49 protein-coding genes and 1 other RNA gene (2 of these 50 cut by a window edge) are annotated in these 57,671 nt (G+C 45.8%); 13 read left to right on the forward strand and 37 right to left on the reverse strand.

Annotated features, from left to right (window positions below):
• The 17 genes from secA to rsmI form a co-directional block, all read right to left on the reverse strand.
• Positions 1-2,529: the 5' portion of a preprotein translocase subunit SecA gene (secA, locus tag OH460_RS09715; protein WP_239940428.1), read on the reverse strand. Its footprint begins 198 nt before the window's first position; only the first 2,529 of its 2,727 coding nucleotides appear in the window; it begins with the start codon at positions 2,527-2,529; its stop codon lies off the left edge, out of view.
• 388 nt (positions 2,530-2,917) lie between these two features.
• Positions 2,918-3,835 carry a UDP-3-O-acyl-N-acetylglucosamine deacetylase gene (gene lpxC / locus OH460_RS09720; RefSeq protein WP_004740735.1) on the reverse strand — a complete coding sequence of 306 codons (918 nt, stop codon included), beginning with the start codon at positions 3,833-3,835 and terminating at the stop codon, positions 2,918-2,920.
• A gap of 96 nt (positions 3,836-3,931) precedes the next feature.
• Positions 3,932-5,161 (reverse strand): cell division protein FtsZ, encoded by a 1,230-nt coding sequence (ftsZ, locus tag OH460_RS09725; RefSeq protein WP_061033376.1) that lies wholly within the window; start codon positions 5,159-5,161, stop codon positions 3,932-3,934.
• A gap of 31 nt (positions 5,162-5,192) precedes the next feature.
• A complete protein-coding gene (gene ftsA / locus OH460_RS09730) occupies positions 5,193-6,461 on the reverse strand; it encodes a cell division protein FtsA (RefSeq protein ID WP_004740737.1) in 1,269 nt (422 codons plus the stop codon).
• Positions 6,454-7,146: a cell division protein FtsQ/DivIB gene (locus OH460_RS09735; RefSeq protein ID WP_008223698.1), complete on the reverse strand. Its 693-nt coding sequence runs from the start codon at positions 7,144-7,146 to the stop codon at positions 6,454-6,456. The genes ftsA and OH460_RS09735 overlap by 8 nt, the downstream gene beginning before the upstream one ends.
• A gap of 278 nt (positions 7,147-7,424) precedes the next feature.
• Complete coding sequence (gene murC, locus OH460_RS09740) at positions 7,425-8,885, reverse strand: UDP-N-acetylmuramate--L-alanine ligase (RefSeq protein WP_008223697.1); 1,461 nt, start codon at positions 8,883-8,885, stop codon at positions 7,425-7,427.
• Positions 8,886-8,898: 13 nt separating this feature from the next.
• On the reverse strand, positions 8,899-9,960 hold the full coding sequence (gene murG / locus OH460_RS09745; RefSeq protein WP_105058995.1) for an undecaprenyldiphospho-muramoylpentapeptide beta-N-acetylglucosaminyltransferase: 1,062 nt from the start codon (positions 9,958-9,960) through the stop codon (positions 8,899-8,901).
• 12 nt (positions 9,961-9,972) lie between these two features.
• Complete coding sequence (ftsW, locus tag OH460_RS09750; RefSeq protein WP_061033378.1) at positions 9,973-11,169, reverse strand: cell division protein FtsW; 1,197 nt, start codon at positions 11,167-11,169, stop codon at positions 9,973-9,975.
• A gap of 22 nt (positions 11,170-11,191) precedes the next feature.
• Positions 11,192-12,508 (reverse strand): UDP-N-acetylmuramoyl-L-alanine--D-glutamate ligase, encoded by a 1,317-nt coding sequence (gene murD / locus OH460_RS09755; protein WP_269996951.1) that lies wholly within the window; start codon positions 12,506-12,508, stop codon positions 11,192-11,194.
• A 58-nt stretch (positions 12,509-12,566) separates the two neighbouring features.
• Positions 12,567-13,649 carry a phospho-N-acetylmuramoyl-pentapeptide-transferase gene (gene mraY, locus OH460_RS09760; RefSeq protein WP_008223690.1) on the reverse strand — a complete coding sequence of 361 codons (1,083 nt, stop codon included), beginning with the start codon at positions 13,647-13,649 and terminating at the stop codon, positions 12,567-12,569.
• Entirely contained in the window at positions 13,646-15,019 is a 1,374-nt protein-coding gene (locus OH460_RS09765) for a UDP-N-acetylmuramoyl-tripeptide--D-alanyl-D-alanine ligase (protein WP_269996952.1), read from the reverse strand. The genes mraY and OH460_RS09765 overlap by 4 nt, the downstream gene beginning before the upstream one ends.
• Positions 15,019-16,503, reverse strand: coding sequence for a UDP-N-acetylmuramoyl-L-alanyl-D-glutamate--2,6-diaminopimelate ligase (gene murE / locus OH460_RS09770; RefSeq protein ID WP_269996953.1), 1,485 nt, complete (start codon positions 16,501-16,503; stop codon positions 15,019-15,021). Before murE ends, OH460_RS09765 begins: the two co-directional genes overlap by 1 nt.
• A gap of 18 nt (positions 16,504-16,521) precedes the next feature.
• Positions 16,522-18,279: a peptidoglycan glycosyltransferase FtsI gene (locus OH460_RS09775; RefSeq protein WP_008223684.1), complete on the reverse strand. Its 1,758-nt coding sequence runs from the start codon at positions 18,277-18,279 to the stop codon at positions 16,522-16,524.
• A complete protein-coding gene (gene ftsL / locus OH460_RS09780) occupies positions 18,276-18,593 on the reverse strand; it encodes a cell division protein FtsL (RefSeq protein WP_269996954.1) in 318 nt (105 codons plus the stop codon). The genes OH460_RS09775 and ftsL overlap by 4 nt, the downstream gene beginning before the upstream one ends.
• Positions 18,594-18,596: 3 nt before the next feature.
• Complete coding sequence (gene rsmH, locus OH460_RS09785; RefSeq protein ID WP_269996955.1) at positions 18,597-19,547, reverse strand: 16S rRNA (cytosine(1402)-N(4))-methyltransferase RsmH; 951 nt, start codon at positions 19,545-19,547, stop codon at positions 18,597-18,599.
• Between the two features lie 228 nt (positions 19,548-19,775).
• Positions 19,776-20,215, reverse strand: an RNA gene (gene rnpB / locus OH460_RS09790) — RNase P RNA component class A.
• A gap of 273 nt (positions 20,216-20,488) precedes the next feature.
• Positions 20,489-21,355, reverse strand: a complete 867-nt coding sequence (gene rsmI / locus OH460_RS09795; protein WP_116870006.1) for a 16S rRNA (cytidine(1402)-2'-O)-methyltransferase — start codon at positions 21,353-21,355, stop codon at positions 20,489-20,491.
• A 61-nt stretch (positions 21,356-21,416) separates the two neighbouring features.
• Here rsmI and OH460_RS09800 point away from each other — a divergent pair, with 61 nt between their 5' ends.
• The 4 genes from OH460_RS09800 to OH460_RS09815 are packed head-to-tail and all read left to right on the forward strand — an operon-like array spanning position 21,417 to position 24,834.
• Positions 21,417-23,234 carry a penicillin-binding protein activator gene (locus OH460_RS09800; RefSeq protein WP_269996956.1) on the forward strand — a complete coding sequence of 606 codons (1,818 nt, stop codon included), beginning with the start codon at positions 21,417-21,419 and terminating at the stop codon, positions 23,232-23,234.
• Positions 23,221-23,619 carry a YraN family protein gene (locus OH460_RS09805; protein WP_061033384.1) on the forward strand — a complete coding sequence of 133 codons (399 nt, stop codon included), beginning with the start codon at positions 23,221-23,223 and terminating at the stop codon, positions 23,617-23,619. Before OH460_RS09800 ends, OH460_RS09805 begins: the two co-directional genes overlap by 14 nt.
• Before the next feature lie 2 nt (positions 23,620-23,621).
• Positions 23,622-24,212 (forward strand): phosphoheptose isomerase, encoded by a 591-nt coding sequence (locus OH460_RS09810; RefSeq protein WP_004729817.1) that lies wholly within the window; start codon positions 23,622-23,624, stop codon positions 24,210-24,212.
• Positions 24,213-24,228: 16 nt separating this feature from the next.
• Positions 24,229-24,834, forward strand: a complete 606-nt coding sequence (locus OH460_RS09815) for a BON domain-containing protein (protein ID WP_171730860.1) — start codon at positions 24,229-24,231, stop codon at positions 24,832-24,834.
• Between the two features lie 98 nt (positions 24,835-24,932).
• Here the strand turns inward: OH460_RS09815 and sspB are convergent, their stop codons facing one another.
• From sspB to zapE, 8 genes are all read right to left on the reverse strand, one after another.
• Positions 24,933-25,427: a ClpXP protease specificity-enhancing factor gene (sspB, locus tag OH460_RS09820; RefSeq protein ID WP_061033386.1), complete on the reverse strand. Its 495-nt coding sequence runs from the start codon at positions 25,425-25,427 to the stop codon at positions 24,933-24,935.
• A 5-nt stretch (positions 25,428-25,432) separates the two neighbouring features.
• Entirely contained in the window at positions 25,433-26,068 is a 636-nt protein-coding gene (sspA, locus tag OH460_RS09825) for a stringent starvation protein SspA (RefSeq protein ID WP_004740754.1), read from the reverse strand.
• A gap of 97 nt (positions 26,069-26,165) precedes the next feature.
• Positions 26,166-26,903 (reverse strand): cytochrome c1, encoded by a 738-nt coding sequence (locus tag OH460_RS09830; protein WP_269996957.1) that lies wholly within the window; start codon positions 26,901-26,903, stop codon positions 26,166-26,168.
• On the reverse strand, positions 26,900-28,165 hold the full coding sequence (locus tag OH460_RS09835; protein ID WP_008223666.1) for a cytochrome b: 1,266 nt from the start codon (positions 28,163-28,165) through the stop codon (positions 26,900-26,902). The genes OH460_RS09830 and OH460_RS09835 overlap by 4 nt, the downstream gene beginning before the upstream one ends.
• Complete coding sequence (gene petA / locus OH460_RS09840; RefSeq protein ID WP_004740757.1) at positions 28,165-28,755, reverse strand: ubiquinol-cytochrome c reductase iron-sulfur subunit; 591 nt, start codon at positions 28,753-28,755, stop codon at positions 28,165-28,167. The genes OH460_RS09835 and petA overlap by 1 nt, the downstream gene beginning before the upstream one ends.
• Before the next feature lie 331 nt (positions 28,756-29,086).
• Entirely contained in the window at positions 29,087-29,479 is a 393-nt protein-coding gene (gene rpsI, locus OH460_RS09845; protein WP_004740758.1) for a 30S ribosomal protein S9, read from the reverse strand.
• A gap of 15 nt (positions 29,480-29,494) precedes the next feature.
• Positions 29,495-29,923, reverse strand: a complete 429-nt coding sequence (gene rplM / locus OH460_RS09850; RefSeq protein ID WP_004740759.1) for a 50S ribosomal protein L13 — start codon at positions 29,921-29,923, stop codon at positions 29,495-29,497.
• Between the two features lie 247 nt (positions 29,924-30,170).
• Complete coding sequence (gene zapE, locus OH460_RS09855; protein WP_269996958.1) at positions 30,171-31,274, reverse strand: cell division protein ZapE; 1,104 nt, start codon at positions 31,272-31,274, stop codon at positions 30,171-30,173.
• A gap of 219 nt (positions 31,275-31,493) precedes the next feature.
• On the opposite strand from zapE, the gene zapG reads away from it, so the two are divergent.
• From zapG to degS, 3 genes are all read left to right on the forward strand, one after another.
• Positions 31,494-31,949 carry a Z-ring associated protein ZapG gene (zapG, locus tag OH460_RS09860; protein ID WP_061033389.1) on the forward strand — a complete coding sequence of 152 codons (456 nt, stop codon included), beginning with the start codon at positions 31,494-31,496 and terminating at the stop codon, positions 31,947-31,949.
• Between the two features lie 127 nt (positions 31,950-32,076).
• On the forward strand, positions 32,077-33,432 hold the full coding sequence (locus OH460_RS09865) for a DegQ family serine endoprotease (RefSeq protein ID WP_269997023.1): 1,356 nt from the start codon (positions 32,077-32,079) through the stop codon (positions 33,430-33,432).
• 160 nt (positions 33,433-33,592) lie between these two features.
• Positions 33,593-34,657, forward strand: coding sequence for an outer membrane-stress sensor serine endopeptidase DegS (degS, locus tag OH460_RS09870; RefSeq protein WP_061033391.1), 1,065 nt, complete (start codon positions 33,593-33,595; stop codon positions 34,655-34,657).
• 104 nt (positions 34,658-34,761) lie between these two features.
• Here the strand turns inward: degS and parC are convergent, their stop codons facing one another.
• The 6 genes from parC to nudF form a co-directional block, all read right to left on the reverse strand.
• Positions 34,762-37,020, reverse strand: a complete 2,259-nt coding sequence (parC, locus tag OH460_RS09875; protein WP_269996959.1) for a DNA topoisomerase IV subunit A — start codon at positions 37,018-37,020, stop codon at positions 34,762-34,764.
• A gap of 3 nt (positions 37,021-37,023) precedes the next feature.
• Positions 37,024-38,904: a DNA topoisomerase IV subunit B gene (gene parE, locus OH460_RS09880; protein WP_008222567.1), complete on the reverse strand. Its 1,881-nt coding sequence runs from the start codon at positions 38,902-38,904 to the stop codon at positions 37,024-37,026.
• Positions 38,905-39,143: 239 nt separating this feature from the next.
• Complete coding sequence (gene yqiA, locus OH460_RS09885) at positions 39,144-39,749, reverse strand: esterase YqiA (RefSeq protein WP_269996960.1); 606 nt, start codon at positions 39,747-39,749, stop codon at positions 39,144-39,146.
• 15 nt (positions 39,750-39,764) lie between these two features.
• Positions 39,765-40,589 (reverse strand): 3',5'-cyclic-AMP phosphodiesterase, encoded by an 825-nt coding sequence (gene cpdA, locus OH460_RS09890; RefSeq protein ID WP_269996961.1) that lies wholly within the window; start codon positions 40,587-40,589, stop codon positions 39,765-39,767.
• A 59-nt stretch (positions 40,590-40,648) separates the two neighbouring features.
• Entirely contained in the window at positions 40,649-41,089 is a 441-nt protein-coding gene (locus OH460_RS09895) for a DUF1249 family protein (RefSeq protein ID WP_008222561.1), read from the reverse strand.
• Positions 41,090-41,093: 4 nt separating this feature from the next.
• The gene (gene nudF, locus OH460_RS09900) at positions 41,094-41,723 is read right to left on the reverse strand and encodes an ADP-ribose diphosphatase (RefSeq protein ID WP_269996962.1); all 630 of its coding nucleotides are present in this window, start codon (positions 41,721-41,723) and stop codon (positions 41,094-41,096) included.
• A gap of 227 nt (positions 41,724-41,950) precedes the next feature.
• Between nudF and tolC the strand changes: the two genes are divergently transcribed.
• The gene (gene tolC / locus OH460_RS09905; protein ID WP_269996963.1) at positions 41,951-43,276 is read left to right on the forward strand and encodes an outer membrane channel protein TolC; all 1,326 of its coding nucleotides are present in this window, start codon (positions 41,951-41,953) and stop codon (positions 43,274-43,276) included.
• An 89-nt stretch (positions 43,277-43,365) separates the two neighbouring features.
• Here tolC and hldE read toward each other — a convergent pair whose 3' ends face one another.
• From hldE to OH460_RS09920, 3 genes are all read right to left on the reverse strand, one after another.
• On the reverse strand, positions 43,366-44,796 hold the full coding sequence (hldE, locus tag OH460_RS09910; RefSeq protein ID WP_269996964.1) for a bifunctional D-glycero-beta-D-manno-heptose-7-phosphate kinase/D-glycero-beta-D-manno-heptose 1-phosphate adenylyltransferase HldE: 1,431 nt from the start codon (positions 44,794-44,796) through the stop codon (positions 43,366-43,368).
• Between the two features lie 120 nt (positions 44,797-44,916).
• Positions 44,917-47,766 carry a bifunctional [glutamate--ammonia ligase]-adenylyl-L-tyrosine phosphorylase/[glutamate--ammonia-ligase] adenylyltransferase gene (glnE, locus tag OH460_RS09915; RefSeq protein ID WP_269996965.1) on the reverse strand — a complete coding sequence of 950 codons (2,850 nt, stop codon included), beginning with the start codon at positions 47,764-47,766 and terminating at the stop codon, positions 44,917-44,919.
• A 209-nt stretch (positions 47,767-47,975) separates the two neighbouring features.
• Positions 47,976-49,232, reverse strand: a complete 1,257-nt coding sequence (locus tag OH460_RS09920) for a methyl-accepting chemotaxis protein (RefSeq protein WP_061033399.1) — start codon at positions 49,230-49,232, stop codon at positions 47,976-47,978.
• 96 nt (positions 49,233-49,328) lie between these two features.
• Here OH460_RS09920 and OH460_RS09925 point away from each other — a divergent pair, with 96 nt between their 5' ends.
• Positions 49,329-50,078 (forward strand): potassium channel family protein, encoded by a 750-nt coding sequence (locus OH460_RS09925; RefSeq protein WP_032498675.1) that lies wholly within the window; start codon positions 49,329-49,331, stop codon positions 50,076-50,078.
• Positions 50,079-50,117: 39 nt separating this feature from the next.
• Here the strand turns inward: OH460_RS09925 and OH460_RS09930 are convergent, their stop codons facing one another.
• On the reverse strand, positions 50,118-51,635 hold the full coding sequence (locus OH460_RS09930) for a CYTH and CHAD domain-containing protein (protein ID WP_061033574.1): 1,518 nt from the start codon (positions 51,633-51,635) through the stop codon (positions 50,118-50,120).
• Between the two features lie 207 nt (positions 51,636-51,842).
• Between OH460_RS09930 and OH460_RS09935 the strand changes: the two genes are divergently transcribed.
• From OH460_RS09935 to OH460_RS09945, 3 genes are all read left to right on the forward strand, one after another.
• Positions 51,843-52,523 (forward strand): TIGR00153 family protein, encoded by a 681-nt coding sequence (locus OH460_RS09935; RefSeq protein ID WP_008222549.1) that lies wholly within the window; start codon positions 51,843-51,845, stop codon positions 52,521-52,523.
• 128 nt (positions 52,524-52,651) lie between these two features.
• The gene (locus tag OH460_RS09940; RefSeq protein ID WP_061033573.1) at positions 52,652-53,914 is read left to right on the forward strand and encodes an inorganic phosphate transporter; all 1,263 of its coding nucleotides are present in this window, start codon (positions 52,652-52,654) and stop codon (positions 53,912-53,914) included.
• Between the two features lie 205 nt (positions 53,915-54,119).
• Positions 54,120-54,731, forward strand: coding sequence for a TIGR04211 family SH3 domain-containing protein (locus OH460_RS09945; protein ID WP_008222545.1), 612 nt, complete (start codon positions 54,120-54,122; stop codon positions 54,729-54,731).
• A gap of 123 nt (positions 54,732-54,854) precedes the next feature.
• Here the strand turns inward: OH460_RS09945 and OH460_RS09950 are convergent, their stop codons facing one another.
• Positions 54,855-55,775, reverse strand: a complete 921-nt coding sequence (locus tag OH460_RS09950; protein WP_269996966.1) for a general secretion pathway protein GspB — start codon at positions 55,773-55,775, stop codon at positions 54,855-54,857.
• Positions 55,775-57,445, reverse strand: coding sequence for an ExeA family protein (locus tag OH460_RS09955; protein WP_269996967.1), 1,671 nt, complete (start codon positions 57,443-57,445; stop codon positions 55,775-55,777). The genes OH460_RS09950 and OH460_RS09955 overlap by 1 nt, the downstream gene beginning before the upstream one ends.
• 36 nt (positions 57,446-57,481) lie before the next feature.
• On the opposite strand from OH460_RS09955, the gene OH460_RS09960 reads away from it, so the two are divergent.
• Positions 57,482-57,671 carry the beginning of a multifunctional CCA addition/repair protein gene (locus tag OH460_RS09960; RefSeq protein WP_269996968.1) on the forward strand. 1,127 nt of this gene lie beyond the right edge of the window, so only the first 190 of its 1,317 coding nucleotides appear in the window; the start codon lies at positions 57,482-57,484; the stop codon falls past the right edge of the window.

Consider the following 57,671-nt stretch of genomic DNA (forward strand, 5'->3'; position numbering starts at 1 on the left):
CTGCGCTTCCATCTTTTCTACTTCTTCTTGTTGCTGAACGCGAACTTTCGAAAGGATAGTAATAACGTCTGACTTCAGTACATCCAGTAAACCTTCAAACAGTTCAAACGACTCGCGCTTGTACTCTTGTTTCGGATTCTTCTGAGCGTAACCACGTAGGTGGATACCTTGACGAAGGTGATCCATCGCAGCCAAGTGCTCTTTCCATAGACCATCTAGCGTTTGCAGCATTACAGACTTCTCGAAGTTGCGTAGCACTTGTGCACCAACCACTTCTTCTTTCTGTTTGTAAGCATCAACAGCCATGCCTAGGATGCGTTCACGTAGTGCTTCTTCGTAAAGCTTGTCGTCTTCGTCCAACCAGCCTTGAATATCAAAGTCTAGGTCGAAGTCGTTCTTCAGACGATCTTGTAGACCAGCGATGTCCCACATATCTTCTAGCGATTGCGGAGCAATGTACTCATCGATAACCGACGTAAACACGTCTTCACGGTTATGCTCAATCATTTCGCTGATGTCGTCAGAGCCCATTAGCTCGTCACGCAGCTCGTAAACCACCTTACGTTGGTCATTGGCTACATCATCGTACTCTAGAAGTTGCTTACGGATATCGAAGTTACGGCCTTCAACTTTACGTTGTGCTTTTTCGATAGAGCGAGATAGCATCTTAGATTCGATCGCTTCACCTTCATCCATACCGCTCTGGATAAGACCAGCCATACGATCAGATGTGAAGATACGTAGTAGTGAGTCTTCCATTGATAGGTAGAAACGTGAAGAACCTGCATCACCTTGACGACCAGAACGACCACGTAGCTGGTTATCGATACGACGAGATTCGTGACGCTCTGTACCAATGATGTGTAGACCACCTGACTCTAGTACTTTGTCGTGAACCACTTTCCAATCCGCTTTGATCTTGTCGATCTGCTCTTGAGTTGGATTTTGTAGTTTCTCAACTTCAGACTGCCAGCTACCACCTAACACGATATCGGTACCACGACCGGCCATGTTAGTTGCAATGGTTACTGCACCAGGTGTACCTGCTTGCGCTACGATTTCCGCTTCTTTTTCGTGGAATTTCGCATTTAGTACGTTGTGCTTAATTTTTGCTTTTTTCAGTGCGTTAGACAGTAGCTCTGATTTCTCGATAGAAACCGTACCAACCAGTGATGGCTGACCTGCAGCAACACGGTCTTTAATGTCTTCAATGATCGCATTGAATTTGTCTTCTTCTGTACGATAAACCACATCTGGCATATCGTTACGAACCATAGGTTTGTTAGTTGGGATAACAACCGTTTCTAGGCCATAGATAGACTGGAATTCGAAAGCTTCAGTATCGGCTGTACCTGTCATACCTGACAGTTTCTCGTACAGACGGAAGAAGTTTTGGAAGGTAATCGAAGCTAGCGTTTGGTTTTCATTCTGAATCTTCACACCTTCTTTTGCTTCAACAGCTTGGTGTAAACCTTCAGACCAACGACGACCTGGCATTGTACGGCCAGTATGTTCATCAACGATAACCACTTCGCCTTCTTCAGTTACGATGTAGTCTACGTTCTTCTCAAACAATACGTGAGCACGCAACGCAGCATTAACATGGTGTAGTAGGCTGATGTTTGTTGGAGAGTAAAGCGTATCGCCCTCTTCCATCAGACCATTTTTCACCATTAGCTCTTCAACAAATTCTTGACCGTTTTCAGTCAGGTGAACCTGCTTAGATTTTTCGTCCATGGTGTAGTGACCTTCACCACGGTACTCTTCAGAATCTTCTTTATCTTGACGCTCAAGATGAGGAATCAATGTGTTAATACGCGTGTAAAGATCTGAGCTATCTTCAGCCGGGCCAGAGATAATAAGAGGTGTACGCGCTTCATCGATTAAGATTGAGTCAACCTCATCGACTACAGCAAAGAAGCGTTCGCGTTGAACACGGTCTTCAGCACGGAAAGCCATGTTGTCACGTAGGTAATCGAAACCAAACTCGTTGTTTGTTCCGTATAGGATATCCGCTTGGTATGCTTCTTTTTTCTCTGGTGGAGCCATGTTTGGCACGTTCACGCCAACAGTCATACCAAGGAATTCAAATAATGGGCGGTTAGTTTCCGCATCACGCTTAGCTAGGTAGTCGTTCACCGTTACTACGTGAACACCTTTACTAGGTAGGGCGTTAAGATAAGCAGGTAGAGTTGCTGTAAGAGTCTTACCCTCACCAGTACGCATCTCTGCAATTTGGCCAGCATTTAGAACCATGCCACCAATCATTTGCACGTCAAAGTGACGCATGCCGTAAACACGCTTAGACGCTTCACGTACCGTAGCAAATGCTTCAGGTAGGAGTTGGTCTAGCGATTCACCTTTGTCTAAGCGCTCACGAAACTCAACAGTTTTCGCTTTTAGCTCTTCGTCAGAAAGCGCTTCAAACGTTGGCTCGTAGTTATTAATTTCTTTTACAATTTTTCTAAGGCGGCGCAGTGTTCTGTCATTGCGACTGCCAATTACCTTTGTCAGCAGCTTAGTAATCATGTGCTTGGAATCTCTTCGTTCTCAGATCGTCCGCGATCTATTTTAAATGCCGTCAGTCTCTACTAGCGATGAACCAGTCTTCAGTTACTAACCAAGGATACTGAGATAAATCTAGTATTTCTGATATTGTACTTGAGAGTAGAGTTTTCAAGGCTTGAGTTAAAATTAATGCCCCTTAGTGTAAGTAATTTTCACACCAACGACCATTTATAACCCCATTTGTTTGATGTGCTTGGAACTTTTCTTTCTAATTGCTGATGGATTAGCCAGACTGGCGACCATTAGTCGATGACTTTCGGATGTTGATGACACTGTATCTGGAAAATAGATACAAAAAAACCAGGCCGATAGCCTGGTTTTCGAAATCTTACATTGTTGAAAACAACAATTACGCTAGAACCATTCCTGGTTCAGCAAAAGCCACTGGCGAGCCAGCTTCTTCTTCGAATGTTGCCCATTCCCAAGCTTCTGCGTCAGCAAGCACTGCACGTAGTAGTTGGTTGTTTAGGCCGTGACCTGATTTGTATGCACGGAATTCACCGATAATAGCGTGTCCACACATATAAAGGTCACCAATCGCATCTAGCACTTTATGAGTTACAAACTCATTGTCAAAACGTAGACCTTCTTCATTAAGAATTCGGTATTCGTCTAGTACGATTGCACAGTCAAAGCTACCACCCAAACACAAGTTTTGTGATTGAAGGTATTCGATATCACGCATGAAGCCGAAAGTACGAGCTCGAGAGATCTCTTTCACAAAGCCTTGAGAAGAGAAATCAAACAATAGATGCTGTTCGTCAGACTCAATTGCAGGGTGGTTGAACTCGATTTCAAAGTCCATACGGAAGCCGTTAAATGGAACAAACTCTGCCCACTTATCGCCATCTTCGAAACGAACTGGCTTTTTGATGCGAATGAAACGTTTTGGTGCATTCAGCGTTTCAACACCCGCTTGCTGTAGCAAGTATACGAATGGGCTTGCGCTGCCATCCATAATTGGGATCTCTGGTGCATCTACTTCAACAATAATGTTGTCGATGCCCATGCCCGCTAAAGCCGCGTTAAGGTGTTCCACTGTAGAAATACGTACGCCTTCGTCATTTACAAGAGCAGTACATAACATAGTGTCACGAACTGATGCTGGATCAGCTGGAAAATCTACAGGTGGATTTACATCAGTACGACGGTAAACAATACCTGTATTTGCAGCTGCCGGGCGAAGAGTAAGTGTGACTTTACGACCAGAGTGGAGACCCACACCAGTTGTTTTCACAATTTCTTTCAGAGTACGTTGTCTGATCATCTGCTTGCCTCGTTATCAGTGCTACAAATCACGGTCAGTATTTACCGACCGCGAATTTTACCATTAATTCGACGATAGTCAAATTTTGGGTAATTGTTAATCAGCCTGACGTCGTAAGAATGCTGGAATATCTAAGTATCCGCTCTCTTTCTCAGCCTTAGGTGCTGCACTTTGGCTAGCGCCTGTACCTGAAGAAACAGGCGACGTTGTTGGCTGCGGCTTAACTTGAGGTTTTACCTCAGTTTTTTCTTGCAATGGTTGTGCCACTTTCTCTTCCACTTTTGGTGCAGCTTGTGCCGCTACTTGTGGTTGAGGAGTTGCTGCAACCTTAGCTTTACCACCAGCAACTAGTGTAATGTCTGGTTTTCTCTCTGTACCGATACCTGTTGCAACAACAGTTACACGGATTTCGTCCGTCATATCAGGGTCTAGAGAAGTACCAATCACAACAGTTGCGTTATCAGAAGCGAATGCCTTAACTGTGTTACCTACTGTTTCGAACTCATCTAGACGCATATCTAGGCCTGCTGTGATGTTCACAAGAACGCCACGCGCACCAGCTAGGTCGATGTCTTCTAGTAGTGGGCTAGAAATTGCCGTTTCAGCAGCTTCTTCAGCACGGTCTTCACCTTTCGCGATACCGCTACCCATCATTGCATGACCCATTTCCGACATTACGGTGCGAACGTCCGCGAAGTCGACGTTGATCATACCAGGGCGAGTAATTAGCTCAGCGATACCTTGTACAGCGTTTTTAAGTACATCATTTGCACTTGCGAAAGCTTCTAGCAGTGTAACGCCACGGCCTAGTACTTTAAGTAGCTTTTCATTTGGAATCGTAATTAATGAATCCACATGTTTAGAAAGCTCTTCGATACCTTGCTCAGCAAACGCTAGACGCTTTTTGCCTTCAAAGCTAAATGGCTTAGTTACAACAGCAACGGTTAGCACACCCAGCTCTTTCGCAACTTCAGCAATAACTGGAGCAGCACCTGTACCAGTACCACCGCCCATACCAGCTGCGATAAATACCATATCGGCGCCAGTTAGAACTTCTTTAATTCTTTCTCGATCTTCGAGAGCTGCATCACGGCCTACTTGTGGATTTGCACCAGCACCAAGACCTTTAGTGATATCACCACCAATTTGGATCACGCTGCTCACGCTTGTTTTACGAAGTGCTTGTGCATCAGTATTAACACTGATGAATTCTACGCCTTCGATTGATTCACGTACCATGTGCTCAACAGCGTTACCGCCACCGCCACCAACTCCAACGACTTTAATTACTGCATCGTCAGACATTTCCATCATCGGTTCAAACATGTGTTATCTCCGTTTTTTCCTGCAACTCAGGTTAAAACTCTTTTTGTATCCAATTACGCAATTTACCAAATAAACCAGACATCGAAGGTGCTGAACGCTTAGGTTCGCTGTAATCACCTTCATCACTGATCTGACAATCTCTTGCGTAATGAAGTAAACCAACCGCCGTAGAATGATACGGCTCTTTAACATAATCAGTTAAGCCACTAACTTCTAATGGCTTACCAACTCGAACTTGATTGCGGAAAACACGTTCCGCACACTCTACCAATCCGTCAATTTGTGCCGCTCCACCAGTGAGGACGACGCCAGCTGCAAGGTGGTGTTTAATACCTTCGTCTCGTAGCTGTAATTGAACCGTATCGATAGTTTGGTTAACGAGGCCCATAAGTTCAGTGTAACGTGGTTCAATCACTTCCGACAAAGTTTGTCGTTGCAAACTTCTTGACGGGCGACCACCAACACTTGGGACGTTAACAGAGTCATCCTTGCTAACGAGTTCACTCAGAGCGCAACCATGGTTTACTTTTATCTCTTCAGCATCGCTCACTGGCGTACCGAAAGCGAAGGCAATATCACTGGTTACTGCATTTCCTGCATAGGAAAAGACTTCTGTGTGTCGTAGCGCGCCGCCAGTCCAAATGGAAATATCCATTGTACCCGCACCGATATCAACCACACACACTCCGAGCTCTCTCTCGTCTTCAGTAATTACCGCATTACTTGAGGCAAGTCCTGAAAACACGATTTGTTCTACTGTGAGACCACATCGTTCAACAGCTTTAATAATGTTTCTCGCCATGTCGCTATGGCAAGAAATTAGATGAACGCTCACTTCCATTCGAACACCAGACAGACCAAGTGGGTTCTTAATCCCTTCTTGATAATCAATGGTAAATTCTTGTGGGATCACGTGCAGAATTCTCTGCTCTTCACCTATTTTAATTGATTTCGCAGTATGGATCGCTCGATCCATATCGTCTTGAGACACCTCTTCATCAGAGATAGTGCCCATGCCTTTTTCAATTCGGCTTGCGATATGTTTGCCTGATAGCGAGATAAACACATTGCTGATTTGGCATTCCGCCATCAACTCTGCTTGATCAATTGCTCGCTGAACTGACTTAACTACCGACTCTAGGTCGTTCACACCACCTTTATCCATACCTCTGGATGGGCTTTGCCCAGAGCCAATGATATTGATTTGACCATCAGGCAGTATTTCACCAACCAGAGCTGATATGGTCGCAGTGCCTATATCAAGACCAACGATTATGTTGTCATCTGCGGTCTTAGTCATCTGTGCTCTCTTCTAACTCTTGCTCTGGAAACCAGCCTACAGCGGCTCCCGTATCATACCTGAGGTCGATGTAGCTCACTTGATTCGCCTTACTACCGAGTTCGTTGTAAAGCGAAATGAAGCGTTCAACACGCTCATCTAAAGAATCTTTACCTAGTTCTAAACGGATACCGTTATCTAGGATTATTTGCCAAGCGCGACGTTCGTTGAGAACAAGTGAGGTAACCGTTAACCCTAGACTGTTAATCAAAGGGGTTATCTTTCTCCACTTTTCGATCACTTCTTGGCTGGTGCCATCTGGGCCGTAAAGCTTAACTCTATCGCCTTTCAGAAGGCCGATATCGCCATTAAACACCTGACCATCATCATTCAACAGCATGTTGCCGTTCCAGATTGCTGCAGCATGATACTCAGTCAAAAATACTTTTATTGTGTCTGGCCACTGCTTACGAATAGAGACAACAGACACCCAAGGCAATGCTTCTAAACTGTCTTGCAACACACCAATGTCTTGTGACATGAATGTACCAATATGCTCGAGTCTTCCAAAAGCATGTTGAACATCACCAGCGGTTACATAAGTTAAGTCACCTTGAATGACTATTTTGGAGAGAGGCAATCGTTGATCGTCCCACATCCAAGTCAGTGTGGTGTAGAAAAGAAACCCAATGAATAGCAATACCATGACAAAAAAGGACCCGCCTAGGGCGTGTTTCTTTAACGATGGTAAACTGAATAGGTGGCGGTTTTCGCTAAAAGTACTTTCTACCAAAGCCCGCTTTCCCTGTCGTTGGTTCGCAATTCTATTCCCTATCTTCGTAATAGAGGTAAAAGCACTTACTTTAACCTATGAATTATACTGAGCAAAATCAAACTATCAAACGTTGATAATAAGATTTTTGGTCAATTTTAGGTCAATCGCAAGAAGTGAGCGATTGACCACAGTATGTAGACAGTATTCTGCTACACGTTCTGCATTTTATTAATGTCTAACTGTAACGATTCTAGTTGCTTAGCAACGCGGCCAACATCGCCTGCACCCTGCGTCAATACAAGGTCGCCGCCTTGAATCACGTTAGCTAAAACCGATGGCAGCGTGTTGATATCAGCAACAAAGATTGGGTCAATCTTACCACGCCCGCGAATAGTTCGACTTAATGAGCGCCCGTCTGCACCTGCAATAGGTTTCTCACCCGCAGAATAAACATCCAATAAGATTAAGACATCAACCTGCTCAAGAACGTTCGCAAAATCATCATATAAATCACGTGTTCGGCTGTAGCGGTGCGGCTGGAAAATCATCACGAGACGCTTATCAGCCCAACCACTTCGAGCTGCCTGAATCGTTACATCAACTTCGGTTGGGTGATGACCATAATCATCAACCAGCATTGCAACACCATTACCCGTCTCGTACTCACCAAGATGGTCGAAACGACGCCCAGTACCTTCGGTACCTGCCATCGCTTTTAGGATCGCTTCATCGCTGATGTCATCTTCCGTTGCCACTGCAATCGCCGCAGAGGCATTCAGTGCATTGTGACGACCTGGAATGTTCAACGTGATATCCAGATTAGCTTTACCTTCACGTACAACCGTGAACTTGCCTTGCTGGCCTTCTTGTACGTAGTTTTCAATACGGATGTCCGCATCTTCTGAGAAACCGTAAGTGATCACTTGGCGGCTAACCTGAGGAATAAGCTCACGAACAACAGGATCATCCACACACATCACAGCCTGACCGTAGAATGGCAGGTTGTGTAAGAAATCGATAAACGTCTGCTTTAGTGTTTCGAAGTCACCGCCATAGGTATCCATGTGATCCGCTTCGATATTGGTTACGATACTCACCATAGGTTGCAAGTGTAAGAATGATGCATCACTCTCATCAGCTTCAGCAATCAAGATACGGCTCGAACCTAAGCGTGCATTAGTACCTGCACTTTTCACTAAACCACCGTTTACAAACGTTGGATCTAAACCTGCTTCAGAGTAAATCTGTGTAACCAAAGCAGTCGTAGTTGTCTTACCGTGCGTACCTGCCACAGCAATACCGTGACGAAAACGCATCAGCTCAGCCAGCATTTCTGCACGACGAACGATAGGCGTACGCGCTTCACGAGCGGCAATAATCTCTGGGTTCTCTTCGTTGATAGCGGTTGATACCACCACGACACTTGCATCAGCAACGTTACTCGCCTGGTGGCCAATGTAAACGGTCGCACCCTTGCTAACTAAACGCTCTGTCACTGGATTTTGAGCGATATCAGAACCAGTGATCTGGTAGCCTTCATTAAGCAAGACTTCAGCAATCCCGCTCATTCCAGCACCACCAATACCAATGAAGTGGATAGATTTAACACGGCGCATCTCTGGCACCATTGCACGGATTTGCGCTAAGTCTTGGGTATGTTCAATCGTCATCAATTCAGTCTCATTATTTTGCTAAAGCTTTAATCGCTTCAGCGACAGTAACGTCGGCATCAAGCTTGGCTGCTTGACGCGCTTTTGTTGCCATCATTTTTAATTCATTTCTATCAAGCTCAGCGATGGTGTTCGCTAGCTTTTCAGCCGTCAGTTGTGGCTGTTCAATCATTAACGCCGCACCACATTCAACTAAATGATCGGCATTCAGTGCTTGCTGTCTGTCTTTGTGCATAAACGGAACAAAAATTGAACCGACACCTGCCGCGGATACTTCCGATACGGTTAACGCACCTGAGCGACACACTAATAGATCCGCCCACTCATAGGCTTGCGCCACATCATCAATAAATTCAGTTACTTGAACATTATCTACAGAATGTGATTTGTATTGTTCAATCACTTGCTGTTGATTGTTCTTACCCGCTTGGTGCATCACTGTGAAGCCTTCTCCAAGCTGTGCCATCGCTACAGGCAAAGTATCATTGAGGATTTTTGCCCCTTGGCTGCCACCCATCACCAAAATACGGATATCGCCATCACGCTCAGCCATGCGCTGTTCTGGCTCCGGCAAAGCAACCACATCCTCACGAACTGGGTTCCCCACTACCTCTGCTGTTGGAAACGCTCCAGGGAAGGCTTGAAAAACCTTTTTCGCAATCTTAGATAGCCACTGGTTAGTTAGACCCGCCACTGCATTTTGTTCATGCAAAACCACAGGAATGCCTGATAACCATGCCGCAATGCCACCAGGACCACTCACATAACCACCCATGCCAAGCACGACATCTGGCTGCCATGCTTTAATGTGCTGCCTTGCTTGAAGTATGGCATTAATAATTTGGAATGGGGCTTTAATTAGCTTGCTAATGCCTTGACCACGCAGGCCTTTCACCTTGATGAAGTCGATTTCAATACCGTGTTTTGGCACTAAATCCGCTTCCATTCTGTCTGCTGTGCCTAACCAGCGAATTTCCCAACCTTGCTGTTGAAGCTTTTTAGCCACCGCTAGCCCTGGGAAAACGTGACCGCCAGTACCACCAGCCATCACTAAAAGTTTTTTGTTTTGTTTCATCGCTTTAGATTCTTATTCTACTAATTCGTTTTGACTATCAGCTTGTTCTTTTTGTTGCATTCGGCATTCGTGGTCAATGCGCAGCAGCATTGATACCGCCACAGACATAACAATTAAACTTGAACCACCGTAACTGATTAGCGGGAGGGTTAGACCTTTGGTCGGAACGATGCCAGATGCGGCACCTACGTTAACAAGCGTCTGAAACGCAAACCAAATACCAATACCAAAAGCCAGATAGCCACTGAACACTTGATCATGTTCAAAGGCTTTTTTGCCGATAAGAATGGCTTTTAACACCAAGCTGAAGATCAACATTAATACTAAGGTCACACCGACAAAGCCAAGTTCTTCAGCCAAGACCGCAAATACAAAATCGGTATGCGCTTCTGGTAAGTATTCGAGTTTTTGAATCGAGTTACCAAGCCCTTGCCCCATCCAATCACCACGGCCGAACGCCATCAATGATTGAGTTAATTGGTAGCCGCTACCAAATGGATCATTCCATGGTTCCCAGAATGAAGTCACACGTCGAACACGGTAAGGTTCTATGACAATCAAACCAACGACGGCAGCAATACCAGCGACCATCAAGGCAATAAACTGTGACAGTTTGGCACCAGCAATGAACAGCATACCAAACAGGGTCACCAACATTACAACTACGGTACCTAAGTCGGGTTGACCAAGTAGCAAGACGGCAAAAGCACCAAACACCATGATGGGTTTTGCAAAACCACCGAAGAAGGTTTTTCTCACTTCGTCTTGCTTACGAACCAAGTAGCCCGCCATAAAGATAAACAAGGAAAGCTTAGCGACCTCGGCAGGCTGTAAGTTGAATAGCCCAAGAGGAATCCAGCGAGAGGCACCGTTAACTGACTTACCGACGGCTAATACTACGACCAGCAAGAAGAAGGATAAGCCCAACAGGTACATGCTGTATTGAAACCAGCGCTTCATCGGGATTTGCAATATCACACTGGATACACCCAGTGCGAGCAACAGGAAAATCGCGTGGCGGAACATAAAGTGAAACGGCTGATCGGTTAAACGAGCACTGATGGGGAACGAAGCAGACGTCACCATCACCAAACCTGTCAGCATTAGCCCAAGAGCAATCCACACCAATTGACGATCGTAAAGCGCCTCGGGAGTAGCACGGTTTAGCCACTGCCAGATGGATTGATTAATCTCTTTGACTCTTTGCACTGAATGTTAGTCCTTCAACACGTTAAGCATACTCATGAGCAAGCTCAGTGAACGCATCACCTCTTGCCATGAAATTATTAAATTGATCGAAGCTTGCGCACGCCGGAGACAGCATCACCATATCTCCAGCCACCAGTTGTGGCGAGATGGATTCGATTATCTGCTGCATAGTGTCGAACTTTTGTGCCGATGGGTGCAGAGGCATGAATTGATCTGCATCTTCACCGAAACAACACAGCTGAACACGCTCGAGTTGCGCCAATACTGGTTCAAGCTCACTAAAGTCAGCACCTTTACCAACGCCGCCAACCAAAAGGTATAACGTACCTTGATACTCCAACCCAGACAGGGCTGCCAATGTGCTGGCTACATTCGTTGCTTTGGAGTCATTAACCCATTTGATTTCGCGCTTGTCAGCCACGACTTGGCAACGATGCGTCAAACCGTTATAGGCCTTCAAAGCCTCAAGGCTCTTGTTGTAGTCGATACCAACTTGCTTCAATAGTGCAAGTGAGACTAACGCATTCGCCACATTGTGACGTCCAACCAATGTTAAACCTTGGGTAGCAAGGACAGGTTTACCGTGATCGACTAGCCACTCAGTACTATCAATCATTGATACACCAAACTCTTGGTTATCTAGGCCAAAAGTCAACAATGGCACTGTCTGGTCAGGATAAGTCTCTTTGTCTTCACGATTAACAATCGCACACTGCGCGTTATTAAAGATTCTTAACTTGGCCTCACGGTAATCAGCCATGCCTTGATAGCGATCCATATGATCTTCAGACAGATTTAAGAATGCCGCAGCGGCAAGTTTTAAATTCGATGTAGTTTCTAGCTGAAAACTTGAAAGTTCAAGGACATATAAATCCGCATCAAGTTCTAGAAGGTCTAGGGCAGGAATGCCAATATTGCCGCCAACGCCAACATTAAGCCCAGCAGCCTTAGCAAGCACACCAGTCAGATCCGTCACGGTACTCTTGCCGTTTGAACCAGTAATCGCCACAACAGGCTTATCTACAGCCCAACCAAACAGCTCGATGTCACCAACGACAGGCGTACCCGCTTGAAGCACATCTTGAATTTCTGGCGTCGCTAGAGCAATGCCTGGGTTAGCAACCACCAGATCAGCCTCAGCTAACCATTGGCCATTCCAGCTTCCAGAATGCAGCTCTACCGACTCAGGCAAAGATTCCTTTCCTGGCGGTAGCTCTCGCGTATCAATGACCTTCACATGCGTATGAGGTTGATATTTTACGAGATGTTTAACGACAGAGAGCCCGGTAATACCGAGCCCCACAACCACTACATTTTGAATATTTTGCCAACGTTCCATTTAAACAAGATGCTCTTAATAGTTTTAAAGAGCCTCTAATACAGAGGCTCGCATAGGATTAACGAACTTTCAGTGTCGCTAGGCCAATCAGTACCAATACCATTGAGATGATCCAAAAGCGCACGATAACACGCGGTTCTGGCCAGCCTTTCAGCTCATAGTGGTGGTGAATCGGTGCCATACGGAAAATACGCTGGCCACGCAATTTGTAAGAGCCCACCTGCAGGATTACTGACAAGGTCTCCATTACAAACACACCACCCATGATCACTAGTACCAACTCTTGACGAACGAGTACCGCAATCACACCTAACGCACCACCCAGTGCTAGAGAGCCAACATCGCCCATGAATACTTGTGCTGGGTAAGTGTTAAACCATAGGAAGCCAAGGCCTGCACCAACGATAGCAGTACATACCACAACCAGTTCAGAGGTGTATGGGATGTATGGAATGTGTAGGTATGCTGCAAAGTTAACGTTACCTGTCGCCCAAGCGATAACAGCAAAACCCGCTGCAACCATAACCGTTGGCATAATCGCCAAGCCATCTAGGCCATCAGTTAGGTTTACCGCGTTACTGGTACCCACAATAACAAAGTAAGTTAGAACAATGTACAGTAAACCAAGTTGTGGCATCACATCTTTAAAGAAAGGCACCACTAATTGTGTTGCTGCAGTGTCTTGCCCGTGAGCATACAGAGCAAATGCCACTACCAAAGCAATCGCCGACTGCCAAAAGTACTTCCAACGAGCAATCAGACCATCAGTGTTCTTACGAACAACTTTACGATAATCATCAACAAAACCAACTGCACCGTAACCGCCTAGCACGACAAGCACCGCCCAAACGTAAGGGTTTGATAAGTCAGCCCAAAGCAAGACTGTAATAATGATCGCAGCAAGGATCATCACACCACCCATAGTTGGTGTGCCACGCTTACTAAAGTGAGACTCTGGGCCGTCGTTACGAACAACTTGGCCAATTTGCAGCATTTGCAGACGCTCAATTAAACGAGGTCCCATCCACAGCGACAGACATAAAGCCGTCAAAATGCTCGCGATTGCACGAAACGATAAGTATTCGAACAAACGGAAAAAAGAAAAGTGTGGCTGTAGTAGCTCTGCAAGCCAAATTATCATGAAAAGTTCTCCTTTAAAGCAGCGGCTATTTTACTCATTCCTGCACTATTGGCGCCTTTTACCAACAAGGTATGTGGCGCGTTTTCTGGCAAGCTCAAGTGCTGCTCTATGTGCGCGATCATCGCTTCATGCGTTGCAAAGTGAGTGCCGTTACACACTTCACTAATCACCTTGGTATCATCACCGTAAGTGAGTACATGCTCAAAAGCGAATGGGGCAGCATATTCACCGACTTGACGGTGAAGTGCAAGGCTTTCATCGCCTAATTCAGCCATATTGCCTAAAATCAACCAGCGCTGACCTTTGAAGCTCGACAGCAATTTAGCTGCAGCCTTCATTGCCGGTACGCTGGCGTTGTAACTGTCATCTATCAGCTTGATATTCTGACTTAATTGTTGAACCTCAACTCGGCCTTTAACTGAGATAAGATTCGCTAAACCGCTTTTAATTTCTGCAAGCGTGGCACCGAATTGAATGCTCAGTGCAGCTGCCGCTAATGCGTTTGCTACATTGTGCTGACCAATAATGCCAAGTTCGACATCGATGGCACCTTGCGGGGTCTGCATATCAAAGCAAGCTTCACCCTGCTCGTTGATGCGAATATTCGTCGCAAAGTAATCCGCCGTGTCATCACTTTCAGAAAAGGTCAGTACGTTTTTGTCTGCAAGGACATCTTTCCAGAAGTCACCACCATTGCTCTCTAGGTTAACAATAGCAGTATCACCAGTAGCAAGCCCCTGAAAAATTTCGCCTTTCGCTTGCTTCACACCATCGATAGAGCCAAAACCTTCTAAGTGTGCCGCCGCGACATTGTTCACCAAAGCAACCTGTGGTTTCACAAGCTGGGTAGTGTAAGCAATTTCACCGATGTGATTGGCGCCTAGTTCGATCACTGCGTAGTCATCGCTTGACTCACTACGCAGCAGGGTTAACGGTACCCCAATATCATTATTGAAGTTGCCTGCTGTAAACAGCACCTTGCCACGTTGCTGCAAAATGCTCGCAACCATCTCTTTTACAGTTGTCTTGCCGCAGCTGCCTGTAATCGCCATAGTTGGAACGTTACATTGCTCATGAATCCAAGCACTTAGCTGACCTAAAGCAAGTTTAGTGTCTTCAACAACAACTTGAGTAATATTTAGGTCAAGTTTTCGTTGAACTAATAACGCACTCGCATTGGCCTCAACAGCCTGACCGCAAAAATCATGCGCATCAAAACGTTCACCTACGAGAGCAACAAACAGCGCACCTTGTTCAACGGTGCGAGTGTCGGTAGAAACCGCATTGATCAAACTATTGCTCGATTTGCCAGCCTCTATCAGCTGACCGTTCACCGCTGAGCAGATCTGCTCGAGTGATACATCAATCATTATGAAATACCTAAAAGTTGTAGCGCAGACTCTCGATCCGAATAGTGGATCGTTTTGTCTTTCAATACTTGGTAATCCTCATGGCCTTTACCTGCCAGAAGAATAATGTCGTTATTACCCGCATGCTCTAGAGCAAACTTAACCGCCTGAAAGCGATCGTGTTCAACAAAGGCGACTTCAGGCTCACTTAAACCTGCCAGCATGTCTTTAACAATCAATGCCGGATCTTCGCTGCGAGGATTGTCATCTGAAATAATAATTTTGTCGGCGAACTGCTCTGCGGTCACCGCCATCATAGGGCGCTTGCCGGTATCTCGATCACCACCGCAGCCAAAGATTGCCCATAGCTTTCCAGAGCAGTGAACTCGTAGTGCTGCTAATGCTTTCTCTAGTGCGTCTGGTGTATGCGCATAATCAACCACTACTTTGGCTTTGTTTGGTACTTGGAACAATTCCATGCGACCAATAACCGGTTGCAGTTGAGGTGCTGTGTCGATCAAGGTTTGCTTGTCGATGCCTAGTGAAAGTAATGTCGCGAAAGCAACCAATACATTTGATGCGTTGAACTGGCCAATTAAAGGAACAGACAGTTGTCCCTGCCCCCAGCTACCATCAAAAGCGAGTTTGATACCTGTCTCTGCATAAGCAACATCCGATGCCCATACTGACTGCTGGTAGCCCGATAACGGAAGTAATGAAACCGCTACTGCATTAGACAGATCTGCCATCCAAGCTTTACCGACTTCATCGTCGACATTAATCACAGCGTGCTTACACTTGTGCTGAGTAAACAAGCTCTTCTTAGCTAGAGCGTACTCTTCCATCGTGCCGTGGTAATCCAAGTGGTCACGGCTCAAGTTGGTAAATACACCAACCTCAAAGTTCAACGCCTTAACTCGACCTTGAACCAAACCATGAGACGAGATTTCCATCGCGGTATAAGCAGCGTTTTCTTCAGCCAACTCACTCAGTGTACGTTGTATTTCAATCGCACTACCGGTCGTATTAGCCGCCGTTTTAAGGTTGTCTAGAAAGCCATTACCCGTTGTGCCCATTACCGCAGAGCATTGGCCGACTAGGTCTAGCCACTGGGCAATCAATTGAGTGATGGTGGTTTTTCCATTGGTGCCAGTAACGCCAATAAGCTTGGTTGCTTGAGAAGAGTAAACTCGACCTGCCAGTTCTGAGAGGATTACATTCAGCTCAGATACATAAATCACTGGCACTGCATCTAACCATTCAACCGAGCCGTGCACTTTGTCATCGCTGGCTTGTGCAACAACCGCCTTTGCGCCCTGAGCAACGGCTTTGTCGATAAAGCGACGACCATCGACAGCATGCCCTACAATGGCAACAAAGATATCACCGTCCTTGATGGTACGACTGTCTAGCTCCAATTGCTCAACCGCAATCGACGCTAACTCGGGAGCACTAAAATCTCCCCAAGGAGAAAGTAAAGATGACAGCGTGAGGCTATTACTCATATTGAATCCTGATTAGATCTATTCTTGAAACTTGTTTTCATCAGCAGGGACATTCAGTATTTGCAGTGCGCCCTTCATGATTTCAGAAAAAACAGGGGCTGCGACCGAGCCGCCATAGTAAAGGTCACCTTGAGGTTCATTGATCATCACAACCAAAGAGACTCTCGGGTCACTCACTGGAGCAACACCAGCGGTATAGGCGAAGTACTCGTCTCCATAACCACCGGAAATCGCTTTTCTAGATGTACCTGTTTTTGCTGCTACTCGGTAACCCGGCACGGCAGCTCTTGTCGCTGTACCGCCCTTTTGGGTTACGCCTTCTAACATGTTCAAAACCAACTCAGCATTTTCGCGCTTGATGATCTGTTTTGAGAAATCTTGGTCGTTGCTTTTAACGATATGGATAGGCTCGTAAACACCGTGATTCGCTAACGTCGCATAGGCATGAGCCAATTGAAGCGGAGTAATCGCTAGGCCATAACCAAATGATAAGGTAGCAATTTCAAACTTAGACCAGCGTCGACGGTTAGGGAATATACCGGCAGTTTCACCGACTAGGTTCAGCCCAGACATCTCACCAAGGCCTACTGAACTGTACATACCCAGTAGCGCTTCAAGCGGCATATCCAGGGCTAATTTCGCCACACCGATGTTACTCGACTTCTTAAGGATTAACGCTAAATCTGCCTTACCAACTTTGGAAGTATCACGTACACGGCTACCACCGATTTGCATGATGCCGTTGCCCGTATCAATCACAGTATCAGCATCTGCGGTGCCATTTTCGAGAGCCGCTAGAACGACAAAAGGCTTAACCGTCGAACCTGGCTCAAAAGCATCGGTGATCACGCGGTTACGCATCTTAAAGCTTTGTAAGTCAGCACGATTGTTTGGGTTGTAAGACGGCGCGTTGACCATGGCCAAAACCGCTCCCGTTTTTACGTCTAATAAGATAGCAGAGCCAGACGTCGCCTTGTGATCGGCTACCGCCTGTTTAATCGCTCGATAAGCGATGGCTTGTAGGCGCTGATCGATGGTTAATTCGAGTGGTTTGCCTTCTTCACGCTCTTCTAGTGCAATGTTTTCCACTACTCGCCCGTAACGGTCTTTACGGATTGTACGTTTACCGGCTTCACCCGTTAGCCACTTATCGTAGCTGCGCTCAACACCCTCTAGCCCGTGTCCGTCAATTCCGGTCACACCTATCAGATGCGCACTGACTTCGCCGGCTGGGTAATAACGACGTGATTCTGCTTTAAGACCAATCCCCACCAGCTTTAAGTCGCGGATGTATTTCGCCATCGCGGGGCTAACTTGTCTTTGTAGGTAGATAAAACGACGAGATTTGTCACTGGAGATTTTGTTGATCATCGATTGTCGATCTAAGCCAAGTACATCAGCTAGCGCATACCAACGATCAATTTGGGCCATGCCATTTTTATCAAAGATGGTTTTCGGGTCAGCCCATACCGCCTCAACAGGCACACTGACGGCAAGTGGTTCGCCATTGCGGTCTGAGATAATCCCGCGGGCAGAAGGGATAGCCTTAACACGTACAGAACGAAGGTCGCCCTGACGAATTAAGTTATCTGGTTCAATAACTTGGATGTAAGCCACACGACCGACTAGTACAGAAAAGGCAACCAACACAAAAGCAATAACGACGTTGAAACGCCATTTAATCAGAATTGGATCCGAGTCCTTTTCGCTCTTCACTCGCTCTTTCGTTGGTTTCTTAACGGCTTTCGCGGGTGCTTTTTCCTTTTTTCCGGTCATTTCAGTGTGATCACAACTTCTTTGTCGGAGTCTGGACGTTTCATGTCTAGCTCTCGTTTTGCCGATGCTTGAACGCGGCTATGTTCAGCCAGAGCCGTCTCTTCAAGCATTAAATTTCGCCATTCATTATCAAGCTGTTCACGCTCACTCAATGCCATGTCTTTTTGCGTGATTGCTTGACGTGACATGTGTGTCGTGAGAACGACCCCCATCGCGCTCGCGAAGATACAGATAAGCAGCACCAATGGGACTTTACCCACGGAGATCAAATCAAAAAATATTATCTTGGCTAAGTTCGACTTGGAGGTCTTCATTGACTATAGCTTTTCTGCGATTCGTAATACTGAGCTACGTGAACGAGTGTTCTCATCCACTTCGCCTTTCGATGGTTTGATCGCTTTACCGACAGGCTTAAGATCAGCACTGCCTAGTGCTTTGATCTGCTCTTCCGTTAACGGAAGGCCGTGAGGTACTTGCGGGCCTTGGCTCTCTTTACGAATAAAGCGCTTCACCATACGGTCTTCAAGTGAGTGGAAGCTAATAACAGACAGGCGACCTTCTGGAGCAAGAATGCTTGCTGCGCCTTTTAGTGCCGTGTCGATCTCTTCCAGTTCACTGTTAATGTAGATACGGAATGCTTGGAACGCACGCGTTGCTGGGTGCTTTTTCTCTTTGAAGCTTTTTGGTGCTACATCAGAGATAAGCTTAGCTAACTGACCAGTGCGAGTTAGCGGCTCATTCTCTTCGTTTTCTTGATAAGCAATGATGCCTTTCGCGATACGACGAGCGTGCTTGTCTTCACCGAACTCACGAATCACCCAAGTGATGTCATCAAGATCTGCTTCTAGTAACCACTGAGATACCGGGATGCCCGAAGTTGGGTCCATACGCATATCCAGCGGGCCATCTTTCATGAAACTAAAGCCACGTTCAGCGTCATCAAGTTGCGGAGAAGAAACACCTAAATCCAGCAGAACGCCGTCTACTTTACCCACTAAATCATAACTCTCAGCGTACTCAGCCATACCAGAGAATGGGCCGTGGATGATAGTAAAGCGAGGGTCATCAATTTTTTGTGCTTCTGCAATCGCTTGTGGATCGCGGTCGATACTAAATAGTCGTCCATTCTCGCCCAGTTTAGACAGGATTGTACGGCTGTGACCACCACGGCCAAAAGTACCATCGATGTAGGTACCGTCAGGTTTGATCGCAAGTCCGTCAATAGATTCGTTAAGCAATACTGAAATATGTTTGAATGCTTCTGTCATAGTCTTCTCAGTGAGTGGATTGAGCCATTAGTTCGGCAATAATTTGTTCTGTTAACGTTTTAGTGTACTGATTTCACGCTGTATCTCCACCATATTGTGTACAGGCTTTGGGAATTTTTGACCCAAGCTCATACCAAGGTGACGGATTTTAAGGAAATCTAAATAATTTACGTCAATATAAAGCAAAAAACCCATCACTACCGTTAAGTAATGATGGGTTCTTAAAATGGGTGGAGTTGACACATACGCCGGGTTCTGTTCCGCTTGCGCGGCGGTAACCATTCGTCTAGGCCTGCAATCGCTCACAGGCTCAAGCAATCTACCCGCCCCCATACGCGAGCAACGCAATGTGAGGGCCTATTTGATCTTGCTCCGGGTGGAGTTTACCTTGCTACGAACTGTTACCAGTCGCACGGTGCGCTCTTACCGCACCCTTTCAGCCTTACCTGTGCCCCTTCCGAAGAAATAAGGCCATCGGCGGTCTTCTCTCTGCTGCACTTGTCGTGGGCTCGCGCCCCCCAGACGTTATCTGGCACCCTGCTCTATGGAGCCCGGACGTTCCTCCCCTCTGCCAGTCTCCCGAAGGACTTCAACGTCAGTTTCCCGAAGGACCTCAACGTCAGTCTCCCGAAGGACATCAGCAAAGCAGCGATTACCCGTTCAACTCCGAGGGCGGATTGTATAGAGATTAGTGTGCAGTGTCTAGCGAGATCACAAATATGGTGCAAACCAATGATTAACTGATGGGGAATTGACCATAAAGGGCTGATATGAATGACGAGGTTAGCGATACGAAAAGAGTGAGGAGCAGATGCGGGTGGCGAGATTCGAGATGAGAAAAGAACTAAGAGCGGACTAGAGTTCTGTGATGAGAGATACAGATAAAAGAGGCTCATTAGGGGCTCTTCTATCTGTATCAGCGTTAAATCACTATAGAAGCATTAGCTATCCAGGTGCTCTAGGCCCCATTTGTACAGTGCATTCTTTTTCAAGTTGTAGATTTCTGCTGTCATTGCCGCCGCTTTTTTAAGAGGCAGTTCTTTGGTCAGAATACCCAGCGTGCGAGTCGCTTCATCTGGTAGTTCAGTGCTCGCTTCTTCGCGGTGACCATGAATCAGTAATACCATCTCGCCGCGCTTGCGGTTCGCGTCCTCTTCAATCCACTCAATCAGCTCACCAAGAGGCAGGCCTTGAATGGTTTCGAAAGTCTTAGTTAACTCACGCGCCAACACAACTTCACGGTCAGGGCCTAAGATCTCAAGCATATCTTGTAGAGAGTCAGAAATGCGGTGCGGTGATTCGTAGAAGATGCACGTGCGCTCTGCTTTCGCTATCTCAAGGAACTTGTCTTTACGACCTTTACTCTTTGGTGGCAAGAAGCCTTCAAAGCTGAAACGATCCGATGGTAAACCTGACGCACTTAACGCGGTAATCACAGCACAAGCACCAGGAAGTGGCACAACTCTCACACCCGCTTGACGACATTGTGATACAAGATGGTAACCTGGATCACTGATTAAAGGTGTACCCGCATCAGAGACTAATGCGATAGACTGACCTTCTAATAGCTTTTCGACTAGAACTTGAGCTTTAGTTTGTTCATTATGATCATGTAAAGCGAACGTTCTGGTTGATATATTGAAGTGAGCAAGCAGCTTACCCGTGTGGCGTGTGTCTTCGGCTGCAATAACATCGACACTTGATAAGATTTCAATTGCTCTTTGAGTGATATCTCCCAAATTTCCGATTGGGGTTGGCACAATGTAGAGAGTTGGGCTCTCTGTGAGCAAGGTTTTGTTATCTGTCATTTGTTTACCATCACTTCAACGATTAATATAGATACAAATTTATACGGAATTTAAAGAACTCATGGCAACGATGAACCATAAGAGACTCAGTGTACCACGCTTACTAACTCCAATTGCATTAGCAATTACATTGGCGGCTTGTTCTTCAGGTCCACAAGCACCAACAAGCGTAGATATTACACTAGATCCAGTGCAATCCACTGAAAGTTACATGATGCAGGCGGACAGTAGCAAAGGAAGCCTACAAAACGACTGGTTAATCATGGCGCTTAAAGCTTCTGTGCAAGCTGGCAAAACCGACCAAGCGACACTGCTTATCAAACGCTTAGCAAAACAAGAGCTCACTGAAGTTCAGCAAGCAGAATGGCAACTCGCTCGAGCTCAACTGTTGGTGAATAACTCACAGCCGGATCAAGCGTACAGCCAACTAAACTTCCAGCCTTGGTGGAAACTGCCAAACGAACAGTGGAAAGATTACCACGAGCTGCGTGCGAATATTTCAGAGATGCGAAGCGAGTATTTCGAGGCGAGTCGTGAACTTGTTCTTTATTCTGAGTACGCAGAAGATAACGACGAGATCCAACAACAAGCTGCAGATCGAATTTGGCAAAACCTAAATAGCTACTCTCAATATGAGATTCTGGAACTGAAGACGTCACCGACGGAAGACGTTTTAGCCGGTTGGTTACAGCTCGCTATTTACATGAAGACACTCAACTCGAACCTGCCAAACCTACAAGAAACCTTGTCTGATTGGTTAGCCGAGAATCCTCAGCATCCTGCTGCTACTTACACACCGCAAGCGATCACGGACATCTTAGCCTTAGAGATCAGCAAGCCAACCAGCACTGCATTGCTACTGCCGCTAACGGGTAAATATGGTAAGCAAGCACAACTGGTACGTGATGGTTTCATCTTTGCGATGATGAATGACAAAGAGCGCGAAGAAGATGCAACGCTGACGGTTATGGACACTAATGTTCAAAGTGCCGCTGAAATTAAAGCGACACTTGAAGAAAACAATGTTGATTTCATCGTTGGCCCGCTGATTAAGAGCAACATCACTAAGCTTCAGCAAGCGCAGAAAAATCACGAGAACTCGATTCCAGCTTTAGCTCTGAATATTCCAACTCAGCTAGAACCTGACACCAATATTTGTTACCTCGCTCTATCTCCTGAGCAAGAGGTTGCTCAAGCAGCGAAACACCTGTTTGCTCAAGGCTACAAATACCCACTAATTCTGGCTCCGAAGGGACGCCTTGGTGATCGTGTTGAGCAAGCGTTTAAAGAAGAGTGGAAGAAATACAGCAATAACGATGTGGCAATCAGCTTCTTCTCGGACAAACGCCAACTTCAACGCAACGTGAATCAAGTATTCGGTCTACAAGAGAGCCAACAGCGCATCGCGCAAATGGATAACCTACTTGATCTAGACCTAGAAACCGAGCCACGCAGTCGTCGTGATATCGATTCTGTCTACATCGTGGCGAAGAACTCAGAGCTAACGCTGATCAAGCCTTTCATTGAAGTTGCGATCAACCCAGATGCTAGCCAGCCAGCTCTGTTCTCTAACTCACGCAGTAATAGCGGCGACAAGCAGTATGAAGACCTAACAGGTGTATTCTACAGCGATATCCCACTGCTAGTTGAAAACAAAGGTGAGCTGAACAAAGAACTTAATGATCTATGGCCTGCACATTCAAACGGCCAGAAACGTCTGCAAGCGTTAGGTATGGATGCATACTACCTAATGGATGCACTACCACAGATGAAAGCCGTACAGGGTTACAGTATTCCGGGTGAAACTGGCGTGTTAACCATCGACAACAACTGTGTAGTACAACGTGAAATCAGCTGGGCAGAGCATGGGGCTTTTTAGCCGAACGTTCTTGTCCAAAGCAACGGTCACCCATAAACAAGTGGGTGATCAATACGAGGCCGTGGCAAAGGCCTATTTGACCCGCCACGGTTTATCGTTAATTCAACAAAACTTCATAGCAAAATGTGGCGAGATTGATCTTATAATGCGCCATAACAATACGATTGTGTTTGCCGAGGTAAAATACCGTAAGCAAACTCGCTACGGACATGCCGCTGAGATGGTGACAGCGAAGAAGTCACAAAGGCTACTCAAAACAGCCCAAGTGTGGCTGATGCAGCAAGGCTTGTCGGTACATTCCACAGATTTCAGGTTTGATATCATTGCCATTGAAGGGCCAGATGATCATATCAACTGGATTCAAAACGCGATTACCCAAGGATAAACATGCTAGACAGCATTAAAGAAAGTTTTACAGAAAGTATTCAAATCCAAATTGCGGCTGCAGAAGCACTACCAGATGCAATCACGCACGCCGCTCAAGCTATGGTTGCTACCTTGCTCAACGGAAACAAAATCCTATGTTGTGGTAATGGTGGATCCGCATCAAACGCTCAGCAATTTGTATCATGCCTACTTAACCGTTTTGAAACCGAGCGCCCTAGCCTACCAGCAATGGCCCTTACTGCTGATAACACCACGCTTACTGCGGTTGCAAACGACTACCACTACGAAGAGATCTTCTCTAAACAGGTGCGTGCGTTTGGTCAAACGGGTGATATTTTACTGGCTATCTCGACTAGCGGTAACAGCAAGAACATCATTAAAGCGATGGAAGCAGCGGTAACTCGTGACATGACTATCATCGCCTTTACCGGTAAAGATGGTGGTGAAATGGCAGGTTTGCTTGGTGAGCACGATGTAGAAATTCGTATCCCGTCACACCGCACAGCGCGCATTCATGAAGTGCATATGGTGACACTACACTGCCTATGTGACCTAATCGATCAAGTACTCTTCCCTGCTCACGAAGAGTGATATACGGAGCATCACAATGAAATCATTTACCTCTAAGACGCTATTGAAGCTGATTAGTGTTTCGCTACTTACACTATCTTTGTCTGGTTGTGCTGGCATTTTCATTGCTGGTGCAGCAACCACTGCAAACATTGTCACTGACACGCGAACCACTAAAGAGATTTGGAACGACAACAATATCGAATTTGAAGTCGCAGCCATCACTAACAAACAGCCATACCGTGGTAGCGTTCGTGTCACTGCCAGTTCTTACCGCGGCTCGGTGGTATTAATGGGCCAAGCAACAACAGATGCTGAACGCCGCTCTTTTGAGAGCCAAGCGAAAGATGTACCTGGCGTCGAAACGATTCACAATCAGATTCGCGTGAAAGAGCCTCTCTCTGTTAGCGCTATCAGCAAAGACAGCTGGATTACCACGAAAGTGAAATCGGCTCTGCTGGCTAACTCTGAGCTGAACGGCATCAAGGTGAAAGTCATCACTGAAGATTCAGAAGTATTCTTACTGGGCTTAGTATCTCGTGAACACGCAGATATCGCGACGGAAGTTGCACGCAACATTTCCGGTGTGAAGCAGGTAATCCGAGCATTTGAATACGGTGAAGAAGAGACAGCTGTTAACTAGCGATTAAGCTAAAACTGCAAAGAAATCAGCAGGTAACAGAAAAGAAAAAAGCAGCGATGAGTCGCTGCTTTTTATTGAGTCGTTACTTATAACTAACGTTATTTGATAACACGAAGGCTTGGACGACCTTTCGCCGGGCGAGGTGGCTCAGGATCTGAGTCTGGCTCTTCAGCTTCTGGTTCAACCGTTGCAACACTCAAAGATGGGCCTTTTTCTGGCTCTTCGAAAGGGCTTTCTTCAATCCCTTCTTCGAACGATTCCATGTAAGCCTCTTCAGGTTCAAACATGGTACCAGCACCATTCTCACGAGCGTAAATCGCTTGTACAGCATAAAGTGGAACGATCACAGAGTGAGGACGACCACTAAAACGAGCGCTAAACGTCACAGCTTCGTTACCCAGCTCAAGTTGTCCAACTGCACGAGGTGCGATGTTCAGAATGATCTGACCATCTTGAACAAACTCTTCTGGAACTCGCACGCCTGGCAGTGTTGCTTCAACTACAAGATGTGGAGTCAATTCGTTATCAACCAGCCAATCATAGAATGCACGAAGCATGTATGGTCGGCGTGGTGTCATATTTGAGATATCCATAACGCTTAGCGAACTAGTCGCATCTCGCGCTCAGCTTCCGTTAAAGAAGCTAGGAATGAATCACGTTCAAATACGCGGTTCATGTAAACTTTAAGCTCTTTAGAACCCGGGCCAATTAGCTCGATACCAAGCTCAGGTAAACGCCATAGTAGCGGAGCAAGGTAGCAATCGATTAGGCTAAATTCTTCGCTCATGAAGTACTCGTACTCTGCGAAGATAGGAGCTAGAGTCAGTAGATCGTTACGTAGTTTAGTACGTGCTGCTTCAGATTCTTCAGCATTGCCTTTAACGATCTTCTCTGCAACTGAGTACCAGTTGCGCTCAATACGGTACATCATTAGACGGCTATTACCACGAGCAACCGGGTATACAGGCATCAATGGTGGATGAGGAAAACGCTCATCTAGGTATTCCATGATGATCTTAGAGTCGTAAAGAGCAAGCTCACGATCAACAAGAGTTGGTACTGATTTGTACGGGTTCAGTTCAACAAGCTCTGCTGGAAGATTTTTTTCATCAACCAACTCAACTTCAACACTTACGCCTTTTTCAGCAAGAACGATGCGCACCTGATGGCTATACATATCAGAAGCACTTGAGAAAAGAGTCATTACAGAACGTTTATTGGCAGCTACAGCCATGGAGCCCTCCAGTACACTTTAAATAAAAACAATGGAGGCCTAAAGCCTCCATTGAACATTAACATAATTTGGGAATTAGCACGGTATTATAGCACAATTAGTGCACATCACGCCAATACTCTTTCTTCAGCAGAATCACAATGATAGTGAAGATTACTAAGAAAGCCATTACCCACCAACCTAGAGCATGACGCTCAAGTTGAACAGGGTCGCCCGAGTAAACTAGGAAGTTAACTAGGTCGCGAACCGCTTCATCGTATTCACCAGCACTCAGTTCACCAGAGCCATCAGTCTCAGTACCAACAACCACTGTTACTTCTTCGCCATCTACAATGTGAGTATCGTAGATTGGTGTAGGGATACCTTGCAGCTCTTCAAGAACGTGCGGCATACCAACACTTGGGAAAACAATGTTGTTCACGCCAAATGGACGAGACGGGTCTTCGTAGAAAGTGCGAAGGTACGTGTATAGCCAGTCAGCACCGCGAACACGAGCAACCAAAGTTAGGTCCGGTGGCGGAGCACCAAACCAGCTTGCCGCTTGCTCAGAAGGCATCGCATTAACCATTAGGTCACCAATTTTCGCTTCAGGGTCGAAAATCAGGTTTTCCTTCATTAGATCAACTGGGATCTCTAAGTCATTCGCAACACGCTCATAGCGTTGGTATTGCGTTGAGTGACAAGCAAAACAGTAGTTCATGAACATCTTAGCGCCATTTTGCAATGAAGCTTTGTCCGTTAAGTCATTGTTCGCTTTGTCTAATGGTACGTTTGCACCCGCTGCCATCACCAGTGACGGCAACATAGCAAATAAAATTACAATCCACTTTTTCATTTGAATGTCACCCTTTCTGGTAATGGTTTCGTCGCTTCATTTTTACTGTAGAACCACAGCAGAACGAAGAACATGAAGTAACCTAAGCTAAAGATTTGAGCTAGTAACGTGTATGTTGGTGTTGCTGGAAGCGCACCAAGTACACCAAGCGCAATAAAGCTTATTGTGAATTGGATTATGTTAATCAAATGCAGTTTGCTACGGTAACGGTAAGAACGCACTTTACAACGGTCGAACCATGGCAGTAGGAATAGCACAACAATCGATGCACCCATTGCTACAACACCTAGCAGCTTATCAGGAACCGCACGTAGGATTGCGTAGAACGGCGTGAAGTACCATACAGGAGCAATGTGCTCAGGTGTCTTCAGCGGGTTCGCAGCTTCAAAGTTTGGCGGCTCAAGGAAGAAACCACCCATCTCTGGGTTAAAGAACAGCACATAACAGAAGAAGAATAGGAAACCAGCAACACCAACCATATCTTTCACTGTCCCGTATGGGTGGAAAGGAATAGAGTCAATGATGTCGTATTTCTTAGTGTAATCTTTATGGAATGGGAACTGAGTTTTGTAGTCGTCGCCCATTGTGCCTTTAGGAAGCTTAGTCTCGATACCGTCTGGGTTGTTCGAACCCACTTCGTGCAGCGCTAGTACGTGAAGCACGATAAGCAGCAGAAGTACGATTGGTAGCGCGATAACGTGCAGTGCGAAGAAACGGTTCAACGTTGCACCAGAGATGATGTAATCACCACGGATCCAAAGCGTTAGGTCATCACCGATAACAGGAATCGCACCAAACAGAGAAATGATTACCTGAGCACCCCAGTAAGACATTTGACCCCATGGTAGTAGGTAACCCATGAAAGCCTCGGCCATAAGCACCAAGAAGATCAACATACCGAAGATCCAAAGTAGCTCACGAGGTTTTTGGTAAGAACCGTAGATTAGACCACGGAACATGTGCAGGTAGATAACAACGAAGAATGCCGAAGCACCTGTCGAGTGCATGTAACGTAGTAGCCAACCGTATTCCACATCACGCATGATGTATTCAACAGAAGCAAACGCACCCTCACCAGACGGTACGTAGTTCATTGTTAGCCAAATACCCGTAAGGATTTGGTTAACCAATACCAACATTGCCAAAGAACCGAAAAGGTACCAAAAGTTAAAGTTCTTAGGCATTGGGTATTCAGATAAGTGCTTTTTGTAAGCATTCATCGCGGGTATACGTTTTTCAACCCAGTCTAGTAGTCCTTGCATTATGCATCTCCCTCGTCAATACCGATCAGGATCTTGGTGTCGCTTAAATACATATGCTTTGGCACAACAAGGTTCAATGGTGCAGGTACGCCTTGGAATACTCGACCAGCCATGTCAAATTTCGAACCATGACACGGACAGAAGAAACCAGACTTAACACCTTGTACTTGTTCTGCGAAAGAATCAGGTAGGTAAGTCGGAGAACAACCTAAGTGCGTACAGAAACCAACAGCAACGAAGAATTCCGGCTTAATTGAACGGAATTCGTTCTGTGCGTATTCTGGCTGTTGTTCAGCTTCAGATTGAGGATCACGAAGTTGACCACCGATAGATTTTAGGTTTTCTAGTACCGACTCAGCACGACGTACAACCCATACAGGTTTACCTTGCCACTCGACACGAACCATTTGTCCCGGTTCTAACTTGCTGACTTCCACTTCCACCGGTGCACCCGCAGCTTTCGCCTTGGCACTCGGATTCCATGATTTAATAAAAGGCACGGCTACAGCAGCAGCTCCCAAACCACCAACAACGGCTGTTGTTGCGGTTAAGAAACGCCTGCGACCGTTATTTAAAGGCGCGTTGCTCATCCAAACATTCTCCCATTTGCTCCTTGTGGATTGAAATTATTCCGATTAAAGAGCATGGCTAACAAAATATGTATTTAGTTCTATTTATTGACGGCAAATGATAAATAAAACCCTACTTTTTGACAAGATAAAGCTACCTTTTTGTAACAATCATGAGGCAAAGCGCACATTGAGTTACAAAAGCTTTCAAAATACAAGAATTTGGAAATAAAACGAGAGGGGAAAAGCATTTAGCAGGGGGGAGAAAAACAAAAAGCCCGGCATATAGCCGAGCTTTGAACCACAATTCCAGTAATAAAACTGGGAGCGTGTACTTTTTCGTAAAGAAAAATTAACGCTTAGAGAATTGAGGTTTACGACGTGCTTTACGTAGACCAACTTTCTTACGTTCAACGCAACGAGCGTCACGAGTAACGTAGCCAGCTGCACGTAGAGCAGGACGTAGAGTTTCATCGTACTCCATAAGAGCGCGAGTGATACCGTGGCGGATTGCGCCAGCTTGACCAGAAATACCACCACCAGAAACAGTGATGTAAAGGTCAAGTTTCTCAGTTAGTTCAACTAGCTCAAGAGGTTGCTTAACAACCATACGAGAAGTTGGACGACCGAAGTAAACATCAAGGCTACGCTTGTTGATTACGATCTCACCAGAACCTGGTTTGATGAAAACACGAGCTGCTGAGCTTTTGCGACGACCAGTGCCGTAGTATTGATTCTCTGCCATTTTCATAATCCCCAATTAGATGTCTAGTACTTGTGGTTGTTGAGCAACATGGTTGTGCTCAGCACCAGCGTATACTTTTAGCTTACGGTACATAGCGCGGCCTAGAGGACCACGTGGAAGCATACCTTTAACAGCTAGTTCTAGAACCATTTCTGGTTTCTTGTCGATCAGCTTTTCGAAAGTGATAGACTTAAGACCACCTGGGAACTCAGAGTGACGGTAGTAAACCTTACCCTTAGCTTTGTTACCAGTTACAGCAACTTTCTCAGCGTTAACAACGATGATGTAATCACCAGTGTCTACGTGAGGAGTGTATTCTGCTTTGTGCTTACCACGAAGGCGAGAAGCGATTTCACTTGCTAGACGACCAAGAGTTTTACCTTCAGCGTCTACAACATACCAGTCGCGTTTTACAGTTTCTGGTTTAGCAACGAAAGTTTTCATGCTAATAATTACCTATTTAAAAAATTTACACTTAAGGAATACTCGCGTATTCCCACTGTCTAAGAGTCACCATTCATCACCCCTTCGAGTGTTGGAAAACTCTTGGCATAACGTGATTTAACTCATCGTTAGAGGCCCGCAGTAACGGTAGGTCGCAGGATTATAGAGAAGAGCGAAGAAAAAATCACCTCTTTTTGAACAAAATCACGATTTTTTTATTTCTACTTCTCAATCGAGATAATCCTAGCTAACTCAAGTGCTCTTTTGCTAAATATTCATGGCTCTGCATTTCAATTAAACGCGACTGACAACGTTTAAACTCGAACTCTAGCTGGCCGTGGGTATATAAATTTTCAAGCTCTACTTCCGCAGAAATAATCAGCTTTACATTGCGCTCATAGAACTCGTCCACTAGTGCGATAAAACGTCTTGCTGCGTCATCGGAAGTCGCGCCCATTTGTAGTACATCAGCCAAGAGAACCGTGTGGTAAACGCGCGACAGTTCAATATAATCATTCTGGCTTCGAGCCGACTGACAAAGCTGAGCAAAAGTACCATGCAATACACCATCGCTTGCTTCAATAACGTCTAACTGACGATGATTCACTTCAATTTGCTTGAGTCTCTCTTTATCTTCCCCAACCAGTTGGTTGTAGTACTTCTCAAGATTGATGTTCGCTTGGCTATCGAGTGGAAAGTGGTATATCTCAGCCTGCTCTAGGGTACGTAGACGATAATCAATGCCACTATCAACATTGAGAATATGGCAGTTGTCTTGAATCAGCTTAATCGCTGGCAAGAAACGCGCACGCTGCAGACCATTACGATACAGGTCAGCAGGCGGAATGTTCGAGGTTGCAACCAAGATAACGTTTCGTGCGAACAACTCTTGGAATAAGGTACCTAAGATCATCGCATCGGTGATATCGGAAACGAAAAACTCATCGAAACAGATAATATAAGCCTCTTGCTTCAATTTATCAGCAACCAAAGGCAGTGGATCGCTGACATTGCCCAACGCCTTCAATTCATCATGTACTCGATACATAAAGCGGTGAAAGTGAACTCGCATTTTTTTAGTGGTCGGTAAGGCATCGTAGAACGTATCCATAAGGTAGGTTTTACCGCGCCCTACGCCACCCCAAAAGTAGAGACCTTTCGGTGGTGTCGGTAGCTCTGGCTGCTTACCGAGCAATTTCTGGAATCGAGTCAATTGAGGAATGGGAGTATTTACGTAATCTTGGAACTGATGAAAGAGTTCATCTAAAGATTTTACGGCTTGCTCTTGCGCTGGATCTCTTTGAAATCCATGCTCTTTTATATCTTGTTCGTATTTTTGGACGGGATTCATGACGACATTTCCACAATGAAAGCGATATCAGACAGCGAATAAAATTAAGTTCAAACAGTAAGAGACGTGACATTAAGCGGTGAATAATGCAGCATTAAACTGCTAAGTAGCGCACATGCATTTCTCTTTATACTGCGGCTTTCTCATAGTACCATGGAGCCGTAGCACGTGTAACTAAGCAGTAACAAACATGTTAAAAAACAATAATAAGGAGCTGTTATGCCTTGGATGTATGCCATTGCCGGTTTACTAGTCGGAGTTATTTTAGGGGTCGCTATTTCTCGTCTTATGACACCTGAATACAAGAAGCAAAAGAACGTACAGAAAGAATTGGATAGCGCAAAGTTTGCCCTTGAGCAGCAGCGACAAGAGCTGGCTGATCACTTTGCGAAATCAGCAGAGATGTTGGACACCTTAGGTAAGGACTACACAAAACTGTACCAACACATGGAAAAAACCAGCTCAGAGCTAATCCCTAATTTGCCAGAGCAAGACAACCCGTTTGTGAAGACAGCGGCTGCCCATTCAGAGAAGCCACAAGAAAAGTCGGCAACCAAAGAAGCAGCACTGGAAGAGCAACCTAAAGATTACGCCAATGGTGCAACCGGTTTGTTTACTGAACACAAGAAAGAAATCATTGATGCTCCAGATGTAGTCACAGCAAAAGCATCATAAACATTTAACACTTAGGTGAACTTTACAAAGGTTTTTGAGTCATAACTTTCACTCAGGTCATTTGAAACTTCTCATACGTATCACACGTAATGAGAGGGGTAAGACCTTAACTAGAGAGGAGTTTATGATGAAAAAACCTTTGCTTGCTTTATCAGTACTGACCTTAAGCTTAAGTTCAATCATCACCCCGATTCAAGCAACCGCCGCACTACCATTAAGTGTAGGTAATGAACAATTACCAAGCCTTGCACCTATGCTCGAACAAGTGACCCCCGCTGTGGTTAGTATTGCCGTTGAAGGCAAACAGGTACAACGTCAGCAAATCCCTGAACAATTCCAATTCTTTTTTGGCCCGGAACAAACTCGTGAGCGTCCATTTCGCGGGTTAGGCTCTGGCGTGATCATTGACGCCCAAAAAGGCCATATCGTCACCAACTACCATGTAATTGATGGTGCTGACGATATCAAAGTAAGACTTTATGACGGTCGAGAATACGATGCCGAGCTTATCGGCGGTGACCAGATGTCCGATATTGCCCTCTTGAAACTCGAAAAAGCCAAGAACCTAACTCAGATAAAACTCGCAGACTCCGATAAGTTGAGAGTGGGTGATTTCACTGTCGCGATTGGTAACCCGTTTGGACTTGGCCAGACCGTAACATCTGGCATCGTTTCTGCACTTGGACGAAGCGGCCTCAACCTCGAGAACTTTGAAAACTTCATTCAAACCGATGCCGCTATCAACAGCGGTAACTCAGGTGGTGCGCTAGTCAACCTCAACGGTGAGCTAATTGGTATCAACACTGCCATCCTTGGCCCTAACGGAGGTAATGTCGGTATCGGCTTTGCAATTCCATCCAACATGATGAAAAACCTGACAGAACAGATTATCGATTTCGGTGAAGTTAAACGCGGCATGCTTGGCGTTCAAGGTGGTGAGATCACCTCAGAGCTTGCAGATGCATTAGGTTATGAATCCAGCAAAGGCGCCTTCGTTAGCCAAGTTGTGCCAGACAGTGCCGCTGATGACGCTGGATTAAAAGCGGGTGACATTATCGTCTCTATTAATGGTAAACGCATCGATACCTTCAGCGAGTTAAGAGCAAAAGTCGCAACGCTCGGTGCAGGCAAAGAGATCGAGTTAGGTGTCGTTCGCGATGGTAAGAATAAAACCTTCGATGTCACGCTTGGTGAGTCAACCAATAGCAAAACCAAAGCCGAGAAGCTTCACGAAGGGCTAACTGGCGCCGAGCTGACCAACACCACTAGCAATGACCCTGCAGCAGGCGTGAAAGTATCAAGCGTCGCTCAAGGTTCACCGGCGGAAGCTTATCAGCTCCAGAAAGATGACATCATCATCGGAGTGAACCGCCAGCCCGTTAAGAACCTTGCCGAGTTTAGAGCGATCGTTGAAAAACAACCTGGTGTATTAGCACTCAATATCCAGCGAGATGACAGAACCATCTACCTCGTAATTCGCTAGCGAGTTCGTCAGCACAAGCACAGGGAGACTGAGTAAGTTTGCTTTAAACTTACTCAGTCTCCCTTTTCTTTAGATGAATCAAAATGCTATGCTTCACAAGTAAATCAAACTAGTCACCCATGCGTGGAGGCTCAATACCTTACCTGTCGAAGAGGGAAACATGCTGGCCTTTCTATTTCGTTCTATCTCCCTTGGACTCGTTTCAGCGGCGCTGATTCTTCTTGCCTTTCCTAGCTTAAGGCCAGCCATTGTTGCAGATGTGACTAGCCCTAAAGTCGATAATATTGGCTCTCTTCAGATTTCATTTAATCAAGCGGTACGCCGCGCTGCGCCTGCTGTGGTGAATATTTACAGCCGTAAATACGCAGAAAGTGATCGTAACAAACTACTGACTCAAGGTTTGGGTTCGGGGGTTATTGTCAGCGAAAAAGGCTACATCATTACCAACTTCCACGTAGTTGCTCAAGCTGACCAAATTGTTGTCGCACTTCAAGATGGCCGAGTAGCAGCAGCGCAACTTGTCGGTTCAGACAAGCGCACCGATATCGCGATACTGAGAGTCAGCGGTGATAACCTACCGGTGATCCCACTCAACCCGAACTACAAAGCCAACGTCGGTGATGTGGTACTGGCTATCGGTAACCCATACAACCTAGGTCAAACCACCACCTTTGGCATCATCTCCGCGACTGGCCGCTCTTCAATCAGCGCTGACGGTCATCAAGCCTTTATTCAGACTGATGCGGCGATCAATGAAGGTAACTCTGGAGGTGCTCTGGTTAACTCTCAGGGTGAGTTAGTCGGCATCAATACCGCCTCTTTCCAACAAGCGACCGACATGGAAACCTACGGTATTTCATTTGCTATCCCCTACCCACTTGCCAATAAAATCATGGAGAAGATCATTGCTGATGGTCGTGTGATTCGCGGTTATATCGGTATCGATGGGCAAGATATCAACTCAGTCACCTCTCGCATGTTGGGTACTAAGAATATCGGTGGGATTGTGGTGTTGGGTATCGATCCAAATGGCCCGGCTGCGGATGCAGGTTTTGAAGCTCAAGATATTATTGTCAGCATCAACAATAATCAGGTGAATGGTCGCCAGAGCGTGATGGATATCGTTACCGATCTACGCCCAGGTACGGTGATCGATGTTGGCATCTTGCGCCAAGGTGAAAATAAGACTCTCAAAGTGACGATTGCTGAAGATACTCGCCTGTAGAGCAAACGCTAAAAGTAAGCGATTCAAAACAACTGACAGACAAATACAAAAAACCCAGCTCACAGGCTGGGTTTTCTTTTATCCGAAGATAGCATCAAATGTCTTTACGATTCACTTAGCTCTTCGATATCAATGCGAGTCACACGCTGTAGGCCTCTTGGCAGTAGACCGCCACGACGACCACGTTCACCACGGAAGTTTTCAAGGTCAGCCGGTTTCAAGCCAAGTTTACGTTTACCCGCGTAGATGGTCAGCGTTGCATTCTCAGGAATAGCCATCAGGTGCGATACAAACTCTTCACGCTCTTTAGCCTTCGCAGAAGGAATGTTGATGATCTTGTTACCCTTACCTTTGCTCAATTGAGGTAGGTCTTTTATTGGGAACAACAACATGCGGCCTTGGTTGGTAATCGCTAAAATCTGGTTACTTTCCAAATCAGCAATCGGACTAGGCGCCATCACTTCTGAAGATTGCGGCAGGTTAACCAGAGCTTTACCGCTCTTGTTCTTAGACAGCAGATCGCTACCCTTACAAACAAAGCCGTAACCAGCATCAGAGCCAACTAACCATAGCTGTTCATCTTCTCCCATCACCACTTGGCGAATAGAGGTGCCTGCGCTTATGTTCAAGCGACCGGTAATCGGCTCACCTTGACTTCGCGCAGATGGTAATGAATGAGACTCAAGGGAGTAGCTTCGGCCATCACTGCCAAGGAACACCGCTTGTTGATTACTCTTACCCTTAGCGCTCGCTAGGAATTTATCGCCCGATTTGTAGTTCAGGCCTTCAGCGTCAACCTCATGCCCTTTCGCATGACGAATCCAACCTTTCTCAGACAGCACAACAGTAATTGGTTCGCTAGGTACCAAATCACGCTCAGTCATCGCTTTTGCTTCAGCACGTTCAACTAATGGAGAACGACGGTCATCACCGTATTTATCGGCGTCAGCTTGAATTTCTTTCTTGATAAGTGTGTTTAGACGACGCTCAGAGCCCAGTAGCTTCTCTAGCTTCTCACGCTCTTTCTCTAGTTCATCTTGCTCGCCGCGGATTTTCATCTCTTCCAGCTTAGCAAGGTGACGAAGTTTAGTATCAAGGATAGCGTCAGCTTGAATTTCCGTAATACCAAAGCGCTCCATCAGAACCGCTTTAGGGTCATCCTCAGTTCGGATGATCTCAATTACTTCATCAAGGTTGAGGTAAGCAACCAGCAAACCTTCCAAGATGTGTAGGCGAGCTAGTACTTTATCTAAACGGTGTTGCAGACGACGGCGAACCGTTGTGCGACGGAACTCAATCCACTCTTTCAGAATTTGAACTAGGCCTTTAACTTGAGGGCGATTGTCTAAGCCAATCATGTTCAAGTTAACACGGAAGTTCTTCTCAAGATCTGTCGAAGCAAATAGGTGACTCATCAGTTGATCACAATCGATACGATTCGAACGAGGCACCACTACGATACGTGTTGGGTTCTCGTGATCGGATTCATCACGCAAGTCATCAACCATTGGCAGCTTCTTAGCACGCATTTGGTTAGCTATTTGCTCAAGTAGCTTAGCGCCCGATACTTGGTGAGGCAGAGCTGTGATAACAATATCAGAGCCTTCTTTGTGCCAAACCGCACGCATTTTGATGCTGCCACGACCCGTTTTGTAGATCTTTTCGATATCCGACTTCGGAGAAATAATCTCAGCTTCTGTTGGATAGTCAGGGCCTTGGACGCTTTCCATGATCTCTGATAGCTCAGCTTTCGGGCTATCGATTAGCTTAATCGTCGCATCAGCAATTTCACGCACGTTATGTGGTGGGATATCAGTTGCCATACCTACTGCAATACCAGTAATACCGTTAAGTAGGATATGAGGAAGACGCGCTGGCAACATTTGTGGCTCTTTCATGGTGCCATCAAAGTTTGGTTGCCACTCAACAGTGCCTTGGCCTAATTCACCAAGCAGTACCTCAGCAAACTTAGACAGTTTCGCTTCGGTATAACGCATCGCTGCGAATGATTTCGGGTCATCGGGAGCACCCCAGTTACCTTGACCATCTACCAATGGGTAGCGGTAAGAGAACGGCTGTGCCATCAGTACCATAGCTTCGTAACAAGCAGAGTCACCGTGCGGGTGATACTTACCTAGTACGTCACCAACGGTACGTGCTGATTTCTTATATTTCGAAGCGGCAGATAAACCAAGCTCAGACATCGCATAGATAATACGACGCTGTACAGGCTTAAGGCCGTCACCGATATAAGGCAATGCACGATCCATGATCACGTACATTGAGTAGTTTAAGTAGGCGTCTTCGGTGAACTTGCGCATTGGCAATTGTTCAACGCCATCAAATGTAATTTCGTTAGACATCCATTATACCTCGGCCATATCACCGTTAGTCTGTAGCCATGTACGGCGATCATCAGCGCGTTTTTTACCTAGCAGCATGTCCATCATCTCAAGTGTCGCTTCGTTATCGTCAATGGTTAATTGAACAAGGCGACGAGTATTTGGATCCATGGTGGTTTCACGTAGCTGAAGTGGGTTCATCTCACCCAGACCTTTGAATCGTTGTACGTTGATTTTGGATTTCTTCTTAGACAGACGCTCAAGTACGCCATCTTTCTCATCGTCATCCAGTGCGTAGAACACCTCTTTACCACAGTCGATACGATACAGTGGCGGCATTGCTACATAGATATGACCCGCTTCAACAAGTGCGCTGAAGTGACGAGTGAATAGTGCACATAGTAGTGTCGCGATATGAAGTCCATCCGAGTCCGCATCGGCAAGGATACAGATCTTACCGTAACGCAGGCCTGATAAATCGTCGTTGTCTGGGTCAATACCCAAAGCCACTGAGATATCGTGAACCTCTTGAGAAGCCAATACTTGGTCTGCAGACACTTCCCATGTATTTAGGATTTTACCGCGCAATGGCATTACTGCTTGGAACTCACGATCGCGAGCTTGCTTAGCAGAACCACCCGCCGAGTCCCCTTCCACGAAGAAGATTTCAGTGCGATTCAAATCTTGTACCGAACAGTCGGTTAGTTTACCTGGTAGTGCAGGGCCAGACGCGACTTTCTTACGCACTACTTTCTTACTCGCACGCATACGACGGTGCGCATTCGCAATACAAGCTTCAGCTAACTGCTCCGCCAGTTGTGGTTTTTCATTCAACCACAGGCTGAAGGCATCTTTTACAACACCAGAAACAAATGCTGCGGTTTGACGAGAAGATAAACGCTCTTTTGTTTGACCTGCAAACTGAGGGTCTTGCATCTTCACCGATAGCACGTATGAACAGCGGTCAAAGATGTCATCACCCGTTAGCTTAACGCCACGTGGTAATAGATTACGGAATTCACAGAACTCACGCATTGCATCCAATAGACCTTGGCGCAGACCATTTACGTGTGTACCGCCTTGTTTAGTCGGTACCAAGTTCACGTAACTCTCAGTGATCATGTCGCCGCCTTCTGGCTGCCAAATGATCGCCCAGTTAGCCATTTCCGTTTCAGCAACGAATTCACCGACATAAGGCTCTTCAGGCAACAGGGTGTAACCTTTCACGCCTTCAGCAAGATAGTCTTTTAGACCATCTTCATAGAACCATTTGTGTTCTTCATTGTTCACTTTGTCGCTAAAGGTGATTTCTAACCCCGGGCAAAGTACCGCTTTCGCACGTAAATTGTTGATTAGGCGAAGCGTTGAAAACTTAGAGCTATCGAAGTATTTAGGGTCAGGCCAGAAGTGTACTGATGTACCACTGTTGCGATGACCACAAGTGCCTGTAACCGTCAGTTCAGTAACCGCTTTACCATGCTCTAGAGCGATTTCATGAACTTGACCTTCACGGCGAACCGTAACCTCAACACGCTTAGACAGGGCGTTTACTACCGAGATACCTACACCGTGCAAACCACCAGAAAACTTGTAGTTGTTGTTCGAGAACTTACCACCAGAGTGGAGCTTGGTTAGGATCAGCTCGACACCTGAGATACCTTTCTCAGGGTGGATATCGACAGGCATACCACGGCCATCATCGGTAACTTCTAATGATTGGTCTGCATGAAGCACAACTTTGATTTTCTTAGCGTGTCCCGCTAGAGCTTCATCGACCGAGTTATCAATGACTTCTTGGGCAAGGTGGTTCGGTCTTTCTGTCTCGGTATACATACCTGGGCGGTGTCGCACAGGGTCGAGACCTTCAAGTACCTCGAGGTCTTTTGCATTATATTGTTCAGTCATAATACGGAGTTTACTCAAAAAGTTTGCGTCAGTTCGCTGGCTCCAGTTTCACTAAAGCAGAATCATTACTATGAACCGTCATAGCAGAGCGAACGAGCGAAGTATTGGGGAATATAGTCTGGAAGCTGAGTAATGATGTCAAGCTAGTTCAAAAACTAAGACATCAAACTATGATATTTCACCATTGATAGATGAAATAACAAGCAAAAGAGAGAAATCTACTCAGTGAATAAAATAGGTTATAGCTGTAGAAAGGTGATGATTTGTTGCGGGTATCGTTCAAAATCAACAAAGCTATGATCTCCGCCCTCTTCTACAGTTTGTGTTGCACCTTGATACTTCTCAACCGCTTGTCGGTAATCCAGAACTTCATCTTCCGTTTGTTGAAGTAACCAGAAATCGCTTGGCTTTGCTACATCTGGCACATCTAACGCCTTCAATTCATCAATATGCTTTGTTTCCAGTACATATCGTTCATCTGTGTATGGGTTTACTTGCTCACCTAAATAGTCCACAAGCAGTTCATACGGTTTCACCGCGGGATTAACCACAACCGCCTTAAAGCCATAATGACTGTTGAGCCAAGTTGAAAGATAGCCGCCTAATGAGCTGCCAACCAGTGCAATCTGATATTGATCTTTGTGTTGTTCCACGAGCTGCTGCAGGAAAAGGGCAGCTTGTTGCGGGAAACTCGGCAGTTGCGGTATTAGCACCTTAATATCCGCGCGATGCTCCGCACAATACTCGGCCATCACCATCGCTTTGTGAGAACGTGATGAACTGTTAAAACCATGGATATAGAAAAGCAGTGATGGCTTTATGGTTTGATTGATAGAATCAGACATCGGTAGCAACCTTTATTAATAACCCGCAGCCTTAAAATCAGGCAAGAACTGCCCATGAGGCAAGCGACGAACTTGAGTGCTGACCGTACCATCTTGATGCAATTCGATCTCTCTCCAACCCGGAGATAAGGTATCTACGGCGAAGTCATCTGAATTTGGCTTGAACTGAACGCAAGTCGACGGAGTTGCCATGACTTGTACACCATGATGTTCTCGATTCATGTCTTGGTGAACATGACCACACAACACAGCTTTCACATTAGAGTGCTGTTGGACGACATCCCAGAACTGGTCGGCATCTTTAAGGTTGTGCTGATCGAGCCAAGCACTGCCCACCAACAACGGATGATGATGAAGTAAAACCAAGGTATTACGTTCAGGAAATTCCGCTAACTTTTGTTCAAGCAGATCGAGTTGTTGATCGCTCAGACGCCCGTGAGGTACGCCAACCACTTGAGAGTCCAACATGATCAATTGCCAACGCTCGCCCAGTAATACATGTTCGACACATTGAATCTGTGGTGATGGTAAAACACTGCCCATATTAGGCTTAAAATCATGGTTTCCAGGTAGCCAGTAACACGGTTTTTCTAAGGGTTGAATCCCTGATTCAAATTTCTGGTATGACTCAGCGCTGTGATCTTGAGAAATGTCACCAGTCGCTAAGATCGCTTGATAGTCAAAGCCCTGACTAACAATGCCATCGACTACAGCACGAAAGCTATCTTGAGTGTTGATGCTTAATAAGCTGCCATTGCTCGGCGCAAACAAATGCGTATCCGTTAGCTGCACAAGTTTAATACTGCTCTCATCAAATTTTGAAGTGTGTGATAATTCCAAAATAACAAATCCAGATACGTTACTGTTTAGACTTTAAAAATGTTCTTAAATTAGCTCAATTAAAAGGCAATTGGAGTTCGGCTGATACCAGTTTTTAAACAAAACGTTAACCATTCCCCAAGAAATTTATTCAATTGAAATTTCTCATCCTTTTGCAGAAGCTTAGTGTTGGGGTAGTCATATTTCGCTTTGACTCGCGAAAAATCCCCGCTAGCGCACACTTCTGCAACTCGAGCGTCGTGATATAGCCTGACAGACATTTTTGGCAAAGGAAACACTGGCATCGCGTCACTCTGACATATATCTATTAATGTGGTGTATTTTGTGACCTCATTCACTGTCAATTGATACACCATATTAACGGCTTGGTAACAGCGGACATCACCAACCTCATGCCCAACCGGTAACAAAGCGTTAAGTTTGGCATAATTCGTCTCATAGACTCGCATCAATTCAGCAAGATCAACATGATACGGTTTCTTGACCGCTATATTTGGCATAACGTTAAGCTACCCACTCTGACTGTAATTCTTGGTAGTTCAATTGTAGCCACTGCAGCGCAATGATCGTGGCCCCATTTTCAAACACACCATCTTTAACCAGTTGATAAGCCGCTTCACGACTCATCACTTGTACACGAATATCTTCACCTTCGTAATCCAATCCGTGCACCCCTTTGGCCGTGGTGGCATCGACACAACCAACAAAAACATCAAGCCTCTCTGAACAGCCGCCTGAAGAAGGGTAATACGAAGTGATAGGCAGCACAGATCCGACTTCGACTCCTGCTTCTTCCATCGCTTCACGACGAGCCACATCTTTTGGTGATTCATCGGTATCGATAATCCCGGCAACAATTTCGTATTGCCACGGATGCTCATGCTCGAGAGCACCGACACGGATCTGTTCGACGATCACGACTTCGTCACGCACGGGATCATAAGGTAACAAAGCGGCAGCATGACCACGTTCAAACATTTCACGCTCAATTGGTTGGCTCCAGCCACCCTCAAACAGTCTATGTTTAAATGTGTACTTAACCATTTTGAAAAAACCACGAAACAGCGTCTCTTTTGAGACTATTTCCACATCTTGCGGAGTAAACTCATGTCGTTGATTGTCATACTGTTGCATTTGGTACCTCACTAAGTGATCTTTATAGTTTACTCATTGTCCGAGTTAACTACCAAGGATAAGGTTCAACTTTTTATATAAAACTTACAATTAAAGTTAAGCTTTAAAAAATAAATATTGCACAAGTGGACAGTTAAATGTAAAAAAGTGCAAAGTTTCGAGTAAATTACCACCAAACTGGGTTAAACTCTTTTAAAGAAAATTCTATTAAAGGCAGGAATAGGAAAATGAAAAAACTGCTTCCACTATTTATCAGTGCAGCAATTGGCAGCCTGAGTTCATCAGCTTTCGCTGATACGCTAGCTGAAGTTTATGACCAAGCAAAACAGAACGATCCACAACTTCTTCGTTCAGCAGCGCAGCGCGATGCCGCTTTTGAAGCAGTAACGTCAAGCCGTAGTGACTTGCTACCTCAAATTAACCTAACAGCAAACTACGATATTAATCGTGGTGACCGAGACACGTCTGGTGTTGGCAGTTCAAGTATCGATAACAATACTTGGGGAGCTGCGATTGGTTTTTCTCAAGAGCTTTACCAACGCTCTTCATGGATCACTCTAGACACCGCCGAGAAAACGGCTCGCCAGGCTGATTCAGCATACGCGGCAGAGCAACAAGCGTTGATCCTGCGTACAGCAACAGCTTATTTCGACGTACTTCGTGCTCAAGACAACCTAGAGTTTGTTCGTGCTGAAAAAGCAGCCGTTGCTCGTCAGCTTGAGCAAACTAAGCAACGTTTTGAAGTGGGTCTTTCTGCAATTACCGATGTACATGATGCGCAAGCTCAGTACGATGGCGTTTTAGCAGATGAAGTATTGGCTGAGAACACACTGACTAACAGCTACGAAGGTCTACGTGAAATTACAGGCCAAGAGCACTCTCAGCTAAGCATCTTAGATACGGACCGCTTCTCAGCGAGCAAGTCTTCAGAATCAGCTGCAGCACTTGTTGAACAAGCTGAGCAAAATAACCTTAGCCTACTCGCTGCACGTATCTCTCAAGACGTAGCAAAAGACAACATCTCTCTAGCAAGCTCTGGTCACCTGCCAAGCCTAACGCTAGACGGTAGCTATGCTCTGGCTGATCAATCCAATAGCTCTCAAGATTATGACCAAGACAACCTGAACATTGGTTTGAACTTAGTTGTGCCTCTATACACAGGTGGTAACACAACTTCTTTAACCAAACAGGCTGAATACAACTACGTTGCAGCAAGTGAAGATCTAGAAGCAACTTACCGTAGCGTTGTTAAAGACGTACGTGCATTCAACAACAACATCAGTGCTTCAATTGGTGCTCTACGCGCTTATGAACAATCTGTTGTTTCTGCTCAGTCAGCTCTAGAAGCGACAGAAGCTGGTTTCGATGTAGGTACTCGTACTATCGTTGACGTACTAGATTCAACTCGTCGTCTGTACGATGCTAACAAGAATCTTTCAGACGCTCGTTACAACTACATCCTAAGTGTACTTCAGCTACGTCAAGCCGTTGGTACGCTGAGCGAGCAGGACATCGTTGATGTAAACGCTGGTCTAAAAGTCGCAAGCAAGTAATTCTAAATTGCGCTAGCTACAGCTACAAAAATGCCGCTCATTGAGCGGCATTTTTATTATCTATTAAACTGGGTATTCAAAGCTAAAAATTAGCCTCGGCCACCTTTGATTGCTTTAATAATTTCAGTTGTCGAACAACCATCTTCAAAGTTAAGTACTTTAACTTCACCACCCGCAGCAATTACTTCCGCACCACCAGCAATCTCTTCAGGTTTGTAATCACCACCTTTTACTAAAATGCTTGGTAGCACTTCAGAGATCAAACGTTGAGGTGTGTCTTCAGAGAAAGGCACCACCCAGTCAACTGCACCTAAGCCCGCCAATACCGCCATACGACGATCGGTAGGGTTGACAGGACGACCAGGACCTTTCAAACGCTTAACAGAATCGTCGGTATTCACAGCCACAATCAGGCGATCACCCAATTCCGCTGCATGGTTCATGTAAGAAACATGGCCCGCATGAAGGATATCGAAACAGCCGTTAGTCATAACCACTTTCTCACCTTTAGCACGAGCGCGTTTCACCGCTTCAACCAGTGCCGCTTCCGAGATAACGCCGTAGTCTGTATCTTGGCTACCGTGAATCGCTTCCGCTAGTTCAATAGTAGAAAGTGTCGATGTACCTAGCTTACCAACCACCACACCAGCTGCCGCGTTCGCTAATGCACACGCTTCATCCAATGGTTTACCGGCAGCAACAGAAGCAGCAAGAACGGAGATAACCGTATCACCAGCACCTGTCACGTCGTAAACTTCTTTCGCTTGAGTTGGCAAGTGGAATGGTGCCTGACCTTTACGTAGTAACGTCATACCATGCTCACTACGGGTCACAAGTAGTGCATCGAAATCAAACTCTTCAATAAGTGCGAGCCCTTTTTCGATCATTTCTTCTTCATTTTTTACTTTACCAGCAACCAACTCAAACTCTGCCATGTTTGGTGTCAGTAATGTCGCACCGCGGTAACGTTCAAAGTCAGCGCCTTTAGGATCGATGAATACAGGAACATTGGCTGCGCGTGCTTTTTGAATGAAACTCTGTACATGCTCTAATGCACCTTTCGCGTAATCAGATAAAATCACCGAGCGTACATTTGGCAGCGCTTGCTCCATACGAGATAGAACCAGCTCAGGGTCGGTATTTTCAAATTTGTCTTCAAAATCAAGACGGATTAACTGCTGACCGCGGCTCATCACTCGTAGTTTGGTGATGGTTGGATAGTCTTCTAACTCAACAAAGTCACACTTAACTTTTAGTGCACCTAGGGTGTTTTTGAGCACCTCAGCAGGCTCATCTTTTCCAGTTAAACCAACGATATGAGCATGACCACCAAGCGAAGCAATATTCATTGCAACGTTAGCAGCACCGCCAGGTCGCTCCTCGTTATTTTCTACTTTTACCACGGGCACAGGTGCTTCTGGTGAAATACGGCCAGTCGGACCATACCAGTAACGGTCAAGCATGACATCACCGACAACTAGAACGCCTGATTGGCTGTAGTCAGGTAGAATTGGTTTCATTATGGATCTCCAAAAATCGAATCTGGCTAGAGTCTAGCACACTGATTACAGTGGCTAAACCATAGAAAAAAGAGTAAAGCCTATCTCGATAGGCACTGTGCTAGCTAAGCGAAAGCCGAGTTACGCTTCCATCCATTGCTTCCATGCTTGAACCACATGTTCTCTTTCCATTTCGAACTTATTGATTGCAACATCAGCATCAAGATTAAGTAGGTTACGATGGTGTATTTCATCGCGTAGCGTTGTGTATGCATTGGTCAATGCCATGCCTTGTTGCTCGTCCATGATTCCTTGTGACATCAGACTCTCAAAGATTCTGACATTGTCACACCAACGTGTCAGCTTTGGCTTCTCGTGGCTGTATCGTAACACTAAGTATTGCGCTAAAAACTCAACATCAGTGATGCCACCAGCATCCTGTTTGAGCATGAATCGTTCGGCTTTTTTACCACCAAGGTGATCACGCATTTTTTCTCGCATATCCACCACTGCTTTTTTCAACGTTGCTTCATCACGTGATAGACACAACACCTCATGACGTGTTTTGTTGAATGCGGAAGCCAATTGCTCATCACCATAGATCATACGAGCTCGAGTCAGCGCTTGATGCTCCCATGTCCATGCATCGTTGTGTTGATACTCATCAAAGGCATCAGTTGGACTAACCAACAAACCCGAAGCACCCGATGGACGCAAGCGAGTATCGACTTCATACAGGATTCCCGACGCTGTTCTGGTCGAGAAGATATGAATAATACGCTGCGCCAACCTTAGATAAAATTGGCGTCCATCGATCTCTTTCTTACCATCAGTATAGATGTGTACCGGGCAGTCATGCATAAACACAATATCGAGGTCTGAGTTGTAACCAAGCTCCCAGCCGCCGACTTTGCCATAACCGACAACCGCAAAACCGCGCCCCTCACGGTCTTTAACATGAGTAGGCTCACCAAACTTAGCCGACACTTGTAACCAAGCTTGGTTAACACCGGCTTCAACAATCGCTTCTGCTAAGTAAGTCAGGTGATCACTCACCTTCATAACCGGCAGCACACCCGCTATATCCGCCGCAGCAATCCTTAGGATACAAGTCTGCTTAAACTGACGCAGACCTTCCATCTGCTGTTCCATGTCGTCTTCAGGAATACGAGCAAGGTAGTCACGTAATTCTGTCTTGTAAGACTCAAGTGGCACCGGATTATAGAGCTGCTGAGGGTCGATAAGTTCATCTAACAGGATTGGGTAACGTCCAAGCTGTTCTGAGATCATCGGGCTCGCAGTACATAAACGAACAAGTTGAGTCAATGCAGCGGGGTGCTCATCGAGCAACTCTAGATAAGTGGTACGCGTGACAATTTTATGCAGTAAATGCAGTACACGCGATAAACCAAACTCAGCGTCTTTAGCGGTATACAGGGCCTGAAATACTTTCGGCATCAGTCGATTGAGAACTTCACGCCCACGCGGACCAAGGGTTTTCTTAGCGATATCCGCTTTAAATTGAATAATGGTTTTCGCCGCTTCTGGCGGATTGGCGATAGCAATATCATGCTCCAATACATGCTCGATAACATCCGGCTTATGGGCCATATCCCACAGCTCACTGAAGTGACTCGCGATTGGGTTAGCGTCCTCTTCGTCAATCCCGATCAGCTCTTCGAACACGTTATGTACGTTTGCCATATGGGCGCGAGTTGCAGTAATCAAACTCTCCCAATCACTGAATTGCATGGCAACAGCAAGCTGAAGTTGTTCAAACTCACCATCCGGCAACGTCTGAGTTTGCTTGTCAGCCATCGCTTGCAGTAGGTTTTCTAGGCGACGTAAAAACAGGTAAGCATCGCGCAGGTCAGTCACTTCTCCGGCTTCTAGCAGATGCAGAGAGTCAATGGCGGTTAACGTCTCTAAAAGCCCTCGTCCACGTAAGCTAGGCTCACGGCCACCACGAATCAGTTGGAAGACTTGTGCAATGAACTCAACCTCACGAATGCCGCCTGAGCCGAGCTTGATATTATTGGATAAGCCACGACGACGCACTTCACTGCTGATCATCGATTTCATGCGGCGCAAAGATTGAATTGCACTGAAATCGATATAGCGACGGAAGACAAACGGACGTAGCATCTTGCGCAACTCTTGATACTCTGGGTACATTTCACTGCCCATTACGCGCGCCTTAACCATCGCGTAACGTTCCCAGTCTCGCCCTTGTTCTTGGTAGTAATCTTCCAGAGCGGCGTAACTCATCACCAATGGTCCACTCTCACCAAAAGGACGCAGACGCATATCGACGCGATAACAGAACCCATCAAAGGTTTGTTGATCGAGCGCCTTGATAATACGCTGCCCTAAGCGGGTAAAGAACTGCGCATTGGCGATACTGCGTCTTGCTCCTTGGGTTTCGCCATTTTCAGGGTAGGTAAAAATCAGGTCGATATCAGAAGAAAAGTTGAGTTCACCGCCACCAAGCTTACCCATGCCAATGATAAGCATCGGCTGTGCTTCACCCTGTTCATTACAAGGTGTGCCCCACTCTTTACAGCAAATGTCGTACTGCCATTGATAGGTCTCGAAGATCATCGCTTCGGCCAACATAGAGAGATGACTTAGGCTCTGTTCAAGCTCCCAAGAGCCCATAAAGTCACGCCATGCAATATAGGTCATTTCTCGATTGCGGAATTGACGTAGCACTCGCTGACCGCTCATTTCGTCCGTACAATCAGAAAGCAGCTCAGCCAATCGTCCACGATACCCTTCAGCACGCTCCTCACATTCCAACATATCCGGTAGAGTCGTCGATAAAACCGTGTCACGTTGTAAGCAATCACCAATAAAGCAGCTTAATCCTAAGACGCGTTTAAGGTCTTCAATTAGCGGCTCAGGCCAAGCATTAATGGCTTCACTTTGGTGCTCTAATAATTGCTCAAAAGCTGACTGCAAATGAGTGACGAGTTGAGGAGGCAATGGCATGTTTCTTCCTTGTATAAGCTGCGCGCGAGCAATCAATTTATCGGTTCAGTTTTTCAATAATGAGTTTTCATAGCTAAAGATAGTTATACCAAAGTTACGCCAATAAAAAACGCCCACATCAGCAATGTGGGCGTTTTATCCGTGAACTTATCGAGTCAGACCTTTCTCTCTAGAAAAAAGGCTCTATCAATAGGGTTTAGAGAACAAGATTATACCTTAAACTGCTTAATCTTACCGTCGAGTTCTTGCGCGTTGCTTTCCATAAGCTGAGAGGTTTCTAGAAGCTCACCGACCACGACAACCGAAGCTTCAACCAGCTCGCGAACATTGGTCAGGTTAACACTCATCTCTTCCGCAACACTGCTCTGTTGGCCTGCAGCCGTCGCGATTTGGAAGTTCATATCATTGATCTGGTTTACTTGGCTTACAATACCATCCAACTCAGAACCCGCATTGGTCACCAGATCGACACCTTCAGCCGCTTCAACAACACTCTTTTCCATCAACTCTACCGCAGAGTTAGCACTGCTTTGTAGATGGCTGATCATATCTTGAATCTCGACGGTTGCTTGTTGAGTACGCTGTGCAAGGTTACGAACCTCATCAGCAACCACAGCAAAACCACGACCGGCTTCACCTGCACGCGCCGCTTCAATCGCTGCGTTGAGTGCCAGTAAGTTGGTTTGTTCTGAAATGCCTTGGATAGTACCTACAACGCTGCCGATTGAATCAACGCGCTCTTCAACTTGGTTTACCGCTGCTGCAGACGCTGCGATATCAGAAGAGAGTTCACTCATCTTAGATACAGAGCCCTGAACGAATTTCTGACCAGTCAATGCTTGGCCTGATGCTTGCTCTGTAAGAGAAGAGGCGCTTTGTGCATGTTCAGCAACCGTTTGAACGGTCGAAGTCATTTCGCTCATTGCCGTTGCTAACTGATCGATCTCGTTAAACTCTTCTTGAGCAGACTCTTTGGTCTCTGACATGCTGATGGTCATCACTTCTGTTAGAGCAAATAGCTCATCAGAAGAAGCCAGTTGAGCCTTCACCATGTCATGCAGCTGAACTCGTGTTTTTTCTAGCTCACGAGCTACATCGCCGTATTCATCTTTACAGTCCATGTGAATCGGCACTGATAGATTCTTGTCTGCCATCGTTTTAATGGCATCACTGAGGTATTGAGTTTGGCGCAGCATAACGCGAGCTGCCGCTAATAAAAGAACCACAAACACAATGATCATCAAGCCTGTCTGCCAAGCGACTTGAACTAGGTAAGTTTCATAATGCTGCTGCGCGACTTGTGCATTATTCGTTGCAGCGAGCAATGAATCGTAAAACGTGCTCGCGTCCCATAGCTGTTTAGAAATGATCAAGATGGTACTGAACACCATCAGCATGATCATTTTCGGAACGAGACGAACGTCAGAGATTACCCTTTCCCACGGCTTGAATGACAGTTTAGTCATTGTCAGTTCTCCATTAACTCTTATATATTGATGGCTTCTATACCCGCGAGATGGCTGATTGAGTCAGGTTCGCGATTTATTTTGAGCCTCGTATGAATGTTAAATAGTATCAAAGACACACCTAAGCCGATGAGCTTATTATCACTGATTCTCTCTTTCTTAGCGTTATTTGTGATCTCAGGCTTGTTGTTTGCGCCGATTGATAAAGAATCGAAACAAGTCCTTATCGGCCTCGATTTTATAATCTGTAGTGTTTTTCTTTTTCAGCTCACGATTGATCTATTCAGATCACAAAACAAGAAAGAATACCTCAAAGTACACTGGATCGATTTCTTGGCAAGTATCCCAATGATCGAGCCACTCCGTTTCGCTCGTATTTTTCAAATTCTGCGAGTCATCTTGGTTCTACGTTCAAGTAAACGTATTTTCAGAGAGCTGTTTCGTAACAGAAAAGAGACCACTTTCGCTTCCATCATTCTGCTTTTGGTGATCTTACTGACCATCGGTGCTGGCACGATCCTGCTATTGGAACACAAAGATCCTAATGCCAATATCACGACTGGTCATGATGCGTTGTGGTGGGCTTTCGTGACCATCAGTACCGTTGGCTATGGCGACCATTATCCAGTAACCACCGCTGGTCAGTTAATCGCATCGATTGTGATCATCTGTGGGGTTGGTGTATTTGGTATGATCTCAGGTCTAATTACCTCGCTGATTACTGAGCCTACCGACCTCCAGAATCAACAATTGGAAAACAAAGAGCGTAAACTGGATAAGATTCTAGAGCAGCAGCAACAGATACTAGAGCGGCTCGAGTCGCTTGAACGACAGACAAAAAAATAGGGCCAAAGCCCTATTTAAAAATGGATGTTAGTGTAGAGACTAGTCTTGCCAATATGGCTCAACTTCAACACTGATTTGGCGAGTCTGCTCCATCGCATGCAAAATGGAAACTTCTTGACGAGCAAGCCAACGCTCTAGCTGATCTTTCTCATCACCTTCTAACTTCTCAGTGAGTGGCTGTAAGGTTCGTAGCATCAACAAATCGTCGATACCTTGTACCATGTCCGCCCAAGGCAAACGGAAGCTATTACGCTCATCGTCATCATATAAGCTCGCAAAGCCAACACCAGAATACAGGTTACGCATCAAACGATACTGCTGGTCGATGTAAGCTTGGCTTGTCATCACGCGCTCTGGTGGAAAGGCTTCCATCAGCTCCGCCCAAGTGCGATCAAGCTGCTTCACAGAGAACCACTCAATTCCGCGCTCCATTTGCTCACGCGCTTTATCGTCCAAGAATGGCTGCCAACCTCGAGTAAGTATCCAGCGGCTTAAATCAAGCAGAAGGCCGGTGTAGCGGGCTGAACTCAAGAGAGTCAGTAACTCTTCACGATCTGGCAATTGCTCTTGCATCTCTTTTAGCTCAGCCACTAGGAACTTACGAGCATCAAGCTTACGCAGAACGTGGCCTTTATCTTCTAGCAAATCCTCAAAGTGGTCATAGCTTTTTAGCCAATCCAACTCTTGTTCTAGCCATTTCAGCTCTTGGCGTAAAATAGCGCTAGCGCGTCTCGGTACAATGCCACCGTAGATAGTGAAAGTCTGGCGGATAAAGCTCAGTGAATGGCTGATCTCGTGCAGAGCTTCAATCGATTGGCGCTCGGTGAAAATTTGCTCGTGGTAATGCCAATGAGCGAGAGCATGCTCTAAAGATTGAATGAAACACGATTCAACGGTATCACTTTTGTCAGTATCAACTAAGGTCAAAGGAGTTACTTCATCGCCTTGATAACCTTGAGCAAGTCGGTAACCCTTAGCTGCTTTGCTTAAGTTACCTAAGCGCATACCACCTTGTTCGCAGAATTGGCGAGACAGTGTAAACAGAGCATCCGTTTGGCCGGATTTAAGTTCAAGCTCAACTTCGCAAATCGGTTCTTGCAGATCGCCGGATTCAACGAAACCTTGGTCAAAGGCAACCTCGACTTGGCTACCGTCAGGCATGCCAATCAGCCACTGTTCTCGCGTGAAGTTAGTCGAGAACAGAGGAGTAAGCTCAGCTTGCAATGTTTCAATGTCCTTACCTTCAGGCCAAATATCTTCTGGATGTAAGGCAAGTTTTGGCTCATTGCTATCGTGTTCTGCATTGTATTCCGGCCTTTGATGCAGGCCAGCAACAACGCGACCCGCTGTCTTTACCGTTTGTACAAATACGTCATCAAAGCGTCGAATGCGCAAGCCGGTATCGTGCTTGCGTAGCCAGTTGTCAGGGGTGTCAAAGTAGATGTTACCTAGCTCACGACAACTGTGCTGAAGTACTTTAGTTTCAGCAATTTTATTGCGTAAAGTCTCTGAAAAATCAGGAGAAACAAAAAACTTCAGTTCTATCTCGGTTTCCATAGTTATACCTTTCTGTGAAGATAGGGACAGGATATTGCCAATTTTCAAAGTCGGCAAGTCAGAAATATCGCCCTTATGATGATCTAAAACAGTTTTAATGAGAGATTGATTAGGTTAACATGCGCGACTTTGTAGCCATCGCTTAACATTTCACCATGAATATGGTGTATGTTGTTTTAAGGTTATTATTTATTAGGTTGGATGACCATGCCAGTAAATACAATTATGGGGTTATTTGCAAAGTCCCCAATTAAACCTTTGCAGCGTCACGTAGTATGCGTGAACGAATGTTGTTCTCACCTAGTTAATTTCTTTGAAGTTTCTTCAAAGGGTGACTGGGAAAAAGCAGCTGAAATTCGAGCTCAGATTTCTCACCTTGAGAAAGAAGCTGACGTACTAAAACGTGAAATTCGCCTTAAACTTCCTCGTGGTTTGTTTATGCCTGTTGATCGCACCGACATGTTGGAGCTATTAACTCAGCAAGACAAACTAGCAAACCTAGCGAAAGACATTGCTGGCCGTGTATATGGTCGTCAACTTGTCATTCCTGCTCCTCTACAAGAAAACTTCATCGCTTACGTTAAACGTTGTCTAGATGCAGCGAACCAAGCACAAAACGTAATCAATGAACTAGACGAATTACTTGAGACTGGCTTTAAGGGCCGTGAAGTAACACTCGTTGCTGAAATGATTCATCAATTAGATGTAATTGAAGATGACACGGACGCGATGCAGATCGAACTACGCCAACAGCTAATGGCGATTGAAGGCGATCTGAATCCAGTTGATATCATGTTCTTATACAAAATTCTTGAATGGGTTGGTGGTATTGCAGATCAAGCACAGCGTGTAGGCGCTCGTCTTGAAGTAATGCTTTCTCGATCTTAAATCATACGTTAACCATATAACGAAGAGCATTTTTTGAACAAACCACTTATGCGTTGAGTATTTCTCTCGCTGAGCGGTTTTTTGCGTCTAAATTTGTTCCGCTTGTTATCAAACAACTAGGTATTACGATGGATATCCTTGCTAACTACGGCACTGTCCTGATTATTGTTGCAGCAGCTTTCGGTTTCTTGATGGCTATTGGTATTGGTGCAAATGACGTTGCGAACGCAATGGGCACCTCAGTAGGCTCTAAAGCTCTAACCGTAAAACAAGCGATCATTATCGCAATGATCTTTGAATTCGCTGGTGCATATCTTGCCGGTGGCGAAGTTACCGATACGATCCGTAAAGGTGTTATCGAAACATCTCTATTCGCACATCAACCAGACGTTCTTGTATTCGGTATGATGTCTGCACTTCTTGCTGCAGGTACATGGCTCCTTCTAGCTTCGTACATGGGCTGGCCTGTTTCTACTACTCACTCAATCATCGGTGCTATCATCGGTTTCGCTTGCGTGTCTGTAGGTACTGAAGCGGTAGACTGGAACAGCGTTCAAGGCATTGTGGGCAGTTGGATTATTACTCCTGTCATCTCTGGTTTCTTCGCCTACGTGATATTCGTAAGTGCTCAGCGACTGATTTTTGATACAGAGAACCCGCTATTCAACGCGAAGCGCTTTGTACCGGTATACATGTTCATCACAACGATGGTAATTGCACTGGTAACAATCAAGAAAGGTCTTAAGCACGTTGGTCTTCACCTAAGCAACACTGAAGCATGGGTTTGGGCTGCAGCAGTATCAGCAATTGTAATGATTGGTGGTTACCTATACATCCAGAAGAAATTCGCTAACCGCGAAGAAGACCACGGCTTTGCTGGTGTTGAAGGTATCTTCTCTGTACTAATGGTTATCACAGCTTGTGCTATGGCATTCGCACACGGTTCAAACGACGTTGCAAACGCGATTGGTCCACTGTCTGCTGTTGTATCAACGGTTGAGCACATGGGCGAAATCACAGGTAAGAGCACTATCGCATGGTGGATTCTTCCTCTAGGTGGTTTTGGTATCGTGGTTGGTCTTGCGACTCTTGGTCATAAAGTAATGGCAACCGTAGGTACTGGTATTACAGAACTAACACCGAGCCGTGGCTTTGCAGCACAACTTGCTACAGCATGTACGGTTGTTCTAGCGTCAGGTACTGGTCTTCCAATCTCAACTACACAAACACTGGTTGGTGCGGTGTTGGGTGTTGGTTTTGCTCGTGGTATCGCAGCACTGAACTTAGGCGTTGTACGTAATATCGTGGCTTCGTGGATTGTGACACTGCCAGCAGGTGCTCTACTTGCTGTTGTGTTCTTCTACGGTATTCAGGCTATGTTTAGCATGTAATTGCCACTGCGTTAGTCGATGCTAGCGTCAGAATTATGTGAGCTTCAGTAACGATATGTAAATGCCATGTCATTATTGACTCAAACGCACAGAAAGGGAGGCTTTGCCTCCCTTCTTTGTTGCACCGCATAAAGAAACTAAATATTATTTGCTAATTGAGGCTGACTCATCCGCCTACCCAATTAGAATCGTTAAGGGATTTACTGTGAAAAAACTGATTAGCTTAGTTTTGTTCGCAATGCTTGCGGCTCCAGCTGCCTTTGCACAAGACCGTTATATTGCTGACAAACTATTTACTTATATGCATTCTGGCCCAAACAACACCTTCCGTATTATCGGCAGTGTTGACGCTGGTGAGAAGATTACCTACCTGCAAGCAAACAAGAGCACGGGTTACACACAAATCCAAGACAACCGTGGCCGTAAAGGTTGGGTTGAAAGCAAGTTTGTAAGTACTAAAGAGAGTATGGCTCTGCGTATGCCTAAGCTTGAGAAAGAACTGACAGAAGTGAAAACTAAGCTGGCTAACGCACGTCAAACGGCTGACAGTGAAAAAGCAGGCCTAGCAAGCTCTCTAGATTCTCGTAATAAGCAGATTGCTGAACTAGAGCAGAACTACAGCGAGATTAGCCAACAGCTAACAAGCTCTCAAACAGAAAACCGTGAACTACGCGCTAAGCTAGACACGCAGAAAGATGACCTACTATTGAAGTACTTCATGTACGGTGGTGGCGTTGCTGGTATTGGTCTACTTCTTGGCCTTGTTCTACCACACATCATTCCTCGTCGTAAGAAGTCACCAAACGGCTGGGCGTAAGCTGATCGTTTGACTGTATTGCGTTACACAAAGTAAATTCAATATCGGATACTAAAAGGAGCACCTAAGTGCTCCTTTTTATTTATCTCAACATGTTATCAAAGCGCTTGTAGCAGCTTTAGGTTAGCCCTTCCACTCGTACAAAGCAGGAATCTCAATCTTCTGCTGATTAAACTCAACAACCACAGATTGCGGCCTGATCTCTAGCAGTTGAACATCATTACCGATCCAATCGCCCTGTGACACCTCTTGCCCATTCACTTTGACCCAACGCTTGTTCTCACTACTTGAGTACATATGGGTTTGTAAGTCGAGCTTAGGTAATACGCCAGACAAACTGTTAACGTGATTTTCGAGCTCAATCACTTGAGGTTCCATCTGGCTTGCTGGTCGCGAGTCCATCGGCTCAGGTGCACTTAGCTGCTCATCCATAACCGCTTCTAGCTTCAATGCCAAATCAGGCGGTAACTCGGTCAAATCCAAGCCTTGTAGCAGGTCGCTATCTGATTGCTGATAATTGCTTTCGTCGTTCACACCAGGTCCAACTTCAGGCTCAGCTAATGATAGCTCTGAATCATCCACTGTTCGCGCAGTGCTCTCTGCTTTGGTTACCGGCACAATTACCCCAGCAGACAGTTGAGTGCTATCAGAGTTAACTTGAGCATAAACCTCTTGGCGAGGTAACGATTTTAACGTCTTGCTTGTCGGCGCTGGACGCACCACAAACAGAGGCTCATCTTCGACTTCTTCTTCGACATTCAAATCAGCCGTTTCGATATCCTTGGCTTGAACAGACTGGGTTTCTGATTCTGAATTCGAACTAATAGCAGCTTGGTTAGCCGTTTGCTGTTGATGGTAAGATTGATACACCAAGGCACCACCTACCAACAGAGAAGGCACAAGTAAAACAAGCAACCCCATAGCCAACGACGAACCGCGTTTGTTGCTGATACCCTTTGCAGAACTCGGCACTTGATGGTTTTGGTAGCCCTTAAAGCTAGATTTGTCTGAGGGCTGATTCAACTCATGCATAATGCGTGACATTAGCTCGCTCCTCCGCTTAATGACATTAACTTCGGAGAATCTAGCTGAGCTAATCTTTGTAGCCTCGCTAAGGTTCGTTGGCCTGCGATGCCATCGACTGACATCCCCTGCCATGTTTGAAACGCTTCGACTTTCATTTTTAATTCGTAATCAAATACATCACTACCGGACACAACCTCTCCAAGAACCTCAGAAAGCAACAAATCAAGCAAAGCGACAGCTTCACCCTGATATCCCTCTTTTAACGTTTCTCGCAATGGCTGTTTCCAAATCGCGACATAATCACCATGCCAGACCTTCTCTAAAGATTGCTTCGGCATGACTAACAATTTTTCGTTCACCAGTAACTCGACAGCGTCTTGTGATGCGCCATAAAGCACAGCAAACACAGGCTCTTGCTCTACCTTTAAGTTCAATACCACAGGGACGCCTAACTCTAGAAGGTCATCTAGACTTGCTTGTTGTTGTTCACATACGAACACGCTTTGTGGCTCACTTAAGCATAAACCGTCACGCAGAGAGGATTGGTAGCCCCAAAGCGTATATAAGTCCTTGATCGCCAGCGAACGGTTAGTCCCTTGCATCAAGTGTTGCTGAATATGTGTTGGCAGTGCGAACTTGTCTATCTCAGACTCAACAACCAGCTTAGGCGTATCTGCGACTAACGACCGCTGCATCCTTACTGAGCTTAATGTTTGGGCTTCATTCGAAGGTTGGGTTGTTAGCCTTGAGTCAATGTAGGCTGGCGCAAAGTGAAAGGTCGCCATCGCAAGTGCGACACTCAAGGTAGCAGCACTCGCATATTGAACTAACTTTGGTAGCGTGCTCGCTGCACGAGGTTTTTCGACATGGTAAACCTCAGCTTGAAACGCCATGATCTGCTGGCACGATCTGTTGACCGTGTCATTGCTCGGTGTTTGCTCTCCATCATGAAAAGCTAGCTGAAGCGCCTTATCACACACCAAGTTAATCAACCGTGGAATACCATGTGTATATTGGGCGATCAGCTTAACGGAACGATTCGAAAACAGCATCTGCTCGCCACCCGCTGTCTCTAGACGAAACGCGATGTACTTGCCGGTCTCTTGAGTATTGAGAGGCAACAAATGGTAACGCCCTGTAATACGCTGAGCTAATTGACGCAGTTGGGTGGTCTGCAAATGCTGTTGTAATTCAGGTTGGCCAACCAGTAATACTTTTAATAACTTGCGACTGTCGGTTTCCAAATTCGTCAAGAGGCGTAGCTGTTCCAACACATCGGCAGCTAAGTGTTGAGCTTCATCTATCACCAATAAGGTTTGAATACCTTCCGCATGGCTATCCAGTAAGAAATAGTGAATCGCCTGACTCAGTTGTTTGAGTGATGCCTGCTGTGGATAGTCGATCTCGAACTCATCACAGATAGCTTCAAGCAAATCAGTGTTGGAAAACGTAGGGTTGAGTATAAGGCCAGCTTGAGTGTGGCTATCAAGAGAGGACAACATCGCTTTAGCGACCGTTGTTTTACCGGTTCCCACCTCACCAGTGAGCATTGCAAAGCCCCCACCCTCACCTAAACCGGCTTGTAGGTTCTGCATCGCCTCTTGGTGGCGCTGACTCAAAAACAAGTAGCGAGAATTTGGTACAATCGAAAATGGCATCTCAACGAAGCCAAAATATTCCTTATACATGTGCTGCCCTATAATTACGATTAATGGAAAGTACCATTGCTTGCCGTAAAGTCCAGCAGTGATAAAACATTTCGAGGTGATAAGTTGCAAATATACGATAGCCTACCAAAAGAGAATGGGCTACAGCGCTATCTAGTCGGTGGAGCGGTGCGCGATAAACTACTCAATATTGATAGTTATGATAAAGATTGGGTGGTGGTCGGCAGTACCCCTCAAGAGATGGAAA

It is taken from the genome of Vibrio sp. Makdt (assembly GCF_027587015.1).
GTDB classification, from domain to species: Bacteria; Pseudomonadota; Gammaproteobacteria; order Enterobacterales; family Vibrionaceae; genus Vibrio; species Vibrio chagasii_B.

Excerpts from the sequence above, each read along its gene's own strand:
- lpxC (WP_004740735.1), bottom strand. The coding sequence starts at position 3,835 with ATGATCAGACAACGTACTCTGAAAGAAATTGTGAAAACAACTGGTGTG.
- ftsZ (WP_061033376.1), bottom strand. The coding sequence starts at position 5,161 with ATGTTTGAACCGATGATGGAAATGTCTGACGATGCAGTAATTAAAGTC.
- ftsA (WP_004740737.1), bottom strand. The coding sequence starts at position 6,461 with ATGACTAAGACCGCAGATGACAACATAATCGTTGGTCTTGATATAGGC.
- OH460_RS09735 (WP_008223698.1), bottom strand. The coding sequence starts at position 7,146 with ATGGTATTGCTATTCATTGGGTTTCTTTTCTACACCACACTGACTTGG.
- murC (WP_008223697.1), bottom strand. The coding sequence starts at position 8,885 with ATGACGATTGAACATACCCAAGACTTAGCGCAAATCCGTGCAATGGTG.
- murG (WP_105058995.1), bottom strand. The coding sequence starts at position 9,960 with ATGAAACAAAACAAAAAACTTTTAGTGATGGCTGGTGGTACTGGCGGT.
- murD (WP_269996951.1), bottom strand. The coding sequence starts at position 12,508 with ATGGAACGTTGGCAAAATATTCAAAATGTAGTGGTTGTGGGGCTCGGT.
- mraY (WP_008223690.1), bottom strand. The coding sequence starts at position 13,649 with ATGATAATTTGGCTTGCAGAGCTACTACAGCCACACTTTTCTTTTTTC.
- OH460_RS09765 (WP_269996952.1), bottom strand. The coding sequence starts at position 15,019 with ATGATTGATGTATCACTCGAGCAGATCTGCTCAGCGGTGAACGGTCAG.
- murE (WP_269996953.1), bottom strand. The coding sequence starts at position 16,503 with ATGAGTAATAGCCTCACGCTGTCATCTTTACTTTCTCCTTGGGGAGAT.
- OH460_RS09775 (WP_008223684.1), bottom strand. The coding sequence starts at position 18,279 with ATGACCGGAAAAAAGGAAAAAGCACCCGCGAAAGCCGTTAAGAAACCA.
- ftsL (WP_269996954.1), bottom strand. The coding sequence starts at position 18,593 with ATGAAGACCTCCAAGTCGAACTTAGCCAAGATAATATTTTTTGATTTG.
- rsmH (WP_269996955.1), bottom strand. The coding sequence starts at position 19,547 with ATGACAGAAGCATTCAAACATATTTCAGTATTGCTTAACGAATCTATT.
- rsmI (WP_116870006.1), bottom strand. The coding sequence starts at position 21,355 with ATGACAGATAACAAAACCTTGCTCACAGAGAGCCCAACTCTCTACATT.
- OH460_RS09800 (WP_269996956.1), top strand. The coding sequence starts at position 21,417 with ATGGCAACGATGAACCATAAGAGACTCAGTGTACCACGCTTACTAACT.
- OH460_RS09805 (WP_061033384.1), top strand. The coding sequence starts at position 23,221 with ATGGGGCTTTTTAGCCGAACGTTCTTGTCCAAAGCAACGGTCACCCAT.
- OH460_RS09810 (WP_004729817.1), top strand. The coding sequence starts at position 23,622 with ATGCTAGACAGCATTAAAGAAAGTTTTACAGAAAGTATTCAAATCCAA.
- OH460_RS09815 (WP_171730860.1), top strand. The coding sequence starts at position 24,229 with ATGAAATCATTTACCTCTAAGACGCTATTGAAGCTGATTAGTGTTTCG.
- sspB (WP_061033386.1), bottom strand. The coding sequence starts at position 25,427 with ATGGATATCTCAAATATGACACCACGCCGACCATACATGCTTCGTGCA.
- sspA (WP_004740754.1), bottom strand. The coding sequence starts at position 26,068 with ATGGCTGTAGCTGCCAATAAACGTTCTGTAATGACTCTTTTCTCAAGT.
- OH460_RS09830 (WP_269996957.1), bottom strand. The coding sequence starts at position 26,903 with ATGAAAAAGTGGATTGTAATTTTATTTGCTATGTTGCCGTCACTGGTG.
- OH460_RS09835 (WP_008223666.1), bottom strand. The coding sequence starts at position 28,165 with ATGCAAGGACTACTAGACTGGGTTGAAAAACGTATACCCGCGATGAAT.
- petA (WP_004740757.1), bottom strand. The coding sequence starts at position 28,755 with ATGAGCAACGCGCCTTTAAATAACGGTCGCAGGCGTTTCTTAACCGCA.
- rpsI (WP_004740758.1), bottom strand. The coding sequence starts at position 29,479 with ATGGCAGAGAATCAATACTACGGCACTGGTCGTCGCAAAAGCTCAGCA.
- rplM (WP_004740759.1), bottom strand. The coding sequence starts at position 29,923 with ATGAAAACTTTCGTTGCTAAACCAGAAACTGTAAAACGCGACTGGTAT.
- zapE (WP_269996958.1), bottom strand. The coding sequence starts at position 31,274 with ATGAATCCCGTCCAAAAATACGAACAAGATATAAAAGAGCATGGATTT.
- zapG (WP_061033389.1), top strand. The coding sequence starts at position 31,494 with ATGCCTTGGATGTATGCCATTGCCGGTTTACTAGTCGGAGTTATTTTA.
- OH460_RS09865 (WP_269997023.1), top strand. The coding sequence starts at position 32,077 with ATGAAAAAACCTTTGCTTGCTTTATCAGTACTGACCTTAAGCTTAAGT.
- degS (WP_061033391.1), top strand. The coding sequence starts at position 33,593 with ATGCTGGCCTTTCTATTTCGTTCTATCTCCCTTGGACTCGTTTCAGCG.
- parC (WP_269996959.1), bottom strand. The coding sequence starts at position 37,020 with ATGTCTAACGAAATTACATTTGATGGCGTTGAACAATTGCCAATGCGC.
- parE (WP_008222567.1), bottom strand. The coding sequence starts at position 38,904 with ATGACTGAACAATATAATGCAAAAGACCTCGAGGTACTTGAAGGTCTC.
- yqiA (WP_269996960.1), bottom strand. The coding sequence starts at position 39,749 with ATGTCTGATTCTATCAATCAAACCATAAAGCCATCACTGCTTTTCTAT.
- OH460_RS09895 (WP_008222561.1), bottom strand. The coding sequence starts at position 41,089 with ATGCCAAATATAGCGGTCAAGAAACCGTATCATGTTGATCTTGCTGAA.
- nudF (WP_269996962.1), bottom strand. The coding sequence starts at position 41,723 with ATGCAACAGTATGACAATCAACGACATGAGTTTACTCCGCAAGATGTG.
- tolC (WP_269996963.1), top strand. The coding sequence starts at position 41,951 with ATGAAAAAACTGCTTCCACTATTTATCAGTGCAGCAATTGGCAGCCTG.
- hldE (WP_269996964.1), bottom strand. The coding sequence starts at position 44,796 with ATGAAACCAATTCTACCTGACTACAGCCAATCAGGCGTTCTAGTTGTC.
- glnE (WP_269996965.1), bottom strand. The coding sequence starts at position 47,766 with ATGCCATTGCCTCCTCAACTCGTCACTCATTTGCAGTCAGCTTTTGAG.
- OH460_RS09920 (WP_061033399.1), bottom strand. The coding sequence starts at position 49,232 with ATGACTAAACTGTCATTCAAGCCGTGGGAAAGGGTAATCTCTGACGTT.
- OH460_RS09925 (WP_032498675.1), top strand. The coding sequence starts at position 49,329 with ATGTTAAATAGTATCAAAGACACACCTAAGCCGATGAGCTTATTATCA.
- OH460_RS09930 (WP_061033574.1), bottom strand. The coding sequence starts at position 51,635 with ATGGAAACCGAGATAGAACTGAAGTTTTTTGTTTCTCCTGATTTTTCA.
- OH460_RS09935 (WP_008222549.1), top strand. The coding sequence starts at position 51,843 with ATGCCAGTAAATACAATTATGGGGTTATTTGCAAAGTCCCCAATTAAA.
- OH460_RS09940 (WP_061033573.1), top strand. The coding sequence starts at position 52,652 with ATGGATATCCTTGCTAACTACGGCACTGTCCTGATTATTGTTGCAGCA.
- OH460_RS09950 (WP_269996966.1), bottom strand. The coding sequence starts at position 55,775 with ATGTCACGCATTATGCATGAGTTGAATCAGCCCTCAGACAAATCTAGC.
- OH460_RS09955 (WP_269996967.1), bottom strand. The coding sequence starts at position 57,445 with ATGTATAAGGAATATTTTGGCTTCGTTGAGATGCCATTTTCGATTGTA.